Annotated in this window: 53 protein-coding genes, 3 tRNA genes and 1 riboswitch (2 of these 57 only partly in view); of the genes, 39 read left to right on the top strand and 17 right to left on the bottom strand. The window is 55.2% G+C overall.

All coding sequences use genetic code 11. The features are described from left to right. Nucleotides 1-21, top strand: the 3' portion of a protein-coding gene (gene pcp, locus FD737_RS02220; RefSeq protein ID WP_058962137.1) for a pyroglutamyl-peptidase I. It extends 627 nt beyond the left edge of the window; only the last 21 of its 648 coding nucleotides appear in the window; its start codon lies off the left edge, out of view; it ends in the stop codon at nt 19-21. 11 nt (nt 22-32) lie between these two features. Further along, on the top strand, nt 33-821 hold the full coding sequence (gene nei, locus FD737_RS02215; RefSeq protein ID WP_097117417.1) for an endonuclease VIII: 789 nt from the start codon (nt 33-35) through the stop codon (nt 819-821). Between the two features lie 77 nt (nt 822-898). On the opposite strand, the gene FD737_RS02210 is transcribed toward nei, so the two are convergent. Further along, entirely contained in the window at nt 899-2,182 is a 1,284-nt protein-coding gene (locus FD737_RS02210; protein WP_160832599.1) for a citrate synthase, read from the bottom strand. A 632-nt stretch (nt 2,183-2,814) separates the two neighbouring features. Between FD737_RS02210 and sdhC the strand changes: the two genes are divergently transcribed. The 22 genes from sdhC (at nt 2,815) to FD737_RS02100 (ending at nt 22,547) form a co-directional block, all read left to right on the top strand. Next, the gene (gene sdhC / locus FD737_RS02205) at nt 2,815-3,204 is read left to right on the top strand and encodes a succinate dehydrogenase cytochrome b556 subunit (RefSeq protein WP_034829146.1); all 390 of its coding nucleotides are present in this window, start codon (nt 2,815-2,817) and stop codon (nt 3,202-3,204) included. Next, on the top strand, nt 3,198-3,545 hold the full coding sequence (gene sdhD, locus FD737_RS02200) for a succinate dehydrogenase membrane anchor subunit (protein ID WP_058962135.1): 348 nt from the start codon (nt 3,198-3,200) through the stop codon (nt 3,543-3,545). Before sdhC ends, sdhD begins: the two co-directional genes overlap by 7 nt. Beyond that, a complete protein-coding gene (gene sdhA / locus FD737_RS02195; RefSeq protein ID WP_097117416.1) occupies nt 3,546-5,312 on the top strand; it encodes a succinate dehydrogenase flavoprotein subunit in 1,767 nt (588 codons plus the stop codon). 14 nt (nt 5,313-5,326) lie between these two features. After that, nucleotides 5,327-6,043, top strand: a complete 717-nt coding sequence (locus FD737_RS02190; protein ID WP_034829149.1) for a succinate dehydrogenase iron-sulfur subunit — start codon at nt 5,327-5,329, stop codon at nt 6,041-6,043. A gap of 209 nt (nt 6,044-6,252) precedes the next feature. Further along, nucleotides 6,253-9,060, top strand: coding sequence for a 2-oxoglutarate dehydrogenase E1 component (gene sucA, locus FD737_RS02185; RefSeq protein ID WP_160832598.1), 2,808 nt, complete (start codon nt 6,253-6,255; stop codon nt 9,058-9,060). Nucleotides 9,061-9,075: 15 nt separating this feature from the next. Beyond that, complete coding sequence (gene odhB / locus FD737_RS02180) at nt 9,076-10,296, top strand: 2-oxoglutarate dehydrogenase complex dihydrolipoyllysine-residue succinyltransferase (RefSeq protein WP_160832597.1); 1,221 nt, start codon at nt 9,076-9,078, stop codon at nt 10,294-10,296. 61 nt (nt 10,297-10,357) lie between these two features. Then, on the top strand, nt 10,358-11,524 hold the full coding sequence (gene sucC / locus FD737_RS02175; protein ID WP_097117414.1) for an ADP-forming succinate--CoA ligase subunit beta: 1,167 nt from the start codon (nt 10,358-10,360) through the stop codon (nt 11,522-11,524). After that, nucleotides 11,524-12,399, top strand: a complete 876-nt coding sequence (gene sucD / locus FD737_RS02170) for a succinate--CoA ligase subunit alpha (RefSeq protein ID WP_034829155.1) — start codon at nt 11,524-11,526, stop codon at nt 12,397-12,399. Before sucC ends, sucD begins: the two co-directional genes overlap by 1 nt. Nucleotides 12,400-13,101: 702 nt before the next feature. Continuing rightward, entirely contained in the window at nt 13,102-14,673 is a 1,572-nt protein-coding gene (cydA, locus tag FD737_RS02165) for a cytochrome ubiquinol oxidase subunit I (RefSeq protein ID WP_097117413.1), read from the top strand. Between the two features lie 11 nt (nt 14,674-14,684). Beyond that, nucleotides 14,685-15,824 (top strand): cytochrome d ubiquinol oxidase subunit II, encoded by a 1,140-nt coding sequence (gene cydB / locus FD737_RS02160; RefSeq protein WP_058962354.1) that lies wholly within the window; start codon nt 14,685-14,687, stop codon nt 15,822-15,824. 15 nt (nt 15,825-15,839) lie between these two features. After that, nucleotides 15,840-15,953 (top strand): cytochrome bd-I oxidase subunit CydX, encoded by a 114-nt coding sequence (gene cydX, locus FD737_RS02155; protein ID WP_058962355.1) that lies wholly within the window; start codon nt 15,840-15,842, stop codon nt 15,951-15,953. Beyond that, nucleotides 15,953-16,246 carry a cyd operon protein YbgE gene (gene ybgE / locus FD737_RS02150; RefSeq protein WP_160832596.1) on the top strand — a complete coding sequence of 98 codons (294 nt, stop codon included), beginning with the start codon at nt 15,953-15,955 and terminating at the stop codon, nt 16,244-16,246. Before cydX ends, ybgE begins: the two co-directional genes overlap by 1 nt. Before the next feature lie 178 nt (nt 16,247-16,424). Beyond that, complete coding sequence (gene ybgC, locus FD737_RS02145) at nt 16,425-16,847, top strand: tol-pal system-associated acyl-CoA thioesterase (protein ID WP_202404442.1); 423 nt, start codon at nt 16,425-16,427, stop codon at nt 16,845-16,847. Continuing rightward, nucleotides 16,844-17,530 (top strand): Tol-Pal system protein TolQ, encoded by a 687-nt coding sequence (tolQ, locus tag FD737_RS02140; protein ID WP_034829162.1) that lies wholly within the window; start codon nt 16,844-16,846, stop codon nt 17,528-17,530. Before ybgC ends, tolQ begins: the two co-directional genes overlap by 4 nt. Nucleotides 17,531-17,543: 13 nt before the next feature. After that, on the top strand, nt 17,544-17,972 hold the full coding sequence (gene tolR, locus FD737_RS02135; protein ID WP_034829164.1) for a colicin uptake protein TolR: 429 nt from the start codon (nt 17,544-17,546) through the stop codon (nt 17,970-17,972). A 25-nt stretch (nt 17,973-17,997) separates the two neighbouring features. Further along, nucleotides 17,998-19,260, top strand: coding sequence for a cell envelope integrity protein TolA (gene tolA / locus FD737_RS02130; RefSeq protein ID WP_160832595.1), 1,263 nt, complete (start codon nt 17,998-18,000; stop codon nt 19,258-19,260). Nucleotides 19,261-19,375: 115 nt separating this feature from the next. Beyond that, nucleotides 19,376-20,671: a Tol-Pal system beta propeller repeat protein TolB gene (gene tolB, locus FD737_RS02125; protein WP_160832594.1), complete on the top strand. Its 1,296-nt coding sequence runs from the start codon at nt 19,376-19,378 to the stop codon at nt 20,669-20,671. 64 nt (nt 20,672-20,735) lie between these two features. Continuing rightward, on the top strand, nt 20,736-21,251 hold the full coding sequence (pal, locus tag FD737_RS02120; RefSeq protein WP_160832593.1) for a peptidoglycan-associated lipoprotein Pal: 516 nt from the start codon (nt 20,736-20,738) through the stop codon (nt 21,249-21,251). A gap of 9 nt (nt 21,252-21,260) precedes the next feature. Continuing rightward, nucleotides 21,261-22,070 (top strand): cell division protein CpoB, encoded by an 810-nt coding sequence (cpoB, locus tag FD737_RS02115; RefSeq protein WP_058962357.1) that lies wholly within the window; start codon nt 21,261-21,263, stop codon nt 22,068-22,070. 165 nt (nt 22,071-22,235) lie between these two features. Then, nucleotides 22,236-22,311 (top strand) — tRNA-Lys (locus FD737_RS02110). 52 nt (nt 22,312-22,363) lie between these two features. Beyond that, nucleotides 22,364-22,439 (top strand) — tRNA-Lys (locus tag FD737_RS02105). 32 nt (nt 22,440-22,471) lie between these two features. After that, nucleotides 22,472-22,547, top strand: a tRNA-Lys gene (locus FD737_RS02100). Between the two features lie 441 nt (nt 22,548-22,988). Here FD737_RS02100 and FD737_RS02095 read toward each other — a convergent pair. Beyond that, entirely contained in the window at nt 22,989-24,470 is a 1,482-nt protein-coding gene (locus tag FD737_RS02095) for an AlkA N-terminal domain-containing protein (RefSeq protein WP_160832592.1), read from the bottom strand. Nucleotides 24,471-24,814: 344 nt separating this feature from the next. Here FD737_RS02095 and FD737_RS02090 point away from each other — a divergent pair, with 344 nt between their 5' ends. From FD737_RS02090 to pnuC, 3 genes are all read left to right on the top strand, one after another. Next, complete coding sequence (locus FD737_RS02090) at nt 24,815-25,312, top strand: methylated-DNA--[protein]-cysteine S-methyltransferase (RefSeq protein ID WP_034829173.1); 498 nt, start codon at nt 24,815-24,817, stop codon at nt 25,310-25,312. A gap of 135 nt (nt 25,313-25,447) precedes the next feature. Next, nucleotides 25,448-26,509 (top strand): quinolinate synthase NadA, encoded by a 1,062-nt coding sequence (gene nadA, locus FD737_RS02085; protein ID WP_097117408.1) that lies wholly within the window; start codon nt 25,448-25,450, stop codon nt 26,507-26,509. A 25-nt stretch (nt 26,510-26,534) separates the two neighbouring features. Continuing rightward, complete coding sequence (pnuC, locus tag FD737_RS02080) at nt 26,535-27,257, top strand: nicotinamide riboside transporter PnuC (RefSeq protein WP_160832591.1); 723 nt, start codon at nt 26,535-26,537, stop codon at nt 27,255-27,257. Here the strand turns inward: pnuC and zitB are convergent. From zitB to FD737_RS02060, 4 genes are all read right to left on the bottom strand, one after another. Beyond that, the gene (zitB, locus tag FD737_RS02075) at nt 27,251-28,216 is read right to left on the bottom strand and encodes a CDF family zinc transporter ZitB (RefSeq protein WP_160832590.1); all 966 of its coding nucleotides are present in this window, start codon (nt 28,214-28,216) and stop codon (nt 27,251-27,253) included. The genes pnuC and zitB overlap by 7 nt on opposite strands. Beyond that, nucleotides 28,185-31,271 (bottom strand): ATP-binding protein, encoded by a 3,087-nt coding sequence (locus tag FD737_RS02070; RefSeq protein WP_160832589.1) that lies wholly within the window; start codon nt 31,269-31,271, stop codon nt 28,185-28,187. The genes zitB and FD737_RS02070 overlap by 32 nt, the downstream gene beginning before the upstream one ends. Continuing rightward, entirely contained in the window at nt 31,253-31,837 is a 585-nt protein-coding gene (locus FD737_RS02065) for a response regulator transcription factor (RefSeq protein ID WP_160832588.1), read from the bottom strand. Before FD737_RS02065 ends, FD737_RS02070 begins: the two co-directional genes overlap by 19 nt. Nucleotides 31,838-31,939: 102 nt before the next feature. Next, nucleotides 31,940-32,299 carry a YbgS-like family protein gene (locus tag FD737_RS02060; RefSeq protein WP_160832587.1) on the bottom strand — a complete coding sequence of 120 codons (360 nt, stop codon included), beginning with the start codon at nt 32,297-32,299 and terminating at the stop codon, nt 31,940-31,942. 294 nt (nt 32,300-32,593) lie between these two features. Between FD737_RS02060 and aroG the strand changes: the two genes are divergently transcribed. Continuing rightward, nucleotides 32,594-33,646 (top strand): 3-deoxy-7-phosphoheptulonate synthase AroG, encoded by a 1,053-nt coding sequence (aroG, locus tag FD737_RS02055; RefSeq protein ID WP_034821187.1) that lies wholly within the window; start codon nt 32,594-32,596, stop codon nt 33,644-33,646. Nucleotides 33,647-33,709: 63 nt separating this feature from the next. Here the strand turns inward: aroG and gpmA are convergent, their stop codons facing one another. The 6 genes from gpmA to modE form a co-directional block, all read right to left on the bottom strand. Continuing rightward, a complete protein-coding gene (gene gpmA / locus FD737_RS02050) occupies nt 33,710-34,462 on the bottom strand; it encodes a 2,3-diphosphoglycerate-dependent phosphoglycerate mutase (RefSeq protein WP_160832586.1) in 753 nt (250 codons plus the stop codon). A 152-nt stretch (nt 34,463-34,614) separates the two neighbouring features. Then, the gene (gene galM, locus FD737_RS02045; RefSeq protein WP_160832585.1) at nt 34,615-35,649 is read right to left on the bottom strand and encodes a galactose-1-epimerase; all 1,035 of its coding nucleotides are present in this window, start codon (nt 35,647-35,649) and stop codon (nt 34,615-34,617) included. Further along, a complete protein-coding gene (galK, locus tag FD737_RS02040) occupies nt 35,643-36,791 on the bottom strand; it encodes a galactokinase (RefSeq protein ID WP_160832584.1) in 1,149 nt (382 codons plus the stop codon). Before galK ends, galM begins: the two co-directional genes overlap by 7 nt. After that, on the bottom strand, nt 36,792-37,835 hold the full coding sequence (galT, locus tag FD737_RS02035; protein WP_160832583.1) for a galactose-1-phosphate uridylyltransferase: 1,044 nt from the start codon (nt 37,833-37,835) through the stop codon (nt 36,792-36,794). 304 nt (nt 37,836-38,139) lie between these two features. After that, on the bottom strand, nt 38,140-39,612 hold the full coding sequence (gene modF / locus FD737_RS02030; RefSeq protein WP_160832582.1) for a molybdate ABC transporter ATP-binding protein ModF: 1,473 nt from the start codon (nt 39,610-39,612) through the stop codon (nt 38,140-38,142). 76 nt (nt 39,613-39,688) lie between these two features. Then, nucleotides 39,689-40,471, bottom strand: a complete 783-nt coding sequence (gene modE / locus FD737_RS02025; RefSeq protein ID WP_160832581.1) for a molybdenum-dependent transcriptional regulator — start codon at nt 40,469-40,471, stop codon at nt 39,689-39,691. A gap of 117 nt (nt 40,472-40,588) precedes the next feature. On the opposite strand from modE, the gene FD737_RS02020 reads away from it, so the two are divergent. The 4 genes from FD737_RS02020 (at nt 40,589) to modC (ending at nt 43,397) form a co-directional block, all read left to right on the top strand. Continuing rightward, a complete protein-coding gene (locus tag FD737_RS02020; RefSeq protein ID WP_013508338.1) occupies nt 40,589-40,747 on the top strand; it encodes an AcrZ family multidrug efflux pump-associated protein in 159 nt (52 codons plus the stop codon). A gap of 129 nt (nt 40,748-40,876) precedes the next feature. Next, nucleotides 40,877-41,650, top strand: coding sequence for a molybdate ABC transporter substrate-binding protein (gene modA, locus FD737_RS02015; RefSeq protein WP_160832580.1), 774 nt, complete (start codon nt 40,877-40,879; stop codon nt 41,648-41,650). Beyond that, nucleotides 41,647-42,339 carry a molybdate ABC transporter permease subunit gene (gene modB / locus FD737_RS02010; protein WP_160832579.1) on the top strand — a complete coding sequence of 231 codons (693 nt, stop codon included), beginning with the start codon at nt 41,647-41,649 and terminating at the stop codon, nt 42,337-42,339. Before modA ends, modB begins: the two co-directional genes overlap by 4 nt. Continuing rightward, on the top strand, nt 42,339-43,397 hold the full coding sequence (modC, locus tag FD737_RS02005) for a molybdenum ABC transporter ATP-binding protein ModC (RefSeq protein WP_160832578.1): 1,059 nt from the start codon (nt 42,339-42,341) through the stop codon (nt 43,395-43,397). Before modB ends, modC begins: the two co-directional genes overlap by 1 nt. Nucleotides 43,398-43,551: 154 nt before the next feature. Here modC and FD737_RS02000 read toward each other — a convergent pair whose 3' ends face one another. Further along, nucleotides 43,552-44,370: a pyridoxal phosphatase gene (locus FD737_RS02000; protein WP_160832577.1), complete on the bottom strand. Its 819-nt coding sequence runs from the start codon at nt 44,368-44,370 to the stop codon at nt 43,552-43,554. A gap of 149 nt (nt 44,371-44,519) precedes the next feature. Here FD737_RS02000 and pgl point away from each other — a divergent pair, with 149 nt between their 5' ends. Continuing rightward, a complete protein-coding gene (pgl, locus tag FD737_RS01995) occupies nt 44,520-45,515 on the top strand; it encodes a 6-phosphogluconolactonase (RefSeq protein WP_160832576.1) in 996 nt (331 codons plus the stop codon). Between the two features lie 34 nt (nt 45,516-45,549). Here the strand turns inward: pgl and FD737_RS01990 are convergent, their stop codons facing one another. After that, complete coding sequence (locus FD737_RS01990) at nt 45,550-46,026, bottom strand: kinase inhibitor (RefSeq protein ID WP_160832575.1); 477 nt, start codon at nt 46,024-46,026, stop codon at nt 45,550-45,552. 70 nt (nt 46,027-46,096) lie between these two features. Further along, nucleotides 46,097-47,389 carry an adenosylmethionine--8-amino-7-oxononanoate transaminase gene (bioA, locus tag FD737_RS01985; protein WP_160832574.1) on the bottom strand — a complete coding sequence of 431 codons (1,293 nt, stop codon included), beginning with the start codon at nt 47,387-47,389 and terminating at the stop codon, nt 46,097-46,099. Nucleotides 47,390-47,477: 88 nt separating this feature from the next. Here bioA and bioB point away from each other — a divergent pair, with 88 nt between their 5' ends. Genes bioB through bioD form a run of 4 tightly spaced genes read left to right on the top strand, consistent with a single transcriptional unit; the run spans nt 47,478 to nt 51,070 of the window. Further along, nucleotides 47,478-48,509, top strand: a complete 1,032-nt coding sequence (gene bioB, locus FD737_RS01980) for a biotin synthase BioB (protein ID WP_160832573.1) — start codon at nt 47,478-47,480, stop codon at nt 48,507-48,509. Beyond that, on the top strand, nt 48,509-49,660 hold the full coding sequence (bioF, locus tag FD737_RS01975; protein WP_160832572.1) for an 8-amino-7-oxononanoate synthase: 1,152 nt from the start codon (nt 48,509-48,511) through the stop codon (nt 49,658-49,660). Before bioB ends, bioF begins: the two co-directional genes overlap by 1 nt. Next, nucleotides 49,644-50,399: a malonyl-ACP O-methyltransferase BioC gene (gene bioC / locus FD737_RS01970; protein ID WP_160832571.1), complete on the top strand. Its 756-nt coding sequence runs from the start codon at nt 49,644-49,646 to the stop codon at nt 50,397-50,399. Before bioF ends, bioC begins: the two co-directional genes overlap by 17 nt. Next, on the top strand, nt 50,396-51,070 hold the full coding sequence (bioD, locus tag FD737_RS01965; protein WP_097117388.1) for a dethiobiotin synthase: 675 nt from the start codon (nt 50,396-50,398) through the stop codon (nt 51,068-51,070). The genes bioC and bioD overlap by 4 nt, the downstream gene beginning before the upstream one ends. A gap of 197 nt (nt 51,071-51,267) precedes the next feature. Here bioD and FD737_RS01960 read toward each other — a convergent pair whose 3' ends face one another. Next, nucleotides 51,268-51,984, bottom strand: a complete 717-nt coding sequence (locus tag FD737_RS01960; RefSeq protein WP_034821129.1) for an ABC transporter ATP-binding protein — start codon at nt 51,982-51,984, stop codon at nt 51,268-51,270. A gap of 908 nt (nt 51,985-52,892) precedes the next feature. Between FD737_RS01960 and uvrB the strand changes: the two genes are divergently transcribed. Next, a complete protein-coding gene (uvrB, locus tag FD737_RS01955) occupies nt 52,893-54,914 on the top strand; it encodes an excinuclease ABC subunit UvrB (protein WP_034821123.1) in 2,022 nt (673 codons plus the stop codon). A 169-nt stretch (nt 54,915-55,083) separates the two neighbouring features. On the opposite strand, the gene yvcK is transcribed toward uvrB, so the two are convergent. Then, nucleotides 55,084-55,983: a uridine diphosphate-N-acetylglucosamine-binding protein YvcK gene (gene yvcK / locus FD737_RS01950; RefSeq protein ID WP_034821119.1), complete on the bottom strand. Its 900-nt coding sequence runs from the start codon at nt 55,981-55,983 to the stop codon at nt 55,084-55,086. A gap of 195 nt (nt 55,984-56,178) precedes the next feature. Continuing rightward, nucleotides 56,179-56,313, top strand: a riboswitch (molybdenum cofactor riboswitch). On the opposite strand from yvcK, the gene moaA reads away from it, so the two are divergent. Further along, on the top strand, nt 56,302-57,265 hold the 5' portion of the coding sequence (gene moaA, locus FD737_RS01945; protein WP_160832570.1) for a GTP 3',8-cyclase MoaA. The gene runs 23 nt beyond the window's last position; 964 of the gene's 987 nt are visible here — the first part of the coding sequence; it begins with the start codon at nt 56,302-56,304; its stop codon lies beyond the right edge, outside the window. It overlaps the preceding riboswitch by 12 nt.

The following is a 57,265-nucleotide window of genomic DNA, read 5'->3' as shown; positions in this document are numbered from 1 at the left end:
GTCGGTGGATCGACGCATTAACAGGAGACGTTATGCCTGAAGGACCGGAGATCCGCCGTGCGGCGGATCAACTGGCAGCGGCGATGGAAGGCAGGCCACTCACTGATGTGTGGTTTGCCTTTCCTGAACTGAAAACCTACGAACCGGCACTAATGGGTGAAACCATTACGGCTTTTGAAACACGTGGCAAAGCACTGCTGACGCATTTTTCGAATGGCTTAATTCTCTATAGCCATAATCAATTGTACGGCGTGTGGCGTGTGGTGCCGACCGGCACTGAACCCAACACTTCGCGGCAGTTGCGCGTACGGCTGGCAAACGCCGAACAGACCATCCTGCTCTATAGCGCTTCGGATATTGAACTGCTCAATGCAGATACCGTCGGCGCACATCCCTTTCTGCAGCGCGTGGGGCCTGATGTGCTCGATGCCACTTTAACGGTGGCAGAGGTGCGTGAGCGGCTGCTATCGCCGCGTTTTCGTCGCCGTCAGTTCAGCGGATTGTTACTCGATCAGGCCTTTCTGGCGGGATTGGGTAACTATTTGCGTGTGGAGATTTTATGGCATGCCGGATTGCTGGCGTCGCATCGGGCGCAGGATCTCACTGAGGCACAGCTCAATGCATTAAGTGAGGCGATGCTGGCGGTGCCACGTTTGTCGTATCAGATGCGCGGCAGTATGAAGAAATACCATGCCGATGCGGCGTTTCGCTTTGAGGTGTTTCATCGCCAGGGCAAGAGATGTCGGCGCTGCGGCACGCTGATTGAGAAAGGCACGCTATCGTCGCGGCCATTTTACTGGTGCCCGGGATGTCAGTTTTGACCCCATAATGCGAACAATAAAAAAGCTGCCATCTCAATGAAATGGCAGCCTTTCTTTCACACTCATTTAGCTGTGGGTTACTTTTTCAGCGCCGAGTTAAATGGACGCTCGGTGTAACCGGTATACAGCTGACGTGGACGCGCAATCTTCATGCCTTCGTCGTGCATCTCTTTCCAGTGTGCAATCCAACCCACGGTACGCGCCATCGCGAAGATAACGGTAAACATGGAAGAAGGAATACCCATCGCTTTCAGAATAATGCCAGAGTAGAAATCGACGTTTGGATAGAGTTTACGCTCGATGAAGTACGGGTCGTTCAGCGCGATATGTTCCAGCTCCATCGCCACTTCCAGCAGGTCATCTTTCATACCCAACTCATTCAGCACTTCGTGACAGGTTTCACGCATCACGGTGGCGCGAGGGTCATAGTTTTTGTAAACACGGTGACCGAAGCCCATCAGACGGAACGAATCGTTTTTATCTTTCGCGCGACGTACGAATTCTGGGATGTGCTCAACGGTGCTGATCTCTTCCAGCATACGCAGGGTAGCTTCGTTGGCGCCACCGTGTGCCGGTCCCCACAGTGAAGCGATACCCGCAGCGATACAGGCAAATGGGTTTGCACCAGAAGAACCGGCGGTACGCACGGTTGAGGTAGAGGCGTTCTGCTCATGATCAGCATGCAGAATCAGAATACGGTCCATGGCGCGTTCCAGCACCGGGTTCACTTTGTACTCTTCACACGGTGTGGCGAACATCATATGCAGGAAGTTGCCTGCGTAGGACAGGTCGTTACGTGGGTAAACGAACGGCTGACCAATCGAATATTTGTAGCACATCGCTGCCATGGTCGGCATTTTGGACAGCAGGCGGAAGGCAGCGATTTCACGGTGACGTTCAATGTTGACGTCTAAGGAGTCGTGATAGAACGCCGCCAGGGCGCCAGTGACACCACACATTACCGCCATCGGATGCGAGTCGCGGCGGAAGCCATGGAACAGTCGGGTGATTTGCTCGTGGATCATGGTGTGGCGGGTAACGGTGGTGCGGAATTCTTCAAACTGGGCTTGGGTCGGAGCTTCGCCATTCAGCAGGATGTAACACACTTCGAGGTAGTTGGAGTGGGTTGCCAGTTCGGAAATCGGGAAGCCGCGGTGTAACAGAATGCCTTCATCACCATCAATAAAAGTGATTTTAGATTCGCATGACGCAGTAGAGGTGAAACCGGGATCGAAAGTGAACAGGCCGTGAATGCCAAGTGTGCGGACATCAACAACGTCTTGTCCCAGCGTACCTTGCATCACATCCAGTTCAACGGAAGCATTATCTTGTAGGGTTAGCGTCACTTTTTTATCTGTCATTTTTCGTCTCCATAGCGCCTTAGTAGGTAAGGATCTTAGACACCAGAATAGCCTTCATGTTGTATAAAACCACAATCTTCACAGTATCACTCTGCGGTAACGTTTGTCGTGCAGGGTTACAGGGAGATGTATTAGGGCCAGTCGGTGGCGTTCGGGCATGACATGCTGAACAGCGCGGATGTTAAAGATCCTGTCACGACATAACTTCTTGGTAACCAATAACCTGATGCTTTGTGTTGCTCGTAAAGGCAATGTTACATAACTTGAGCTTAGGGGAAAGTGTATCCCCATAACTTTTGTGCATCATAGGGCTTTAATGCGTTTGTTTGTAACTGAAATGTTGATCTTTTGTCAAATCAGATAATTAAAAATGTATGAATTGTGAAATTCGTGAGTCGGATCACTGTTCAGCCTAAATGTGACCAAAGAGATTGTAGGGGAATTGTAATCAGAATGTGATCCTCCTATACTGCCGCCAGGTCTCCGGAATACCCTGACACCAGGAGCCACCCAGCGTTTTTTTCGCTTCACTTAACACTGGATGTTGCTTTTTTGGTGGCGGTTGCAGTCTGAACACGCGCTGTGCTCTGATGCGACTCAGGTCCGGAGGAAGCAAAATAAAAAAGAGCTGTGTGGGCAAAACCGTGAAAAAACAAAGACCTGTTAACTTGGATCTCTCGACGATCCGGTTTCCCGTTACTGCAATATCGTCCATTCTCCACCGCGTCTCCGGCGTGATCACCTTTGTCGCTCTCGGAATACTGCTCTGGTTACTGGGTCTCTCTCTCTCTTCTCCTGAAGGCTTCCAGCAAGCGGCTTCCATCATGGACAGCTTCTTCGCCAAATTCATCATGTGGGGCATCCTGACTGCGCTGGCGTACCACGTCGTGGGCGGTATTCGTCATATGCTGGCTGATTTTGGCTTTATGGAAGAAACCCTGCAGGTGGGAACCCGTTCCGCGCAAGCGGCTTTTGGTATCACTGTCGTGCTCTCAATTTTGGCTGGAGTCCTCGTATGGTAAGCAATGCTTCTGCATTAGGACGCAACGGTATTCATGACTGGCTGTTACTGCGTGCTGCTGCAATCTTAATGACGCTCTACATCATCTACCTCCTTGGTTTTGTGGTGATGACCGGCACCCTGACCTATGACGCCTGGCACGGCTTCTTCGCCTCTGCCTTCACGAAAGTGTTTACGATACTGACGCTGTTCTCGATTCTGGTCCACGGCTGGATTGGTATGTGGCAGGTCCTGACCGACTACGTTAAACCAGTAGCAACCCGCTTGCTGCTGCAGTTTGTGATTGTAGTCGCGCTGTTGTCGTATGCCGTTTATGGAATCGTTGTTGTGTGGGGTGTGTAAATGAGTTTGCCAGTCAGAGAATTTGATGCCGTGGTGATCGGCGCGGGTGGCGCGGGAATGCGCGCGGCTCTGCAAATCTCCCAATCGGGCCAGACTTGTGCCCTGTTATCCAAAGTTTTCCCAACCCGTTCTCATACCGTATCGGCGCAGGGCGGTATTACCGTTGCGCTGGGTAACACCCATGAAGATAACTGGGAATGGCATATGTACGATACCGTCAAAGGCTCCGACTATATCGGTGACCAGGACGCGATCGAGTATATGTGTCACGTCGGTCCGGAAGCGATTCTGGAACTGGAACACATGGGTCTGCCTTTCTCCCGTCTTGATGACGGCCGCGTATATCAGCGTCCGTTTGGTGGTCAGTCGAAGAACTTCGGCGGTGAGCAGGCGGCGCGTACCGCTGCGGCAGCCGACCGTACTGGTCACGCACTGCTGCATACCCTGTATCAGCAGAACCTGAAAAACAAAACCACCATCTTCTCCGAATGGTATGCGCTGGATCTGGTGAAAAATGAAGACGGTGCGATTGTCGGCTGTACCGCTATCTGCATGGAAACCGGTGAAACCGTTTACTTCAAAGCGAAAGCGACCATTCTGGCAACGGGCGGTGCAGGCCGTATTTACCAGTCCACTACTAACGCGCACATCAACACCGGTGACGGCGTAGGTATGGCGCTGCGTGCCGGTGTGCCGGTGCAGGATATGGAAATGTGGCAGTTCCACCCAACCGGTATCGCCGGTGCGGGTGTGCTGGTCACTGAAGGTTGCCGTGGTGAAGGTGGATACCTGCTGAACAAACACGGCGAACGCTTCATGGAGCGTTATGCGCCAAACGCCAAAGATCTGGCAGGTCGTGACGTGGTCGCACGCTCCATGATGGTGGAAATTCGTGAAGGCCGTGGTTGTGACGGTCCATGGGGCCCGCACATCAAGCTGAAACTCGATCATCTGGGCGCAGAAGTTTTGGAATCGCGTCTGCCGGGTATCCTTGAGCTGTCGCGTACCTTTGCGCACGTCGATCCGGTTAAAGAGCCGATTCCGGTTATTCCAACCTGCCACTACATGATGGGCGGCGTGCCGACCAAAGTGACCGGTCAGGCGCTGCGCGTGAACGAGCAGGGTGAAGACGAAGTGATTCCGGGCCTGTTCGCGGTAGGCGAAATTGCTTGTGTATCAGTACACGGCGCTAACCGTCTCGGCGGTAACTCGTTGCTCGACCTGGTGGTATTTGGCCGCGCGGCGGGTGTGCACCTGCTGGAGTGTCTGGAAGAGCAGGGTGAACTGCGCGAAGCCACGCAGGAAAACATTGATGCCGCCATGGCGCGCTTCAACCGCTGGGAAAACAACACCACGGGTGAAGATCCGGTTGAAATCCGTAAAGCGTTGCAGCGTTGCATGCAGAACAACTTCTCGGTATTCCGCGAAGGTGATGCGATGCGTGAAGGTCTGGAAGAGCTGAAAGTGATTCGTGAACGTCTGAAGTCAGCGCGTCTTGATGACCGTTCGCCAGATTTCAACACCCAACGTATCGAGTGCCTTGAGCTGGATAACCTGATGGAAACCGCGTACGCCACGGCGGTCGCTGCAAACTTCCGTACCGAAAGCCGTGGCGCACACAGCCGCTTCGACTACCCGGAACGTGATGATGCTAACTGGCTGTGTCACAGCCTCTATGTTCCGCAAACGGAAAGCATGACGCGCCGTGAGGTGAACATGCAACCGAAACTGCGTGCGGCCTTCCCGCCGAAAGCGCGTACCTACTAATTGCGGAGATCATCATGAGACTCGAATTTTCTATCTATCGTTACAACCCGGAAGTCGATGACAAACCGCGTATGCAGGAATACACGCTGGAGTCAGAAGACGGTCGTGACATGATGTTGCTGGACGCGTTGATTCGTCTGAAAGAGAAGGACCCAACGCTGGCCTTCCGTCGCTCATGCCGTGAAGGTGTTTGCGGTTCTGACGGCCTCAACATGAACGGCAAAAACGGCTTGGCCTGCATCACGCCAGTCTCCGCGCTGGGTAATGGCACGAAGAAAATTGTTATCCGTCCACTGCCTGGTTTGCCGGTGATCCGCGACCTCGTCGTTGATATGGGACAATTCTATACGCAGTATGAGAAGATTAAGCCTTTCCTGTTGAATAATGGGGAAAATCCGCCAGCACGCGAGCATCTGCAGACCCCGGCAGACCGTGAGCACCTGGATGGATTGTACGAGTGTATTCTGTGCGCTTGCTGCTCGACCTCGTGCCCATCGTTCTGGTGGAACCCGGACAAGTTCATCGGTCCGGCAGGTTTGTTAGCCGCTTACCGTTTCCTGATCGACAGCCGCGATACCGAAACCGATGCGCGTCTGGACAATCTGAACGATGCTTTCAGTGTATTCCGCTGTCACAGCATCATGAACTGTGTGAGCGTGTGCCCGAAAGGACTAAACCCGACGCGCGCTATCGGCCATATTAAGTCGATGCTGCTGCAACGCGGGGCGTAACACACTGAAGTCACTGTCCGGGAACTTAAGGTTCCCGGCAGTTTACGGAAGCCTTTATAAGCGCGGTACTGACCACGCTTATAAAGGTTCCCTTACGGGCCAGGCGCCGGTTGCGCACAGGTTCGTATCGCTGAACTCACTACGGCAAGCCGCGAAAGCGGCAACAAATGAAACCTCATAAAAAGCAGATTAATGCTTAAGGGATCACAATGCAGAACAGCGCGATGAAACCCTGGCTGGACTCCTCCTGGCTGGCCGGCGCGAACCAATCCTACATAGAGCAACTCTATGAGGATTTCCTGACCGATCCTGACTCAGTTGATGAAATGTGGCGCGAGCTGTTCCAACAGCTGCCCGGCACTGGCGTGAAACCTGAGCAGTTTCACTCCACCACGCGTGATTACTTCCGCCGCCTGGCAAAAGATGCGACCCGCTACACATCCTCAGTCACCGATCCGGCTACTAATTCCAAACAGGTTAAAGTGCTGCAGCTGATCAATGCGTTCCGCTTCCGCGGCCATCAGCACGCTAACCTCGATCCGCTCGGCCTGTGGAAACAGGATCGGGTGGCGGATCTTGACCCTTCTTATCACGATCTCACCGACGCCGATTTTCAGGAAAGCTTTAACGTAGGTTCCTTTGCCATTGGTAAAGAGACCATGAAGCTGGCTGATCTGTTCGCGGCGCTGCAGCAGACCTATTGTGGCTCGATTGGTGCAGAGTACATGCACATCAACAACACCGATGAGAAACGCTGGATTCAGCAGCGTCTGGAATCGGTGGTCGGCCATGCGTCATTCAGCAGCGACGAGAAAAAAGGTTTCCTGAAAGAGCTGACCGCGGCTGAAGGTCTGGAAAAATACCTCGGCGCGAAATTCCCGGGTGCAAAACGCTTCTCACTGGAAGGCGGTGATGCTCTGGTGCCGATGCTGCGCGAAATGATTCGCCATGCAGGCAAAAGCGGTACGCGTGAAGTGGTACTGGGGATGGCACACCGTGGTCGTCTCAACGTCCTGATCAACGTACTGGGTAAAAAGCCACAGGATCTGTTTGACGAATTCTCCGGCAAACACAAAGAGCACCTCGGCACCGGCGACGTGAAGTACCACATGGGCTTCTCGTCTGACGTTGAAACCGAAGGTGGTTTAGTGCACCTGGCGCTGGCGTTTAACCCGTCACACCTCGAAATCGTAAGCCCAGTGGTCATGGGTTCGGTGCGTGCACGTCTGGATCGTCTGGCTGAGCCAAGCAGCAACAAAGTTCTGCCGATCACCATCCACGGTGATGCGGCGGTGATCGGCCAGGGCGTGGTGCAGGAAACCCTGAACATGTCTGCGGCGCGCGGTTACGAAGTGGGCGGTACCGTTCGCATCGTGATTAACAACCAGGTAGGTTTCACCACCTCGAACCCGAAAGATGCGCGTTCAACGCCTTACTGCACCGACATCGGCAAGATGGTGCTGGCGCCAATCTTCCACGTGAATGCGGACGATCCAGAAGCGGTGGCCTTCGTGACTCGCCTGGCGCTGGATTATCGCAACACCTTTAAACGCGACGTGTTTATCGATCTGGTGTGCTACCGCCGTCACGGCCATAACGAAGCGGATGAGCCAAGTGCAACCCAGCCGCTGATGTACCAGAAAATCAAGAAACATCCAACGCCACGTAAGATCTACGCCGATCAGCTGGAGAGCGAAGGTGTGGCGACGTTAGAAGATGCGACCGAACTGGTCAATCTCTACCGTGATGCGTTGGATGAAGGCGAATGCGTGGTGCCAGAATGGCGTCCGATGAGCCTGCACTCCTTCACATGGTCGCCGTACCTGAACCACGAGTGGGATGAAAACTATCCTGCCACGGTTGAGTACAAACGTCTGCAAGAGCTAGCGCGCCGCATCAGCAGCGTACCGGAAGCCGTCGAAGTGCAGTCGCGCGTGGCGAAGATTTACAATGACCGTAAAGAAATGGCGGAAGGCAACAAGCCATTTGACTGGGGCGGCGCGGAAAACCTGGCGTACGCCACGCTGGTTGACGAAGGTATTCCTGTCCGTCTGTCGGGTGAAGACTCCGGCCGTGGCACCTTCTTCCACCGTCATGCGGTGATCCACAACCAAACCAACGGCTCAACCTACACCCCGCTGCACCATGTCCATAACGGCCAGGGTCAGTTCAAGGTCTGGGATTCCGTGCTGTCAGAAGAAGCGGTACTGGCCTTTGAATACGGCTATGCCACCGCAGAACCGCGCGTGCTGACCATTTGGGAAGCGCAGTTCGGCGACTTCGCCAACGGTGCTCAGGTGGTGATCGACCAGTTCATCAGCTCCGGCGAGCAGAAGTGGGGCCGTATGTGTGGCCTCGTGATGCTGCTGCCACACGGTTATGAAGGTCAGGGGCCAGAGCACTCCTCTGCGCGTCTGGAGCGCTATCTGCAACTCTGTGCTGAACAGAACATGCAGGTATGCGTGCCATCAACGCCAGCACAGGTTTACCACATGCTGCGCCGCCAAGCGCTGCGCGGTATGCGCCGTCCGCTGATTGTGATGTCACCGAAATCGCTGTTGCGCCATCCACTGGCGGTCTCCAGCCTGGAAGAGCTGGCCAATGGCAGCTTCCAACCGGCGATTGGCGAGATTGACGATCTAGATCCGAAACAAGTGAAACGCGTGGTGATGTGTTCCGGTAAGGTTTATTACGATCTGCTGGAACAGCGTCGCAAGAATGAGCAGACCGATGTCGCCATCGTGCGTATCGAACAGCTCTATCCGTTCCCGCACAAAGTAGTGCAGGACGTATTGAAAAATTATGCGCATGTGCAGGATTTCGTCTGGTGTCAGGAAGAGCCACTGAACCAGGGCGCATGGTATTGCAGTCAGCATCATTTCCGCGAAGTGGTTCCCTTCGGTGCGTCACTGCGTTACGCAGGTCGTCCGGCTTCTGCTTCACCAGCCGTGGGCTACATGTCCGTACATCAACAACAGCAGCAAGACCTGGTTAACGACGCGCTGAACCTTGGTTAATTAAAAGGAAAGAAAATGAGTAGCGTAGAAATTCTGGTTCCCGATTTGCCTGAATCCGTAGCGGATGCAACGGTTGCAACCTGGCACAAAAAACCCGGCGATGCGGTCAGTCGCGATGAAGTACTGGTTGAGATTGAAACGGACAAAGTTGTGCTTGAAGTGCCTGCTTCAGCAGACGGTGTACTGGAAGCGATTCTGGAAGACGAAGGCGCTACGGTGCTCTCGCGCCAGCTGTTAGGCCGCCTGGTGGAAGGCAACAGCGGTGGTAAAGAGACCTCTGCGAAAGTAGAAACGAAAGAAGCGACACCAGAACAGCGTAAAACCGCGTCTCTGGAAGAAGAGAGCAACGATGCGCTGAGCCCAGCGGTTCGTCGCCTGATCGCTGAAAACAACCTCGACGCGAGCCAGATTAAAGGCACCGGTGTGGGTGGTCGTCTGACGCGTGAAGATGTTGAGAAGCATGTCGCGAAGAAAGCTGACGGCGCGAAAGCGGCGCCTGCAGCAGCGGCCACGGCACCACAGGCTGCTGTGGCTAACCGCAGCGAAAAACGCGTACCAATGACGCGTCTGCGTAAGCGTGTGGCTGAGCGTCTGCTGGAAGCGAAAAACAGCACCGCGATGCTGACCACTTTCAACGAAATCAACATGAAGCCGATCATGGATCTGCGCAAGCAGTACGGCGACGCGTTTGAGAAACGTCACGGTGTGCGTCTGGGCTTCATGTCCTTCTACATCAAAGCGGTGGTTGAAGCCCTGAAACGCTATCCAGAAGTGAACGCTTCTATCGATGGCGAAGATGTGGTTTACCACAACTACTTCGACGTCAGCATCGCGGTGTCTACGCCGCGCGGCCTGGTAACCCCAGTGCTGAAAGATGTTGATGCGCTGAGCATGGCTGACATCGAGAAGAAAATTAAAGAACTGGCGGTGAAAGGCCGTGACGGTAAGCTGACGGTTGACGAGCTGACCGGCGGTAACTTCACCATCACCAACGGCGGTGTGTTCGGTTCCCTGATGTCTACGCCGATCATCAACCCACCGCAGAGCGCGATTCTGGGCATGCACGCGATCAAGGAGCGCCCGATGGCGGTCAATGGTCAGGTTGTGATCCTGCCAATGATGTATCTGGCACTCTCTTATGACCACCGTCTGATCGATGGTCGCGAATCCGTGGGCTATCTGGTCGCGGTGAAAGAGATGCTGGAAGATCCGGCGCGTCTGCTGCTGGACGTCTAATTTTCGCCGGGCGCATCGCACAACGGTGCGCCCAAACTCATATCTGAATGGATAGAACATCATGAACTTACATGAATACCAGGCGAAGCAGTTGTTTGCTCGCTATGGCATGCCAGCTCCAACTGGTTACGCCTGCGCTACGCCACGTGAAGCAGAAGAAGCCGCCTCTAAAATTGGCGCAGGTCCGTGGGTAGTAAAATGTCAGGTACATGCCGGTGGCCGCGGTAAAGCGGGTGGCGTGAAAGTGGTGAACAGCAAGGAAGATATCCGTGCATTTGCTGAGCATTGGTTGGGCAAGCGTCTGGTGACCTACCAAACTGATGCTGATGGCCAGCCGGTAAACCAGATTCTGGTTGAAGCCGCGACTGACATCGACCAGGAACTCTATCTGGGTGCGGTGGTTGACCGTGCTACCCGTCGCGTGATCTTCATGGCTTCCACCGAAGGCGGCGTGGAAATCGAGAAAGTGGCGGAAGAAACCCCGCACCTGATCCACAAAATGGCATTGGATCCGCTGGCCGGACCTCAGCCATACCAGGGTCGTGAGTTGGCGTTCAAACTGGGCCTGTCCGGTAAGCAAGTTAGCCAGTTCACCAAAATCTTCATGGGTCTGGCGACCATGTTCCTGGAACGCGATCTGGCGATGGTTGAGATCAACCCGCTGGTGATCACCAAGCAGGGCGACCTGATCTGCCTCGATGGCAAACTGGGCGCCGACGGTAACGCATTGTTCCGTCAGCCTGAGCTGCGTGAAATGCGCGATCCAAGCCAGGAAGATCCACGTGAAGCACATGCAACACAGTGGGAACTGAACTACGTTGCGCTGGATGGCAACATCGGCTGTATGGTGAACGGTGCCGGTCTGGCAATGGGTACCATGGACATCGTGAAACACCACGGTGGCCAGCCAGCTAACTTCCTTGATGTCGGCGGCGGCGCGACCAAAGAGCGCGTAACCGAAGCCTTCAAAATCATCCTGTCTGACGATGCTGTTAAAGCAGTATTCGTTAACATCTTCGGCGGCATCGTGCGTTGCGACCTGATCGCAGACGGCATCATCGGTGCAGTTGCAGAAGTGGGTGTGAACGTGCCAGTGGTGGTACGTCTGGAAGGTAACAACGCCGAACTGGGCGCGCAGAAACTGGCGGACAGCGGTCTGAACATCATTGCAGCAACCAGCCTGACAGACGCTGCGCAGCGTGTTGTTGCTGCCGCGGAGGGTAAATAATGTCCATTCTTATCGACAAAAACACCAAAGTCATTTGCCAGGGTTTCACCGGTGGCCAGGGGACTTTCCACTCTGAGCAGGCTTTGGCCTATGGTACGCAACTGGTTGGCGGTGTCACGCCAGGCAAAGGCGGCACCACACATCTGGGTCTGCCAGTGTTTAACACCGTGCGTGAAGCGGTAGAAGCCACTGGCGCCACTGCTACCGTGATCTACGTTCCAGCCCCGTTCTGCAAAGACGGTATCCTGGAAGCCATCGACGCAGGCATCAAACTGATCATCACCATCACCGAAGGTATCCCAACGCTGGATATGCTGACCGTGAAAGTGAAGCTGGATGAAGCTGGCGTGCGCATGATTGGCCCGAACTGCCCAGGTGTGATCACCCCAGGCGAATGTAAGATCGGTATCATGCCAGGTCACATTCACCAGCCAGGTCGCGTAGGTATCGTGTCTCGTTCAGGCACCCTGACCTATGAAGCGGTTAAGCAGACCACTGACATCGGCTATGGCCAGTCAACCTGCGTCGGTATCGGTGGTGACCCGATCCCAGGTTCAAACTTCATCGATATCCTGAAAATGTTCCAGGATGACCCACAGACCGAAGTGATCGTCATGATCGGTGAGATCGGTGGTAGCGCGGAAGAAGAAGCCGCAGCCTTCATTAAAGAGCACGTGACTAAGCCGGTTGTCGGCTACATCGCGGGTGTAACTGCACCGAAAGGCAAACGTATGGGCCACGCAGGCGCCATCATTGCTGGTGGTAAAGGCACCGCTGACGAGAAATTCGCCGCGCTGGAAGCGGCCGGTGTGAAAACCGTACGCAGCCTGGCTGACATTGGCGACGCTGTTAAAGCCGTTCTGCCAATCAAATAAGTCATCACTGTTGATGTGCATGAAGCCACCTTCGGGTGGCTTTTTTTATGTCTGGAAGAGAGGGATAGCCAGTGGCAACAGCGCCCTGTGCAGAGGCACACAAAAAGCAGGGAAAAACCGTAACGGAGATACAATCTGCGGCTATGCTTACTGAGTTGGTAAGGTAAAGATAGGAAAATGTGCGTGATCTCACAGGGGAAATTAAACCTGAGTATCCGGTATTAACGTTAAAAAAATACGGGAGAAGTAATTATTTCCTTAATTGCATCACGCGTTCATGACAACTAATTAACAACAACGCTAACACTACATATCTGAAAAATTATTGTCTTAATCCAGATCAATAAAGCGTGAGATATAACAAACTTTACTGCTGGCATCACGCACGACAAACGGTATAAATTGCGCTGCATCAATTCAGTCTTTTCCGCGAATTTTCAGGAGTTTGAGCCAGGCGTTGTTAGCGCAATTCTGCCGCCTTCTTGGATCACACTCCTGCTCGAAACAGATTGAAGCGATCGGTTTTTCGGGAAATTTTCACCACTGTTACTCACTCATTTCGGGCTACAGATTTCTCTGTTCTGTCAGTAATAAAACTGGAATCAATAATCAGTCGTTCCTGGATCTTATTCTGCACGTCAATGTTCGCTGTTTACCGTTGTCAGCCGCAGAGTAAATTCATGCGAGGAGCAAGGAGTCATCATGTTAGATATTGTCGAGCTGTCGCGTTTACAGTTTGCCCTGACGGCGATGTACCATTTCCTGTTCGTCCCCTTAACGCTGGGTATGGCGTTTTTGTTGGCGATCATGGAAACCGTATATGTCCTGACGGGTAAGCAAATTTATAAAGACATGACCAAGTTCTGGGGCAAGTTGTTCGGTATCAACTTTGCGCTGGGTGTCGCAACCGGTCTCACCATGGAGTTTCAGTTCGGGACCAACTGGTCATATTACTCCCACTACGTCGGCGATATCTTTGGTGCGCCGCTCGCCATTGAAGGCTTGATGGCGTTCTTCCTTGAATCCACCTTTGTTGGTCTGTTCTTCTTCGGTTGGGATCGCCTTGGCAAAGTCCAGCACCTGGCGGTAACCTGGCTGGTGGCGCTCGGTTCTAACATGTCTGCGCTGTGGATTCTGGTGGCGAACGGTTGGATGCAAAACCCGATCGCTTCTGAATTCAATTTCGAAACCATGCGCATGGAGATGGTGAGCTTCTCCGAGCTGGTGCTCAACCCGGTTGCGCAGGTGAAATTTGTCCACACTGTGGCGGCAGGTTACACCGCTGGCGCGATGTTCGTGCTGGGTATCAGTGCCTGGTATCTGCTGAAAGGCCGCGATGTGGCTTTCGCTAAGCGCTCATTCGGTATTGCAGCCAGCTTTGGCATGGCCGCGATTCTGTCCGTTATCGTGCTGGGTGATGAATCCGGTTATGAAATGGGTGACGTGCAGAAAACCAAACTGGCGGCAATTGAAGCCGAGTGGGAAACGCAGCCTGCACCTGCGGCCTTCACGCTGTTTGGTATTCCCGATCAGGATTCGCAGGAGAACAAGTACGCGATTCAAATCCCGTATTTGCTCGGGCTGATCGCGACGCGATCGGTGGATACACCGGTCACCGGTCTGAAAGATCTGCTGTCGCAACATGAAGTGCGTATCCGCAACGGCATGAAAGCCTACGCGTTGCTGAATGAACTGCGCGCGGGCAGCAAAGATCCTGCGGTGCGTAGCCAGTTCGAAGCCAGCAAACAGGATCTCGGTTATGGCTTGCTGCTGAAGCGCTACACCCCGGATGTGGCGAATGCGACTGAAGCGCAGATTCAGAAAGCGACACAGGATTCGATTCCACGTGTGGCTCCGCTCTATTTCGCCTTCCGCATCATGGTGCTGTGTGGCGTGTTGCTGCTGGGTATTATCGCTCTGTCATTCCTGAGTGTGATTCGCAACCGCATTGGTAAGAGCCGCTGGCTGCTCAAGGCGGCGCTGTACGGTATTCCGCTGCCATGGATTGCCATTGAATCGGGCTGGTTTGTTGCTGAGTACGGTCGTCAGCCTTGGGCGATTGGTGAAGTGTTGCCAACCGCCGTAGCGAACTCCTCACTGACCGTTGGCGATCTGCTGTTCTCAATGATTCTGATTTGCGGTCTCTACACCATTTTCCTGGTGGCGGAAATGTACCTGATGTTCAAGTTCGCCCGTCTGGGACCCAGCAGCCTGAAGACTGGCCGCTACCATCATGAGACCGTGAAAGCGGCTGCTCAGCCCGTTCGTGGATAAGGAGAGCAACCATGTTTGATTATGAAGTATTGCGCTTTGTCTGGTGGTTGCTGATTGGCGTGCTGCTAATTGGCTTTGCGGTTACCGACGGGTTTGATATGGGGGTCGGTATGCTGACGCGCATCCTTGGCCGTACCGATACCGAACGACGTATCATGATTAACAGCATCGCCCCGCACTGGGACGGCAACCAGGTATGGCTGATCACCGCGGGTGGCGCGCTGTTTGCCGCCTGGCCAATGGTTTACGCCGCCGCGTTTTCCGGCTTCTATGTGGCGATGATTTTGGTGCTGGCTTCGCTGTTCTTCCGCCCGGTGGGTTTTGACTACCGTTCGAAGATTGAGGACATGCGCTGGCGCAACACCTGGGACTGGGGCATTTTCATCGGCAGCTTTGTACCACCACTGGTGATTGGCGTGGCCTTCGGCAACTTGCTGCAGGGCGTACCTTTCCATGCGGATGAGTATCTGCGTCTGTTCTACACCGGTAACTTCTTCCAGTTACTCAATCCGTTTGGCTTGCTGGCGGGTGTGATCAGCGTCGCGATGATCCTGACACAAGGTGCGACCTATCTGCAGATGCGTACCAACGGCGATCTGCACCTGCGAGCGCGCGGCACCGCGCAAATCAGTGCGCTGGTGATGATGGTGTGCTTCGTATTAGCCGGTGTGTGGGTGAAATACGGAATAGATGGCTATGTGGTGAAAAGCGTCATCGATCATCACGCTGCATCCAACCCGCTGGGCAAAGAAGTGGTGCGTGAAGCCGGTGCGTGGATGGTGAACTTTGAACAGACGCCAATCCTGTGGCTGTTCCCGCTGCTTGGCGTGGTACTGCCGCTGCTGACCGTGCTCTGTTCGCGCATGGAGAAGGGCGCCTGGGCGTTTGTCTTTTCTTCATTGACGCTGGCATGCGTCATCATGACTGCAGGCATCGCGATGTTCCCGTTCATTATGCCTTCCAGCACCGTGCCGGGCACTAGCCTGACTATGTGGGATGCCACCTCAAGCCTGCTGACGCTGAAAGTGATGACCTTCGCCGCCATCATCTTTGTCCCGATTATCCTCGCCTATACCGCGTGGTGTTATTACAAGATGTTTGGCCGTATCACCAAAGAACACATTGAGAGCAATACGCACTCCCTGTACTGATTAAGGAGATTGAGCATGTGGTATTTTGCCTGGATTCTTGGCACTTTGCTGGCCTGTGCGTTTGGCGTGATCACGGCGCTGGCGATTGAGCAAGCAGAAGAGAGTGGCGCAAAGGATAAACAACACTGATGCGCACACTGATTCAGACGCTGTATCGTCTGATGGACAAGGGCCCGTTACGGGCCCTTTCGCTGATACTGGCGCTGTGGCTGGCGGGCTGTGTTATCTGGCAACCGTCACGCTTTGCCGCCCGCACGAGCGACTTAGCCATCTGGCATGGATTATTGATGATTTGGGCGGTGTGCACCGGCGTGATTCATGGTACGGGCCTCCGTCCATTGCAAACGCGCTGGCGAGCCGTGTTTTCACCGTTGCCTGCGATGATCGTACTGATTCTGGGAATCTATTGGTTCTATCATTGAGCCCCCAAGGCTGTTTTTTATCCGCTTTATTCGGGCGCTGACGTGAGTTTATGTCAGCGCCTGGTCAAGAAATATCCTGAAATTCCTTCCAGTTGTTAACGTGTGATAATTATTTTCTCCTGGCTCTGGCGGACCATTCCCAAGCCGATCTCACTTGCGTATAGTAGCAACGTTTAAAATGAGACCGGGATGTAGAGTGAGTACAACGCTGTTTCGCTGGCCGGTTAGGGTCTATTACGAAGACACCGACGCCGGTGGTGTGGTTTACCACGCCAGTTATCTTGCTTTCTATGAACGAGCACGTACCGAGATGTTGCGCCAGCACCATTTCAATCAACAAGCCCTGTTAGAAGAACAGGTGGCGTTTGTGGTACGACGCATGACGATAGACTTTGTTGCCGCAGCACGTCTTGACGATCTTCTGGATATCCAGAGTGAAGTGACCGCCATGACTCGCGCCACCATGACCTTCTCGCAGCGTATCGTGAATGCAGAAGGCAAAGTGCTGAATGAAGCAGAAGTCCTGATTGCCTGCATCAACCCACATCTAATGAAGCCGATTGCGCTTCCCAAGTCTATTGTCGCGGAGTTCAAGCAGTGACTGACATGAATGTTCTTGATTTGTTCCTGAAGGCGAGCCTTCTGGTCAAACTTATCATGTTGATTTTGATCGGCTTTTCTATTGCCTCATGGGCGATCATTATTCAGCGCACGCGCATCCTGAATGCGGCGGGTCGCGAAGCCGAAGCCTTTGAAGATAAGTTCTGGTCAGGCATCGAGTTATCGCGCCTGTACCAGGAAAGCCAGGGACGCCGCGATGAGCTGGGCGGATCTGAGCAAATTTTCTATTCGGGCTTCAAAGAGTTTGCCCGTTTGCACCGTGCTAACAACCACGCGCCAGAAGCGGTGGTCGAGGGAGCCAGCCGTGCGATGCGCATCTCAATGAACCGTGAACTGGAAGCGCTGGAAAACCACATTCCTTTCCTTGGCACCGTTGGTTCCATCAGCCCGTATATCGGTCTGTTCGGTACGGTGTGGGGGATCATGCACGCCTTTATCGCGCTTGGCGCGGTGAAACAGGCGACGTTGCAGATGGTTGCGCCGGGTATTGCCGAAGCGCTGATCGCCACTGCCATCGGTTTGTTCGCGGCCATTCCTGCCGTTATGGCGTATAACCGTCTGAACCAGCGCGTCAACAAGCTGGAGCAGGGCTACGACAACTTTATGGAAGAGTTCACGGCTATCCTGCATCGTCAGGCTTTCTCCACCGACAACACGAAGTAAGTCGAGGTTAACGATGGCCAGAACCCGTGGTCGCGGGCGCCGCGACCTTAAGTCGGAAATCAACATAGTTCCACTGCTGGACGTACTGTTGGTGTTGCTGCTCATCTTCATGGCAACTGCGCCGATTATTACGCAAAGCGTGGAAGTGGACCTGCCTGATGCGACCGACTCGAAAACGGTCTCAACGGATGATAATCCCCCGGTCATTGTTGAAGTGGCTGGCGTCGGGCAATACAGCCTGGTAGTGGATCACGATCGTATGACGCAGCTGCCGCCGGAACAGGTGGTAAGCGAAGCACAGCGCCGCATTGAAGCCAATCCGAAGACGGTGTTCCTGATTGGTGGAGCGAAAGACGTGCCTTACGACGAAATCATCAAGGCGTTGAACCTGTTACATCAGGCAGGCGTGAAATCTGTCGGTTTGATGACACAGCCGATTTAAAGCGAACCGTTTTTGGGATCCGAGAGTGTCGAAGGTAACCGAGCAGAACGACAAGTTAAAACGCGCGATAATCATTTCGGTGATTCTGCACATCGTGCTGATCGCCCTGCTGATCTGGAGCTCGTTTAACGAAAAGATCGAATCCAGCGGCGGTGGCGGCGGCAGTGACATTGATGCCGTGATGGTCGATTCCGGCGCGGTGGTTGAACAGTACAACCGCCAGCAGAATCAGCAACGCGACAGCCAGCGTGCCGAGCAGCAGCGTCAGAAACAGTCGCAGCAGCAGGCCGAAGAGTTACAGCAGAAGCAAGCCGCTGAGCAGCAGCGTCTGAAAGAGCTGGAAAAAGAGCGTTTGCAGGCGCAGCAGGAAGCCAAAGAGCAGGCCAAACAGCAAGCTGAGCAACAGAAAGCCGCTGAAGCGGCCGCGAAGCAGGCGCAGGATCAGCAGAAAGCTGCAGAAGCGGCTGCCGCAAAAGCTAAGGCCGACGCCAAAGCTGAAGCGGATGCGCAAGCTAAAGCGGCGGCAGATGCCAAAGCCAAAGCGGTAGAAGAGGCGAAGCAGGCTGCAGCGGACGCGAAGAAGAAAGCGGACGAACAGGCCAAAGCAGCGGCTGCTGAAGCGGCGAAAGAGAAAGCGGTAGAGCAAGCCAAAGCCGCCGCCGAAGCGAAAGCGCAAGCTGCCGCAGAGGCCAAAGCGCAGGCTGCAGCTGATGCGAAGGCGAAAGCCGCTCAGGAAGCCAAAGAGGCTAAAGAGCAAGCTGCCGCAGAAGCAAAAGAGAAAGCCGCTGAGGCAGCGAAAGAGAAAGCGGCTGCCGATGCGAAAGCGAAAGCTGATGCAGCAGCCAAAGCGAAAGCAGCCGCAGATGCTAAAAAGAAAGCCGCTTCTGAAGCTGCCAAGAATGAAAGTGATGTTGATGACCTGTTAGGTGGTCTCTCGTCCGGTAAGAATGCACCGAAAAGTGGCACGGCTTCTGGCGGTGCGGCAGGGCAGGGGAATCAGAAGAAAGCGGGTGCATCAGGCGCTGAGATTAACTCTTACATGGGACAGGTCGTTGGTGCGATTCAAAGTCGCTTCTACGATGCGGATACCTTTAAGGGTAAAGAGTGTAATCTGCGTATCAAATTGGCACCTGACGGTTTGCTGATTGATGTCAAAGCAGAAGGTGGCGACCCGGCATTGTGCCAGGCCGCAATCACCGCCGCGAAGCAGGCTCGAATTCCTAAGCCGCCATCGCAAGCGGTGTATGAAGTGTTTAAAAACGCCCCAATGCGTTTCAAACCGGAATAATGCAGTAACTCACGGCAGGTTGAACTAAGGTTAGCTTGCCGTAATTTATGAACACTCGTGTTTTTCAGGAACTGTGCGAATTATCGTGGACTCAGGTTCAGATAAGGGAGAAAAGATGAAGCAGGCACTTCGTGTAACCTTAGGTTTTTTTGTACTGCTGTGGGCAGCCATGCTGCACGCAGAAGTGCGCATTGAAATTACGCAGGGCGTGAACACCGCACGTCCAATTGGTGTGGTACCGTTCAAATGGGCTGGCCCAGGCGCGGCGCCAGAAGACATTGGCGGCATCGTCGCGGCTGACTTGCGCAATAGCGGTAAATTCAACCCGCTGGATCGTTCACGTCTGCCACAGCAGCCGACCAGCGCGCAGGAAGTGCAACCTGCTGCCTGGAGCGCATTGGGTATTGATGCGGTTGTCGTGGGCCAGGTCACGCCAAACCCGGACGGTAGCTACCAGATCGCTTACCAGCTGGTGGACACTGGCGGTGCACCGGGCACGGTGCTGGCGCAGAACTCTTACAAAGTCACTAAGCAATGGCTGCGTTATGCAGGCCACACTGCCAGTGATGAAGTGTTTGAGAAGCTGACGGGTATCAAAGGCGCATTCCGTACGCGTATTGCTTACGTGGTGCAGACCAACGGCGGTCAGTTCCCGTATGAGCTGCGTGTGTCCGACTACGATGGCTACAACCAGTTTACCGTGCATCGTTCACCTGAACCGCTGATGTCTCCGGCCTGGTCTCCAGACGGCAGCAAAGTGGCTTACGTGACCTTTGAGAGCGGCAAATCGGCGCTGGTAGTGCAAACGCTGGCAAACGGTGCGATTCGTCAGGTCGCTTCTTATCCACGTCACAACGGTGCACCGGCCTTCTCGCCGGACGGCTCTAAACTGGCGTTCGCGCTGTCTAAAACCGGCAGCCTGAACCTGTATGTGATGGATTTGGCTTCTGGCCAGACGCGTCAGGTGACCGATGGTCGCTACAACAGCACCGAACCGACCTGGTTCCCGGACAGCCAGACACTGGCTTACACTTCGGATCAGGCAGGTGCGCCTCAGATTTATAAGATTGGTATTAACGGCGGTGCGCCACAACGTATTACCTGGGAAGGTGCGCAGAACCAGGATGCGGATGTGTCAACTGACGGCAAAACCATGGTGATGATCAGCAGCGCCGGTGGTGCTCAGCATGTCGCCAAACAGGATCTGGTAACGGGAGCCGTTCAAACAATAACGGACACGTTCCTGGATGAGACGCCAAGTCTGGCGCCTAACGGCACGATGGTAATCTATAGCTCTACTCAGGGGATGGGTTCCGTGTTGCAGTTGGTTTCAACAGATGGGCGTTTCAAAGCGCGTCTTCCGGCAACCGATGGACAGGTCAAATTCCCTGCCTGGTCGCCGTATCTGTAATGCATGAGTCCCCTGCATAGCGGGGGATGACAATGTATAGCAAACAAAATAATAGGATAAAGAAATGCAACTGAACAAAGTGCTGAAGGGTTTGATGCTGGCTCTGCCGGTAATCGCGGTAGCTGCATGTAGCTCGCACAAAAACAACAACAACGACCAGACTGGTATGGGCGCAGACAACGGCGCTTACGGTGCTGGCCAGAACGGTAACATGTCTTCTGACGAGCAAGCGCGTCTGCAGATGCAGCAGCTGCAGCAGAACAACATCGTTTACTTCGGTCTGGATAAGTACGACGTGTCTTCTGACTATGCTCAGATGCTGGATCAGCACGCTAACTTCCTGCGTGGCAACCCGTCTTACAAAGTGACCATCGAAGGTCATGCGGATGAGCGCGGTACTCCAGAGTACAACATCGCCCTGGGCGAACGTCGTGCTAACGCCGTTAAAATGTACCTGCAGGGTAAAGGCGTTTCTGCTGACCAGATGTCTATCGTTTCTTACGGTAAAGAAAAACCAGCTGTACTGGGTCATGACGAAGCGGCTTACGCTAAAAACCGTCGTGCCGTACTGGTTTACTAAGAGCATTACATGATGAGTAACTTCAGACTTCATCTATTGAGTCTGTCGTTACTGGTTGGCGTAGCGGCCCCCTGGGCCGCTAATGCCCAGGCGTCAATCAGTAGCGTTGGCTCAGGCTCGGTCGAAGACCGTGTCACCAATCTTGAACGTATCTCCAATGCCCAGGCTCAGCTTCTGCAGCAGTTGCAGCAGCAGATGAGTGACAACCAAAGCGATATCGATTCGCTGCGCGGCCAAATCCAGCAGAACAGCTATCAACTTAATCAGGTGATTGAGCGCCAGAAGCAGCTCTATCAGCAGATCGATACGTTGAGCAGCGGTAATGCGGGGGCACAGGCGAGCGGTGGCGGTGATGCCGCAGCGGCGGGCGCAGGTGCAGCAGCGGGAAACGCTGATGCAGGTGGTAGCAATGCCAGTGGAAGTTCCGCTGCCCCTGCACAAACCGGCGATGCGAATACCGATTACAATGCGGCAGTTGCGCTGATTCTTGAGAAGAAACAGTTCGATCAGGCCATCACGGCCCTGCAGGCGTGGGTGAAGAAGTATCCTGACTCCACCTACCAGCCCAATGCCAATTACTGGCTCGGTCAGTTGTATTACAACAAGGGCAAGAAAGATGATGCCGCTTATTATTTTGCCACTGTGGTAAAGAATTACGCGAAATCGCCGAAAGCCCCGGAAGCGCTGTTTAAGGTTGGCGTGATCATGCAAGAGAAGAACGATACGGCGAAAGCTAAAGCGGTCTATCAACAAGTGATCAAACAATTCCCGACCAGCGAATCTGCCAAACTGGCGCAAAAGCGTCTGGCTGGGATGTAATTTGTGCAGCAGAGACCGGATTTCGTATGATTTCTGGTCTTGCAGCATGAAAGGTAAGCAATTGAGTGATTTGGTGATAAATAAGGGTTGCGCCCTCCCGCTAAATCAGTAATATATGCCGCCGTTGCCCGGGCAGTTTAACAAAGCGTCCGGCAGCCTGAAGATGGGTCGTTAGCTCAGTTGGTAGAGCAGTTGACTTTTAATCAATTGGTCGCAGGTTCGAATCCTGCACGACCCACCATCTTAACCTGCTGTATGTTAGATGTTTTCTTCAGAAGCTTCACAACCTTGATGGGTCGTTAGCTCAGTTGGTAGAGCAGTTGACTTTTAATCAATTGGTCGCAGGTTCGAATCCTGCACGACCCACCATCAAGTTTAAAGTTGTAAGCCGCTCCTCGAGCGGGTCGTTAGCTCAGTTGGTAGAGCAGTTGACTTTTAATCAATTGGTCGCAGGTTCGAATCCTGCACGACCCACCACTATGTAGAAAGGCGCCCTAAAGGCGCCTTTTTGCTTTTCTGCGTTTCTCAAATCTTCACTTCTCAAAAATTTTAGCTGAACTTGCTATGAGTCTGTGCGTCAGCCCGTCAAGGCGGGACGGATCGCGAAGGAGTCTCACATCCCTGTGGATCGGCCTCGCCATCCATGGCTCGGACGCTTTGCTCTTCCGCTCCCGCCTTGCCGGACTTATGTGGCTTTGGTTAATGCTTTTAAAAAACCGCAGAGATGTGCCATGAAGGCGGCAATAAGGGGCGGTGAAGTAAAGCTTGTGGCGCAGGGATGCGCCACCAGAGCCTACGGGGATGTATTCACGGCGTCTTTACGCAACCGCCCCTTATTGTCGACTGGAACGCTCTGTCGTTGTTTACTAGCAGCTAGAATGCACGACGGATGACCCCATTCCCAAAACGTACGCACACTCATGCCTTTTTCTTTTTGTCAGCCGATTTATCAGGCGTCAAACTCTTCCAGATATGCAACACCGCATAGCTGCGCCACGGGCGCCAAACCTGCGATAACTGCTCTGCCACTTTGGCACTCACCCCACCAAGATTATTACGAATCGCAATATCCTCTTTAGGGAACGCATCCGGCCAGCGCAGGGCGCGCATGGCGATATAACTCGCCGTCCATGGCCCTACGCCTTTCAATGCCAGCAGCTGCTGCTGAACCACGTCAGGATTCACCGCGCCATTAAAGCGCAGCGCACCGGAGGCGCATGCCTGTGCCAGCGCCTGAATCGCCTGCGAGCGGGCGCTCACAATACCGAGGCTAGCAATATCATCAATGGTTGCGCTAGCGAGGGATTCCGCCGTCGGAGGCAGGCGAGAAAGTTCCGGCCATGGTGTCACTAATGGCTCGCCGAAACGCTGCGCCACACGACTGCTCAAGTTGGTCGCAGCCTTAACCGTCACCTGCTGGCCAAGAATTGCGCGCACCCCCAACTCAAAGCCATCAAACGCCCCAGGAACGCGTAACCCAGGATAACGTGCCAGACTCTCAGCTAACAACGGATCCTGGCTTAGCTGCTCGCTGATGCGTTGTGGTTGGGCATCGAGATCAAACAGGTCGCGCAGGCGACGCAGCAGAGCAGGCAAAACCGGCGTCAAGGTGGTGGTGAACTGCACCTTGAGTGCCTGCTTCTCAGGCAAATGGCTGACGCGTACCCAGCCCCGACAGCTCCCCAGCGCCACGGTGCGGTGATAAGCACCTTCACTGACCCACTCGGCCTCTTTCATCACACGCTGCTGAAGAAAATCCAAAATGGCATCCCAGTCATAAGGGGGGCGATAACTCAGACGCAATTCCGCGCTCTCTTGTACGGTGGTCACGCTCTCTGGTTGACTCTGCTTGCGCAGACGCGAAGGCGTCATACGGTAGCGTGCCTGAAACACATCATTAAAGCGGCGCAAACTGCGAAAGCCACTGGCGTAGGCGATTTCGGTAACGGGCAATGAAGTCTCCGTCAGGAGTTGCTTCGCCAGCAGCATACGCCGCGTTTGGCGCAGCTCCAGCGGTGACACGCCCAGCTCCTGCTGGATCACGCGGCGTAGCTGGCGTTCACTCAGGTCAAACTCGTTGGCAATTTCGGCCAGGGTCTCTTGCTCTTCCAACAGGCCTTCTTCAATACGACGAATCAAGCGATCGGCGATGCGGTGATGTCTATCGACCGGTGCGAAGCCCGGCGCTAACTCAGGACGGCAGCGCAGGCAGGGTCTGAAATGCGCTTTCTCGGCGGCTTCGGCGCTGCCAAAAAACAGGCAGTTCTTCTGCATCGGCGCTTTCACCGGACAAATGGGCCGACAGTAAATGCCGGTCGAGGTCACGCCAACAAAGAACACGCCGTCGAAACGACTGTCGCGCGAGGTCAGCGCCTGGTATGCAATCTCGGGATCAAACATCATCGTCTCCAGCTAATAAACCGGCTATACCTTTCCTACTTTAAAGCGCAGAAACGCTGGCTGCTCTCGATCATCCGAATCACGTACTTGATAAAGTCATCGGGATGATGGACCTCCTAAAGGAGGTTCCCCTGCAGGCCAGCGCGGTTCAAATCGACTGTTCGATGAGTCTCTCGTTTGCCGCCTTCTTGCGCCTTGCATTGTTTTGGGTATCGTCGCGCAAGTGGCAAAGCAAAACTCGCTGCTTTCGGACAGCTAACCAGTTTATGCTCATGACCGAAAACAGCCAGTTTATCGCGGCAGAAGTGCGATAATGACACACTGATTTATGCCGGAGTTGCCTTATGTATCATGCCAAAATCATTCCCACGCCAGTTGGTGAGCTGACGTTGATTGCGACCGATAACGGGTTATCAGCGATTCTGTGGGAAAACGAAGGCTCGCAACGCGTGCCGCTGAAACCCATCAGCCGTAACGATCAGCATCCGATCCTGTGTGAGGCCGAACGCCAGCTGCGCGAATATTTTGCCGGAGAGCGCCAGCAGTTCGACATGCCTTACGACACGGTCGGCACTGAATTCCAGAAAAAAGTCTGGCAAGCGCTGCTCACCATTCCGTTTGGTGAAACCCGTAGCTATCAGCAAATCGCGGAACAGATCGGCAACCCGAAAGCCATGCGCGCGGTGGGGGCGGCCAACGGTAAAAATCCTCTGTCGATCATGGCGCCCTGCCATCGGGTGATTGGCAGCAACGGTAAGCTCACTGGTTTCGCGGGCGGTCTGGCGGTCAAAGCGTTCTTGCTGGAACTGGAAAACCCGCAGAAATCGTTAGGTGGCTTGTAAACCGCATAAAAAAGAGACGACACTCTCGCGCAATTCCGCTATCGTGTTTAGCATATAAAACACGATAGCGGTTTTGATGCCGCATCATCGCTGTAACAGGCGATTTTGTTAAATTGAGAAAACGAGAGCCGTGTCATGAGTCTGATGTTCGATCCTGAAAGCGCGATTTATCCCTTTCCGCCGAAACCGGCGCGTCTCAGCCAGGATGAAAAATCCCACTACATCTCTGAAATCAAACGCTTATTAAAAGAGCGCGATGCGGTGCTGGTCGCGCATTACTACACCGATCCTGAAATTCAGGCGCTGGCGGAAGAGACCGGCGGCTGCGTCTCGGACTCACTGGAAATGGCGCGCTTCGGCAGCACCCATCCGGCAAAAACGCTGCTGGTGGCGGGCGTGCGTTTTATGGGCGAAACCGCCAAAATTCTCAGCCCGGAAAAAACCGTGTTGATGCCGACGCTGCATGCAGAGTGTTCACTCGATCTTGGTTGCCCCATTGAGGAGTTCAATCGCTTCTGTGATGAACATCCGGACCGCACGGTGGTGGTGTACGCCAACACCTCGGCCGCCGTCAAAGCGCGCGCGGATTGGGTTGTCACCTCCAGTATTGCGGTTGAGCTGATTGAACATCTCGACAGCCTTGGTGAGAAAATTATCTGGGCACCGGATCGCCATCTGGGCCGTTACGTCACCCAACAGACCAAAGCAGACGTGCTGTGCTGGCAGGGCGCGTGCATCGTGCATGACGAGTTCAAAACTCAGGCCCTGCAGCGCATGAAAACGCTCTATCCGGAGGCCGCGATCCTCGTACATCCGGAATCCCCACAGGCGATCGTCGATCTGGCGGATGCTGTCGGCTCCACCAGCCAGCTGATTCAGGCGGCGAAAAACCTGCCGCATCCGCAAATGATCGTTGCCACCGATCGCGGCATCTTCTACAAGATGCAGCAGGCGGTGCCGGACAAAGAACTGCTGGAAGCGCCGACGGCAGGTGAGGGCGCGACCTGTCGCAGCTGCGCGCACTGTCCGTGGATGGCGATGAATGGCCTGAAAGCCATTGCCGAAGGGCTGGAGCACGGCGGCAGCGAGCATGAAATCCATGTCGATGATGCGCTGCGCGAAGCCGCATTGATACCGCTTAACCGCATGCTAGACTTTGCAGCACAACTCAAACTCAAGGTGAAAGGGAACGCGTAAGGCGGCTTTCATACAGGTGCAGATCATGGACTTCTTCAGCACACAAAATATTTTGGTTCACATTCCTATTGGCGTGGGTGGCTACGACCTGTCATGGATCGAGGCGGTGGGCACCCTTGCGGGTCTGCTGTGTATCTGGCTCGCCAGCCAGGAAAAGATCATCAACTACTTCTTCGGGCTGATTAACGTCACCTTGTTTGCGGTGATCTTCTTCCAGATTCAGCTGTATGCCAGCTTACTGCTGCAACTGTTCTTCTTCGTCGCCAATGTTTACGGCTGGTACGCGTGGAGTCGTCAGAACACCGCCAATGAAGCCGCACTGAAGATTCGCTGGTTGCCGTTGCCGAAGGCGCTTGGTTGGGGCGCAGCGTGCATAATCGCCATTGCGCTGATGACGTTGTATATCGATCCGGTTTTCGCGTTTCTGACTCAAACCGCCGTGGGCATCATGCAGGGCCTTGGCCTGAACGTGGTGATGCCGCAACTGCAGCCGGATGCCTTCCCGTTCTGGGATTCCTGCATGATGGTGCTGTCGATTGTGGCGATGATTCTGATGACGCGGAAATACGTCGAGAACTGGCTACTATGGGTGGTGATCAACGTGATTAGTGTGATGATCTTTGCCCGTCAGGGCGTGTATGCAATGTCGCTGGAATACGCGATTCTGACGTTGATCGCGCTTAACGGTTCCCGCTTGTGGATGCAAAGTGCGCGCGAACACGGGTCGCGCGCGCTGTCGAATCAGTGATGGTGATGGGCGTGACCATCCAGCGTGAGATGTTCATGTGAGTGATGATGCGAGCTCTGCTCCGCGCAGAGTTCGCAATCATGACCGGTACAAGGCTGATACTCCATCTGCACCGTGGCATGCGCAATCTGATAGTGCTTGTGCAGATACTGATGAATACGCACCAGCAGCCCGTCGTGATCGTAAGGTGGGATCACCTGCACATGTAATGTCAGCACCGGCTTCTCTCCCACCTGCCACACATGTATATGATGCACATTGCGCACTTCCGCGATGTTGCGTGTCAGCTCGCGTGCCAGTTTATCCACGTTAATCCCGCTCGGCGCGCCCTCCAGTAGCTCATGCAGACTTTCCCGCAGCAACGACCACGCGCTGCGTACCACCAATAGCGAAACCAGCAGTGAGAGGATCGGGTCGATCGGTGTCCAGCCGGTCAGCATGATAATGATAGCGGCAACAATCGCGCCAACGGAGCCGAGCAGATCGCCCAGCACATGCAGCGCCGCCGCACGTACGTTGAGATTTTTTTCTTCACTGCCACGATGTAACAGCCAGAAAGAGAGCAGATTAGCCAGCAAACCGGCAATCGCAATCCCCAACATTAATCCGCCAGCAACCGGCTGAGGTTGATAGAAACGGCGCAGCGCTTCCCAGACAATCAGTGCCGTAATCACCAGCAGCGCGATGGCATTCACAAAGGCGGCAAGTGTGGTGAGGCGCAGTAAGCCAAAGGTGTGGCGGGCGCTGGGTTTGCGCTGAGCAAACTGCACGGCCAGCAGCGCCATCAACAGCGCGGCGGCGTCAGTGAGCATATGTCCGGCATCCGCCAGCAGCGCCAGCGAACCCGATACCACGCCACCAATCACTTCGGCAATCATAAACAGCGCGGTGACGCCAAACGCCGCCGCCAGACGCGTACGATTGCTGTTATGCGCGCCGTGAGAATGAGTGTGTGCCATAACTTTCCAGTTGTTCCAGTAACCTGTTCGTTAATGATATCAGTAAATTGAGGGCATCATCGTCCAGACGCTGCTGTTTTGCCTGATCGGTGAGCTGCTGACAACGTTCGGCCATCTCATCCATGCCGAGCAACAGCCAGCTGCCTTTCATGCGATGGGCGGCACGCTCGACAGCGGGCCAGTCATGCTCGACGCTGGCCGCCAGTAGCGCATCGCGATCCTGCTGCAGCGTGCGTTGCAGTGTCTGGCAAATGCGCGGGATAAAGGCCTCATTGTGCTGGGCCAGAATCATTAAACTGTCGGGCAGTTGTCGGAGAGGATCGCGCACCGTGCGTGTCAGCAGAGCCGCGAGATCATCCAGCTCAATCGGTTTCAACAACAGCGCTTCGTCTTCTTGCAACGCTACCTTGAGCAGTTGCACGTCGGCGGAGCAGAGTACGCGCAGTGCTGGTTTGCTGCGTCGCTGCTGGCGGCGGCGTAAGATGCGCAGCAGTGTTAATCCATCCGGGCGTGGCATCATCTGGTCAATCAACAGCACATCAAACGGCTGAAGCGCATCGGCGCGCAACAGGCTACGCCCCTCTTCGAACACCTGCGCCGTGATAGCGAATCGAGCCAGCTGCTGCTGCAAGACCAACAGATTGGTGGGATGGTCATCAACAATCGCCACCCGCAGATGCGGATAGCGCGGCCAGGCAGCATGGCGTTCGGTGGGCGCATCCTCACAGAGGTCGAGCGGCAATATCACCTTCACTGTGGTGCCTTGTTCCGGCGCAGAAGTCAGCGTTAACTGGCCGCCCATACGTTGCACGATCTCGCGGCAGATAAATAAACCCAGGCCGCTGCCCTGCACGGCGTGGCTTTTGCCCGACGGTGCCTGATACCAGGGTTCAAACAGCTGCGCTTGTTCGCTGAGTGGAATACCGCTGCCGCTGTCGGCGACCGTTAACTGAATCTGATCGGTGACGGCGAGCGACAGCCTGACTTCACCCTGGCGCGTGAACTTCAGCGCGTTGGCCACCAGATTGTTCACCACCTGCTGCAGGCGATCGCCATCCAGCATCACGCGCGTCGGCAAGGGCGTGAGCGCCTCAACCAACAATATCGGACCGGATTCGCGCATCAAAGGGTGATAGAACTGCAGCTGTTGCTGCAGCCAATCTGCCAGATGGAGCGGATGCGGTGCCAGGCGAAAACTCTGATTCTCAATGCGTGCATGGTCTTGCAGATCGTTCAGTAGCGCCATCAGCGAGCGCGCACTGCTGTGCATCAGTGTCAAATGCTCGCTAGGATGCTGCTGCTGTTCGAGTTCCAGCAGGCCGAGAATCGCCTGCATTGGCGTGCGCAATTCGTGGCTGGCGGTGGCCAGAAACTGACTTTTGGCGGCGTTAGCGCGCTCTGCTTGTTCACGCTGCAGGCGATCGCGCCGCTGTTGCAGGTAGCGGCGCAGCAGCAGCACTAACAGCAGCAAAATGATCATCCCGGCCGCCATCAAAATCATCAGCGGCACATTGCGCATCGCCATAGTGGTGCCTGGCTGGGGCGGCTGCGACCAGTTAATGCGCATCTGATTGAGCGTATCCGCTGGGATTTGCTGCAGTGCATGATCCAGCAACCCCTGGAGTTGCGGCTGATCCTGGCTTACCTGAGGTGCCAGCGGCCAGGCAACATCGCTGGCGGCAAAGGCTAAATGGACACGATTATCCGCGTGGCTGGCCATGCGCCAGCGTGCAGACAGGACATTATCTACCAGTGCATCAATCTGACCGCTGTTCAGGGCTTGCCAGAGCTGGGCACGGTCATCGAACAGTTGGGGCGTGATGTTCTCAGGCAGAAGCCGTTGCGCCAGGTCGGCGCGCAGTACGCCCACTCGCTGATGTTGCAGGGATTGCCAGCTCATCGGCTGCTGCGTATTAAGCGTGTAAATCCCCCAAATCGCGCGCCACACTGGCAATGTGTTGCTGCTGGTATCGTCGCCGTTCAGGGGTTGTAGCAAATTCAGCATCACCTGATGTTGCTGCATCAACGTCTGCGCCTGTTGGGGATTGCTCACCCAGCGCGGTGTGAAACGCAGCCCGGTGCTTTGGCTTAACGCATTAAGCAGATCAATACCAAAGCCGCGAGCATTGCCGTTGCCATCGCGATAGCTCCAGGGGGCATTATCCACTTCTGCGGCATAAGGAATCTCGCTCTGTGCGGACAGCCATTGCTTCTCAGCAGCCGACAGCATCAGCGTTTGCGTATCCTGATAACGCAGCAAAGGCGGGCTCCAGCGCTGTTGCACGCGATTACTGAACTCCGCGGGCAGCAGGCGCAGCTGGGTATTGAGCCAGTGGATCAGCGTGGGATCGCGCGCCAGTGCGCGTAGCGACAGTTCACCGGCGCCGGGATCGGCGGTGATCTGGTAAATCTGCCCCTGTTGCAGCTGATTAAGCAGAAAGCCGGCGCTGGTTTCATCCGCCACCAGATAGTCACTCTGCTGATTGAGCAGCGCATACAGCGCCTGTAAATCGCCTGGCAGGCTGTGCCAGCGATGGTTTTGCACAAAGGCATCAGGCAGTTGTGCCAGTGTGGCTTCCGCGATGGTGAGCTGGGCATTTTCACTGTTGAACATCACCGCGCGTTGATTATCACGATTGCGGTAAATGCGGATCGGACTGTTAACCCAGCTGTCGCTGACCAGGATGTTTTCCGGCAGCTGTGCATGTTCGTTGCTCAATACGAAATCGACCTCACCGCGCTCCAGTGCCGCCAGCTGCTGGGAACGATCGGCGTAACTTTGCAGGCTAAAGCGCGTGCCGGTGAGTTGGCTCAGCGCGCTAAGGTAATCGGCATCAATCCCCCAGATACGATCGCCAATGCGCATCGCCCAGGGCGCGCTGTTTTGCGCCGGGACGGCAACGCGTAAGGTGGGTTGCGGCCATGGCTCGACATGCGGTGCGGGCATCATGGCGGGGAGCATCACGCTGCTGGCGGGCTGTAAGTCGGCGCGAGCCGTTAAGCTGATCAACAGCAGACACAGCCACAAGATGACTTTCACTGTTGGGCTTTCCACAGTTCGGCCAGCTCCACCACCGACTGCACGCCGGTTTTCTCCAGAATGTTTTTCTTGTGGGTGCTGACGGTTTTATTGCTGATATGCAGTTGCTCGCCAATCTGCAAATTAGACAGCCCGCGCACTAGCAGTGCGACGATTTGCTGTTCTTTCTCGGTGAGCGGCAGCTCGATACGCTCGGGCAGCGGCGGAAAAGCTTGCTGCCCGCCGAGCACCGCCAGAATCGCACTCAGCAATTGCGCCATGCTCTGGCTTTTTACCACATAGCCCGCCGCACCAAGCGACACGGCACTCAGCAAGGTGTGGCGACTCTGCTGTGCGGAATAGATTAACACCGGGCAATTTGGATCGCGGGCGCGCAGACGGCGCAATAATTCGAGGCCATCGCTGTCCGGCAAGCCAATATCGAGCACGATGAGATCAAATTGATGGTGCTGTAAAAGCTGGCGCGCTTCAGCTTCAGTCGCGGCGGCGTGCAGTTTTACCGGGATAGGGGAGTGAACACAGGCCGCTTCCAGAGCGACTTCAACTAACGGATGGTCATCAATAAGCAGCAGTGAAGCCATGAAACAGTTCCTCTGAATTTCATGGTTTTAGCATAGCGGAAAAGCAGGTGCGGAAATACAAAGGGAGAGCCGAAGCTCTCCCTTTGTGTGACTAAAAAAAGATTACTGTGAAGTGCCGTCAGTTTTCTTGTTGACGTCTCCACCACCTTCCTTCGTTTCAACTTTTTTATTTACATCCGGGCATTTACCATCTTTACACATGGTATTTTTGTGAACTTCTTCAGCGGACATATTGCTGGAATCAGTGCCGGAAGTCGCCGCACTGTTAGCATTGGTGCTACCGTTATTGATTTTGCTGTTATCAACATTATTCGGTGGCAGATTCTGTTTAGCGCCACCTGCAGCCGCGCCAGCTTCCGCTGAGGCATTCGCTTCACCATTATTATTCGCTGCAGCCATTGCTGCACCGCTGCCCAGGGTCATCGCTGCCGTCAGAAAGATAATTGCAAACTTATTCATCATTATGCTCCTTTAATCGATGGAGAGTTGCCGTCAAACACCACGGGTGCTGAGTGACGAAAATAACGTACCGTGACGGAATATAATTCCATCGTTAACGCTTCGCTTAAAAATTAAATAGCGCAAGAACCTCATTCCTCAGTGCTTACGTTTAAAAAGCTTAGTTCATGAGCGTATAAATGCAAATTTCACAGAAGCATTTATGCGAGCGTGGAATTTACACTCGCAGCCTGAAGGGATACATTTAACGGGTTGCGCCCGGCGAACGCGGGGCCAGAAATTTGAATGGAATTATGTATGGATTATCAGAACGACGATTTACGCATCAGAGAAATCAAAGAATTATTACCGCCTGTTGCTTTGCTCGAAAAATTCCCCGCTACCGATAAAGCCGCTGAAACCGTTGCTCAGGCACGTCAGGCTATTCACCGCATTCTGCACGGCCAGGACGATCGCCTGCTGGTGGTGATCGGTCCTTGCTCAATCCACGATACCGAAGCCGCTAAAGAGTACGCGAGCCGTCTGCTGACGCTGCGTGACGAGCTGAAAGGTGAGCTGGAAGTGGTCATGCGTGTTTATTTCGAAAAACCGCGTACCACTGTGGGGTGGAAAGGGCTGATCAACGATCCGTTTATGGATGGCAGCTTCCAGATCAACGATGGCCTGCGTCTGGCGCGTAAGCTGTTGGTGGATATCAACGACATCGGTCTGCCAGCGGCAGGCGAGTTCCTTGATATGATCACCCCACAATATATGGCGGATCTGATGAGCTGGGGCGCGATTGGTGCGCGTACCACCGAATCCCAGGTGCATCGTGAACTCTCTTCCGGTTTATCTTGCCCGGTCGGCTTCAAAAACGGCACCGATGGCACCATCAAAGTGGCCATCGACGCGATTGGTGCCGCCAGCGCGCCGCATTGCTTCCTCTCCGTCACCAAATTCGGTCATTCGGCGATTGTCGAAACCAGCGGTAACGAAGATTGCCATATCATTCTGCGCGGCGGCAAAGAGCCGAACTACAGCGCAGAACACGTGGCAGCGGTGAAAACCGGTCTGGAGAAAGCGGGCTTGCGTCCGCAGGTGATGATCGACTTTAGCCATGCCAACAGCAGCAAGCAGTTCCAGCGTCAGATGGTGGTCGCTGATGATGTGGCGCAGCAGATCGCGGGCGGTGAGCAGGCGATTACTGGCGTGATGATCGAGAGCCATCTGGTGGAAGGGAATCAGAGCCTCGACAGCGGTAAAGAGCTGGTTTACGGCCAGAGCGTCACCGATGCCTGCATCGGCTGGGAAGACACCGAGAAAGCCTTGCGTCAACTGGCGCAGGCGATCAAACAACGCCGCGGCTAATTGCTTAACGCGCAATAAAAAAGGCCAGACTCGCGTCTGGCCTTTTTGTTTTTAAGCCGGGAATTACCTGGCTTTACCCTGGTTAGCCACTGCTGCAGCTTTCGCGGCAATCTCGTCGGCATCACCTAGGTAGTAACGCTTCAGCGGTTTGAAGTTCTCATCGAACTCATACACCAACGGCACGCCAGTTGGGATGTTCAGTTCGAGGATTTCATCTTCGCTAAGGTTATCGAGGTATTTTACCAACGCACGCAGTGAGTTACCGTGTGCTGCAATGATCACTTTCTCACCGCTTTTGATGCGCGGCAGAATGCTTTCATTCCAGTAAGGAATAACACGTTCGATGGTCAGTGCCAGGCTCTCGGTGGTTGGCAGCTGTGCGTCGGTCAGTGATGCGTAACGTGGGTCGTGGCCCGGGAAACGCTCATCCGCACGATCCAGTTCTGGTGGGGTGATGGCAAAGCCACGACGCCACTGTTTTACCTGATCGTCGCCGTATTTGGCGGCGGTTTCAGCTTTATCCAGACCCTGCAGCGCACCGTAGTGACGCTCGTTCAGACGCCAGGTTTTCTCAACCGGCAGCCACGCCTGATCCAGCTCATCCAGCACGTTCCACAGGGTGTGGATGGCGCGTTTCAGCACGGAGGTATAAGCGAAATCAAACACGAAACCTTCTTTCTTCAGCAGCTGACCGGCTGCTTTGGCTTCGGTGCGACCTTTGTCTGACAGATCCACGTCATACCATCCGGTGAAGCGGTTTTCCTGGTTCCACTGGCTTTCGCCGTGTCGCACCAGAACCAGCTTAGTTACGGCCATAGCTTAACTCCTTAATGCTTGATGTTTCGATGATTATAGAAACCGGCTGCGGCCACCTGAAAAGCGGCACACTGATAGCGCCATACCATAGCGGAAAACAACGCACGGCGTAAGCCTGTCGCTAACGCAGTGCGCGTTTTTCATCCGCTGGCTTACTGCGGTGTGAAGCGATAACGCGTCACAGACTGCCAGCGATCGCCGGGTTGCAGCCAGCAATCAGGCTGCGGCCACTCGGTATGGTTGGGCGAATCCGGTAAAAATTCACTCTCCAACGCGATGCCCTGGAAAGCAGTATAGCTGCCCTGTTCACGGGCGCGTGTTCCATCCAGATAGTTGCCGGAATAGAACTGCAGCGCCGGTGCGGCGGTAAACACGGTCAGCGCCAGTTTGCCATCGGCCGACCACAGTTCGGCGGCGGGCTGAGTGCTGTCGCCAGCGGTGCTGAGCAGAAACGCGTGGTCATAGCCTTTCACCGCTTTTTGATCGTCATCGGCGAGGAAGTCATCCATCACACACTTCGGTTGATTGAAATCGAAGCTGGTGCCGGCCACGGCTTTCAGTGGCGCGTTAGGGATGCCTTCGCTATCGACCGGTAAGTAACGATCCGCGTGCAGTTGTAAGCGATGCTGGCGTGCATCGCCATGATGCGCGTCAAGATTGAAGTAAGCATGGTTGGTGAGGTTCACCGGGCAGGGCTTGTCGGTCTGCGCGTCATAGGTGATCGACAGGCAGTTATCATCGTCAAGATGGTAAATCACTTCGGCAATCAGGTTGCCAGGGAAACCCTGATCGCCATCGGGTGAATCGATACGATAGTGCACTTCGGTCTCGCTCTGGCTGACAATTTGCCAGCGGCGCTTATCGAAGCCTTCCGGTCCGCCGTGCAGTTGATGCGCACCCTGATTAGCGGCCAGCAGCAGATTTAGCGGCTTAAGCTCAGCCGAAGCGATGCGGTTGGCGTAGCGGCCCACCGTCGCGCCAAGGTAAGCATCCTGATGCAGATAGTCCGATGGTGTGGCGCAGCCGAGCAGCGCTTCACGCACGCTGCCATCCTGCATCGGCACGCGCGCGGAGAGCCAGGTCGCGCCCCAATCCATAAAAGTGACCACCATGCCGTTGCGATTGCGTAGCACGGTCATGCGCCACGGTTGCCCGTCTGGCGCATGAGAGTTGACGTCGCTTACCATTGGCCCGCTCCTGCTGACGCTTTGCACACGTAGAAGGTTTCTTTGATGCCGGTCTGCGCTTCGTATTTTTCGGCAACCGCGGCTTTCACCTGATCCACCAGTTCGGTTGGCATCAGTGCCACGATGCAGCCGCCAAAGCCGCCGCCGGTCATACGCACGCCGCCACGCGGACCGAGCTCTGCCTTGACGATCTCCACCAGCTGATCGATAGGCGGTACGGTGATTTCGAAATCATCACGCATTGAGGCGTGGGATTCGGCCATCAGTTCACCCATGCGCTTCAGATCGCCACTGCTCAGCGCATCGGCGGCTTCCAGCGTACGGGCATTTTCGGTGATGACATGGCGCACACGTTTTGCCACCAGCGCATCCAGCTGCGATTCCGACGCGGCAAACTCTTCCAGCGTGACATCGCGCAGCGCCGGTTTGTTGAAGAAGCGTGCACCGGTTTCGCACTGCTCACGGCGGGTGTTGTACTCGCTGCCCACCAGGCTGCGGCGGAAGTTGGAGTTGATGATCACCACCGCGACATCTTCCGGCATCGAGACGGCGCGTGTGCCGAGTGTGCGGCAGTCCAGCAGCATGGCGTGATCGGGCTGACCCAGCGCAGAAATCAGCTGGTCCATAATGCCGCAATTGCAACCAACGAACTGGTTTTCCGCTTCCTGACCGTTAACCGCAATCGCAGCGCCGTCCAGCTTCAGCTGATAGAGCTGCTGGAACACGGTGCCGACCGCCACTTCCAGTGACGCCGATGAACTCAGGCCCGCACCCTGTGGCACGTTGCCACTGATCACCAGATCCGCACCGCCAAAGCTGGCATCACGCTTCTGCAGATGTTTCACCACACCGCGCACGTAGTTGGCCCACATCGGCTCTTTTAACGCTTCAATCGGCGCATCCAGTGAGAAGCTGTCCTGCTGATTGTCATAATCAACCGCGACCACGCGCACCTGGCGGTCGTCACGTTTGGCGCAGGCAATCACCGTCTGGTAATCAATGGCGCACGGCAGCACAAAGCCGTCGTTGTAATCGGTGTGCTCACCAATCAGATTCACGCGGCCTGGCGCCTGAATGCTGTGCGTCGGTTGATAGCCAAAGGTATCAGCGAAAACCTGTTGAGTAGTGGACTTTAATGACATTTATTGCGCCTCGCGGAAATGGATATCGCTGACAGAACGCAGACGTTCTGCTGCCTGTTCCGCCGTTAAATCACGTTGGGTTTCGGCCAGCATTTCGTAGCCAACCATAAATTTACGTACCGTGGCCGAACGCAGCAGCGGCGGATAGAAATGAGCATGTAACTGCCAGTGCTCGTTGGCTTCGCCATTAAAGGGCGCGCCGTGCCAGCCCATCGAGTAGGGGAAGGAGCACTGGAACAGGTTGTCATAGCGGCTGGTGAGCTGCTTGAGCGCCAGCGCCAGATCGCTGCGCTGGGCAGCGGTCAAATCTGTGATGCGTTTGATGTGGGCTTTTGGTAGCAGCAGGGTTTCAAACGGCCACGCGGCCCACCACGGCACCACGGCCAGCCAGTGTTCGGTTTCTACCACGGTGCGGCTGCCATCTTTTAGCTCACGCGCGACGTAATCCACCAGCATCGGCGAACCTTTTTCGTCAAAGTAGCGGCGCTGATTATCATCTTCTTTTTGCGCTTCATTAGGCAGAAAACTGTTAGCCCAGATCTGGCCGTGCGGATGGGGATTTGAGCAGCCCATCGCTGCGCCTTTGTTCTCAAACACCTGCACCCATGGATAGTGCTGACCGAGATCGGCGGTCTGCTCTTGCCAGGTGCGCACAATATCTTCCAGTCCACTGAGCGGCAGTTCCGGCAGCGTTTTACTGTGGTCAGGTGAGAAGCAAATTACCCGGCTGGTGCCGCGTGCGCTCTCACAGCGCATCAGCAGATCGTCGCTTTGCGGCGCATCGGGTGTATCGGTCATCAGCGCGGCAAAGTCGTTGGTGAAAACATAGGTGGTTTTATAATCGGGGTTTTTATCCCCGGTGATGCGGGTGTTGCCGGCACACAGGAAGCAATCAGGATCGTGCGCAGGCAGTTGTTCCAGCGCAGGCGTTTCCTGCGCACCCTGCCATGGACGCTTGGCACGATGCGGTGAGACCAACACCCACTGATCGATCAATGGGTTATAACGGCGATGCGGATGATCAACCGGATTAAATTTTTCCATAACGAGTCCTGGTAAACGGCAAACGGATCAAAATCACTGCGATCAAGGTAGCACAAAGGCGGGCCCCAAAGCGTGATCCAGTCTGGATAAATGGTATCGTTTACACAAGGTGACGATTCTCATTTTGTGGGGTTATAACGCGCGTTTGCTGAAATACCAGGCGGGTAAATGGTAGCGGTTACATCGGCTATTCAATGAGGTGAATATCAATGCGCACGCGACAATGTAAAAGGGTTTAGCAGAAGACCGGATTGAAGCATAAATATGCCCCTACGATGCAGGGGCGGGGTTGATGACGATGAGGTTATCGCAAATCATCCTGCTGGAATCCGTATCCTTCATCCTGCTTCACAAAGCTCAGGCGATGAGTAATACACTGCGGCGCATCTTCGGCATGGTGTGAGACAAACAGTAACTGCGTTCGTCCTTCACCAATCAGCACATCAACAAAGCGGCGCACCAGCTGGCGGTTAATTGGATCGAGCCCCTGCAGCGGCTCATCCAGAATGAGCAGGGTAGGATGTTTGACCAGCGCACGCGCAATCAGCACCAGGCGCTGCTGGCCCCATGACAAACCGTGGAACGGCGCATCGGCCAGATGATTGTCCATACCCAATAAGGCCAGCCACTGGCGCGCCAGCGCTTTCTGCCGATCCGAAGCGGGTTGATACAAGCCGATCGAATCGAAAAAGCCGGACAGCACCACGGTGCGCACGTTGCAGCTGACGCGATAATCGAGATGCAAACTGCTGCTGACGTAACCAATGTGCTGTTTGATGTCCCAAATGGTTTCACCGCTGCCGCGACGGATACCAAACAGGGTTAAGTCGTTGCTGTAGCCTTGCGAATGATCGCCGGTCACCAGACTCAACAGAGTGGATTTACCCGCGCCGTTGGGCCCCACAATTTGCCAGTGCTCGCCGGGATTCACCTGCCAGCTCAGCCCATCGATCACCGCTTTATCGTTATACGACACCACGCCATTACGCAGAACAACACGCGGCGCATCTTCCGCCAGTTGTGGTAACTGATCCGGTGCATCCGCTTCTGGCAACGCCATGCCGTCGAGTTTCTCACTGTGTGCCAGTTGCGCAACCAGTGCTTCTGCCAGTATCGCCTGGCGTTCGCCCACGTGGGTCAGGGTGCACTCGGCCAGCACACCGACCTGTTGCACAAAGTCAGGAATATCGTCAAAGCGGTTGAGCACCAGCACCACGGTAAAGCCATGCAGGTGCAGATCGCTCAGCGTCTCCGCCAGGCTGGCGCGTGAGGCAACATCTAATCCATCGAAAGGTTCATCGAGAATCAATAAATCGGGCTGCGCCATCAGCGCCTGGCACAGCAGGGTTTTGCGGGTTTCGCCGGTGGAGAGGTATTTGAAGCGGCGATCGAGCAGATAGGTGATGCCAAACTGCTGGGCCAGCGCCTGACACCTCGCCTCATCCTTCACTTCATCCTGAATGATCTGTGCGGCGGTGCGGCCAGTATCGTCTTCGCCTTCACTCAGCAGATCGGTGTTGTTGCGTTCCCACTCCTGCGCCACCAGCTTTTGCAGCTGCTCCAGCGAGAGGCGCGTGCGACGCTGAAAGTCCTGGGTAACCGCGCCTTTACCCGGCAAGAGTTCACCAGAAAGTGCGCGCGCCAGGGCGGATTTACCGCTGCCGTTGGCGCCGACAAAGGCCCAGCTTTCGCCGCTTTTGAGAGTCAGATCGTTGAGGGACAGTGCTCGGGTGTCGCTAAGGTGAAATATGCCTTGCGAAATTTGCAATGAAGCCATGATTCATTCCGTTTTATGCATCGTGTTACTCAGTTGTAGCGAGCGACGCAGACGAAGTCAAATCATGGCCTGGTTTTCAGAGCAGTGTGGCGATGATGGCGTGTTCCGCATTAAAACTGGCGGTTACGCTGCTGCCAGGCTGCAGATTCTGCTGTTGCACCTGCGCGTTGTTCACCGTTGCACACAGGGTTTCACCACTCGGCAATGTCATCAACACTTCGCTGACCTGTTCACCTGGCTCGATGGCGCTGATCGTTACCTGCAATTGATTATCGCTGTTTACCACATCCCGGCTCACCTGAATCCACGGTGCTTTGATCAGCACCAGCACTTCTTTGCCACTGTCGAGCTGCAGACGTTCGGCACTGCGTTCGGTGATTGCCACCTGCAAACGCGTGACGCCGTCGGCCAGCTGAACCTCAATGTGCTGCTGCACCTGATGGTGATCGCGCGCCATCACCGTGCCAAATAGCTGATTGCGCGCACTGGTTTGCAGGGAGAAACGCGCAATCGCCGCCAGTAAACTGTCGAGCGGCAGGCTGTCGTTTTGCAGCGCATCAAAAGCTTTCTGCTGGATCTGCTCCATCAGGTGAAACAGCTGAATCAGACGCTCGCCATAGCGCGTCAGCTGCGCGCCGCCGCCGCCTTTGCCTCCGGTGGCACGGTCGACTAAGGTTTTATCAGCCATCTGATTCATGTCGTTGATGGCATCCCAGGCACTTTTGTAGCTGATGCCCGCTAATTTAGCGCCCTGGCTGATGGAGCCGGTTTCCTGCACGCGTTTCAGCAGTTCGATGCGACGAGGGTCGGCAAACAGCTTCTGCTGAAGACGAATGTGAAGAGAAAGTTCTGCCTGCATGTCAGCTCCTTAAGTGAGTACGACAAGTGTAAGGCCAAAAGTAAAAGCACGAAAAGGGCAGTGCGTTTTTTTCCCTAACCGTTACAATCACTTTTTTATTTTCTGCGTGAGGTTTCCATGCTGGAACTGCTTAAAAGCCTGGCTGTGGCTGTCATCATGGTGCCAATTGTGATGGCCATTATGCTCGGTCTGATTTACGGCCTGGGTGAAGTGTTCAACGTCATCTCCAAATTTGGCCGCCGCGACGATCGTCCTGCCAACAGCTCGCAACACTGATTTTACAAGCGCCCGCACTCAGCGGGCGTTTTTTCTTTAACTTCCCCTCAATCCTGCCGATATTAAGTTCATGACAGCATTTGTTCCCACGTTGTATTATCGAATATATAACGTAACAAGGAGTAAAAAATGCTGAAAATCAATTACCGCTGGGCTGCTATTACCGTACTCACTGTTTCCATGGCCGGTCACGCTGTGGCGGCAGAGAAGATCACCGTGTTTGCTGCGGCATCGTTAACCAATGCGATGCAGGATATTGCCACGCAATATCAGAAAAAGAGCGGCGTTGAAGTGGTATCGTCCTTCGCTTCATCCTCGACGCTGGCGCGCCAGATCGAACAGGGGGCACCGGCCGATCTGTTTATCTCTGCTGACCAGCAGTGGATGGACTATGCGGTGGATAAAAAGAGTGTGGTGGAGAACACCCGCTACACCTTGCTGGGCAATGATTTAGTGTTGGTGGCACCGAAAAGCGACAGCGCAAAAGCGGTGACTATCAATGCAAAAACTGACTGGAAAAGTTTTTTGAAAGGCGAACGTCTGGCGGTGGGCGATCCGGATCATGTCCCGGCCGGGATTTATGCCAAAGAAGCGCTGCAAAAGCTGGGCGCGTGGGATACGGTGTCGCCGCAGCTTGCACCGGCTAACAACGTCCGTGCCGCATTGGCGCTGGTCGAACGCAATGAATCACCGTATGGCATCGTGTACGGTTCTGATGCGGTTGCCAGTGACAAAGTGCAGGTAGTAGGACGCTTCCCGGACGATAGCCACAAGCCAGTGGAATATCCGATGGCGGTGGTAAAAGATCATCAGAACGCAACGGTTGAAGCCTTCTACAAATATTTGCAGGGGCCGGACGCCGCTGCTGTGTTTAAACAGTATGGATTTGCGCCGAAGAAATGATACTCAGTGATCCCGAATGGGAGGCCGTGTTTCTCAGCTTAAAAGTTTCCAGCGTAGCGGTGCTGTTTAGCTTGCCGTTTGGCATCATGATGGCCTGGATTCTGGCACGTTGCCGGTTTCCAGGTAAAACCTTACTCGACAGTCTTATCCATTTGCCGCTGGTATTGCCACCGGTGGTGGTGGGATATCTGTTGCTGATTGCACTGGGCCGACGTGGATTCATCGGCGAGTGGCTTTACGACTGGTTCGGTTTCACCCTGGCCTTTAGCTGGCGTGGGGCGGTATTGGCTTCGGCCGTGATGGCTTTTCCGCTGATGGTGCGGGCGATTCGTCTGGCACTGGAAGCGGTGGATACCAAACTGGAACAGGCAGCACGCACGCTCGGTGCCGGTCGCTGGCGCGTGTTCTTCACTATCACCTTGCCGCTTACGCTACCGGGCATCATTGTCGGTACCGTTCTCGCTTTCGCCCGTTCACTGGGTGAGTTTGGCGCCACCATCACCTTCGTTTCGAATATCCCCGGCGAGACGCGCACCATTCCCTCGGCGATGTTCACCCTGATTGAAACCCCCGGCGCAGAAGGCACTGCCGCACGCTTGTGTGCGGTGGCCATTGCGCTGGCGCTGTTATCGCTTGTGGCCTCTGAGCTGTTGGCACGTTGGGGCCGTAAGCGGCTGGGGGCAGCCTGATGCTTAATCTCAATATTTCCCAGTTGCTGGGCGATCACCAACTGAACGTCAACGTGCAGGTTCCCGGCAGCGGCATTACGGCTGTTTTTGGTGTATCCGGTGCGGGCAAAACGTCGCTGATCAACGCGATTGGCGGTTTGACACAGCCGCAAAGCGGCCAGATTCAGCTCAACGATCGTCTGCTGTTTGATTCGGCGACGCAGGTCAATCTGCCGCCGGAAAAACGCCGCGTTGGCTATGTGTTCCAGGACGCTCGGCTGTTTCCGCACTATCGGGTGCGCGGCAATTTGCAATATGGCATGGCTGCTGCCATGAAGCCGCAGTTTAACGCGCTGGTGGCATTACTGGGCCTTGAGCCTCTGCTGAGCCGTTTTCCGGCCTCGTTGTCAGGCGGCGAGAAACAGCGCGTGGCGATTGGCCGCGCGCTGCTCACCGCGCCAGATATTTTGTTGATGGATGAGCCGCTGGCGTCGCTGGATTTACCACGCAAGCGCGAATTGATGCCGTATTTGCAAAAGCTGGCGAAACAGGTCGATATTCCGATTCTCTACGTCTCGCACAGCCTGGATGAAATTCTGCAACTGGCGGACAACGTGCTGGTGCTCGACAACGGCAAAGTCAAAGCCTTTGGTTCGCTGGAGAAGGTGTGGAGCAGTGCAGCCATGCGCCCGTGGCTGCCGATAGCCGATCGCAGCAGCGTGCTCAGAGTGCAGGTTCTGGAACAGCATCCCGATTACCCGATGACGGCACTCTCTTTAGGGGATCAGCATATCTGGGTAAGCCGCGTCAACCAGCCGCTGAAAACCGCACTGCGCATTCGTATCGCTTCTGGTGATGTGTCGCTGGCCTTGCAGCCGCCGCAAAACACCTCGGTGCGCAATATCCTGCCAGCTCAGGTGGTCGAGTTATTGGAGATTGACGATCAGGTGGAAGTGAAGTTGCGCATTGGCATTAGCGAACTGTGGGCGCGAATTTCGCCGTGGGCGCGAGATGAGCTGGGGATCCGGCCCGATCAATGGCTGTATGCGCAAATTAAGAGTGTGGCGATCACGGCTTGACCTTAGGGTCATCAAGGGCGATCAGACAAAATGTGTGCGATGTGCGGATGAAAGCACCCGGTGTGACCCTCATTATTAACGATAAGGTGCAGCAGCGGCCGCACCTTAAGCATTCGCAAGGTGCGCCGTGGTGCGCACCGCGAACATCCTGTGCTTACAGGACTTCCTGATAAATCACTTCGGCAATACCTGGCTCCAGATTGGTGCCAATCACCTTTTTGCTGCGCGCTTTAATCGCCTCATCAGCATTGCCCATCGCCACGCCTAAACCGACCTGCTCCAGCATACTGAGATCGTTGTAGTTATCGCCGAACGCCAGCACATCCTGCATGCTGAAGCCCTGGCTCTCTACCCACTGTGCCAGACGCTTGCCTTTGCTGTTGCCCGCCTGAGCGATATCCACCTGATCGTGCCATGACCACTCACACGCCAGGCCGAGTTCGGCTTCAGTGCGTTCAGCAAACTGCTGCAATGCACGGGTGTCAGGGTGGGAAAGAGCGAACTTCCAGATGGATTGCGCATCCAGCGCCGCCTGCGCCAGGCTTGGCACCTGCAGGAACAGAGGACGCTGCGCTTCCGGTAGGGATTGTGCCCAGTTCAGGGTGCGGGTCACATGGCCTGTCGGCTCCTGATACAGCATCGCATCATCGACATACAGCAGGCCGTGAATGTTCTCCTGATCGAGCATCTCAATCACGCGGGTCGCCTGGCTTTTTTCCAGCGGATCGGAAGCCAATACTTTTTTCGCCTGATAATCGTACAAGTAGGTGCCGTTACAGCAGATTGCGGGTGTATCCAGCTGCAGCGCCTGATAAAAAGGATGAATGGCGCAGTGGTGGCGACCGGTCACAATCAGCACTTTGACCCCCGCCTGTTGTGCGCGGGCTAAAGCTTCGATCGATTCAGGCAAAATGGTTTTAGTAGGGGTCAGCAGGGTGCCGTCGAGGTCAAGGGCGATTACGCGGTAGCTCATTACACTTTCCGTCCGGGAGTTAGCAAAGCATTGAGTCTACACCCGGCAGCGGCCCTGAGACAAAAAACAGGGCACAAATGAATCCAGCGCGGCAAAATGAAACGCGCTACAGTTATCCCTTTCATCAGGCAGCGAATAAGGAAAAACGCATGAAACAAGTCGTGTATACCGCCAGTCCCGAGAGCCAGCAGATCCATGCGTGGCAGTTGCAGGAAGATGGCGCACTGACGTTATTGCAGGTCACGGATGTGGCCGGTCAGGTGCAGCCGATGGTGGTGAGCCCGAAGAAAGATTTCCTCTATGTCGGTGTTCGTCCGAATTTTCGCGTATTAGCGTATCGCATTGCGGCCGACGGTTCTCTGAGTCTGGCGGGTGAAGCGCCACTGCCGGGCAGCCCAACGCATATTTCGACCGATCGCCAGGGTAAATTCCTGTTCTGCGGTTCTTACAATGATGCATGCGTCAGCATCAGCCCGATCGACAGCGATGGTTTGCCGCAAGCCCCAAGCCAGGTGATTGGCGGCATGGATGGCTGCCATTCAGCCAATATCGATCTCAGCAACCAAACGCTGTTTGTGCCAGCACTGAAGCAGGATCGTATTTGCCTGTTCCAGCTTAACGCCGATGGCACTCTGGCACCGCGCGAGCAAGCACAGGTCACCACAGTTGAAGGTGCGGGTCCGCGCCATATGGCATTCCATCCAAATGGCGCGTACGGCTATGTGGTGAATGAACTTGATAGCACCGTGGATGTGTGGGCACTGAACAACGTGCATGGTCAGGTTGAGCGTGTGCAGAGTCTGGATATGATGCCAAAAGATTTCAGCGACACGCGCTGGGCGGCTGATATCCATATCACGCCAGACGGCCGTTTCCTCTATGCCTGTGACCGCACCAGCAGCACCCTTACTGCATTTAGCATCAGCGAAGATGGTTCAGTGCTGGCGATTGAAGGTTATCAGCCAACCGAAACCCAGCCGCGCGGCTTCAATATTGATAACAGCGGTCAGTATCTGGTGGCGGCAGGACAGAAGTCGCACCATATCGAAGTCTACAAGATTGCCGATCGCGGTCTGTTGCAACCGCTGGCGCGTTACGCGGTGGGACAAGGCCCGATGTGGGTGGTGATTCACACCCTGGATTGATGATAAAACGGCGCCATTCGGCGCCGTTCTCATTTTAAGAATACAGAACTGTGATCGACGCGCTTGCCAGTGCATGGAAGTGCACATTAAAGCCGACCATGGCGCCGCTCGCGCCGGCGTCGACATCAATCTTATCGGTGTCCATCGCGTGCACAGTAAAGATATAGCGATGCGGATCACCCTGTGGTGGTGCTGCGCCACCGTAACCGGTTTGACCGAAGTCGGTACGGGTTTGAATCGCACCCTGCGGCACCTCGACCACGCCTGAACCGGAACCTTGTGGCAGCTCGGTGACGTCAGCCGGAATATTTGCCACTACCCAGTGCCACCAGCCAGAACCGGTGGGGGCATCCGGATCGAAGCAGGTCACGACAAAGCTCTTTGTCCCTGCAGGCACCTCATCCCACGCCAAATGGGGAGACAGATTGTCACCCTGACGTCCCATCCCATTGAAAACGTGACGTTCGGGCATTTTATCGCCGTCTTTAAAATCCTGGCTAACTACGCGCATGACTTCTCCTTTTTCCGTTGTGCAGTGTGCTCTCCATCATGGTGGAAAACGCGCTCCACTTCCAGTTCGCTTAGGCCAGGAAATGTGCCTCAACGTCCAATGCCGCGCGCACCGCCTGGGTTAACTGCGCCAACTCTGCGGCAGAAATCAGATAAGGTGGCATCAGATAGATCAGCTTGCCGAACGGACGGATCCACACGCCACGTTCGACAAAGAACTGCTGCAGCGCCGCCATATTGACCGGTGAACGCGTTTCAATCACACCAATCGCGCCCAGCACACGCGCATCGGCCACCGCATGATGTTCACGCAACGGCAGCAGCTCACGACGCAGTTGCTGTTCAATCGCCGCCACCTGCGCAGGCCAAAGTCCCTCGTTGATCATCGTCAGGCTTTCAACGGCCACCGCAGAAGCCAGCGGATTGCCCATAAAGGTCGGGCCATGCATAAAGCAACCTGCCGCACTGCGGCTAATGGTGTCGGCCACTTCGCGCGTGGTCAACGTGGCGGAGAGCGTCATGGTGCCGCCGGTCAGCGCTTTACCGAGGCAGAGAATATCTGGCGTAATCCCGGCGTGTTCACAGGCAAACAGCTTGCCGCTGCGGCCAAAGCCGGTGGCGATTTCATCGGCAATCAGCAGGATACCGTAGCGGTCGCACAGCTCACGCACCTGTTGCAGGTAGCGCGGGTGATAGAAACGCATACCGCCTGCGCCTTGCACAATCGGTTCAAGGATCACCGCGGCAATGTCGCGATGGTGCGTCTCGGCTAACCGGGCGAAATCAGCGAAGTCCGCATCGTTCCACTCGTCATCAAAACCGCACTGCGGCGCAGCGGCAAACAGATGCTCGGGCAGATAGCCGCGCCACAGACTGTGCATCGAATTTTCCGGATCGCACACCGACATCGCGGCAAAAGTATCGCCGTGATAGCCACGTTTTAACGTCAGGAATTTCTGTCGCGTTCTACCGCGCCCCAGCCAGTACTGCAACGCCATTTTCATCGATACTTCAACGGCAATCGACCCCGAATCGGCGAGGAACACGCACTCCAGCGCTTCAGGGGTCATCTCGACCAGTTGACGGCTCAATGCCACTGCCGACGGATGGGTAATGCCGCCAAACATCACGTGCGACATCTGTGCCATTTGTTGCTGCATCGCCTGATTGAGGCGCGGATGGTTATAGCCATGAATCGCTGCCCACCATGACGACATACCGTCGACCAGTTCACGTCCATCGGCCAATTGAAGCTGGCAACCGTGCGCTGCCACCACCGGATAACAGGGCAGGGGATCGCGCATTGACGTATAAGGATGCCAGATATGCTGGCGGTCAAAGTTGAGGTCGTCTTGGGTGAACATCAATCTTGTAAACCATTTTGAAAAGATTTAGTTTACAAGTATAACCACGTTAATCGTCGGGATGAACCCCTTTTTTTTGGAGTAAGCAATGGAAAACCGCTGGACACTGACACAAGCCCAGGCTCTGTTCGATAAACCTTTCCTTGAGCTGATGTTCGAAGCGCAGCAAGTTCACCGTCAGCATTTTGACCCGCGTCAGGTGCAGGTCAGTACGCTGCTGTCGATCAAAACCGGTGCCTGCCCGGAAGATTGTAAATACTGCCCGCAGAGTGCGCGCTACAAAACCGGGCTGGAGTCCGAGCGGCTGATGGAAGTGGAAGCGGTGCTGGAGTCGGCGCGTAAAGCCAAAGCGGCAGGATCGAGCCGCTTCTGCATGGGCGCTGCGTGGAAAAACCCGCACGAACGCGACATGCCGTATCTGGAGCAGATGGTGCAGGGCGTTAAAGCCATGGGCATGGAAACCTGCATGACGCTGGGCACGCTGGATAACACCCAGGCGGAGCGTTTGGCCAGCGCCGGGCTGGATTTCTACAACCACAACCTCGATACCTCGCCGGAATTCTACGGCAGCATCATCACCACCCGCAGCTATCAGGAACGCCTGGATACGCTGGATAAAGTGCGCGGCGCAGGCATCAAAGTCTGTTCTGGCGGCATCGTCGGCCTGGGTGAAACCGTGAAAGATCGTGCCGGCTTGCTGGTGCAGCTAGCGAACCTGCCGACCCCGCCAGAAAGCGTGCCGATCAACATGCTGGTGAAGGTGAAAGGCACGCCACTGGCCGATAACGATGACGTTGAGCCGTTCGACTTTATCCGCACTATCGCCGTGGCGCGTATCATGATGCCATCGTCACACGTCCGCCTGTCCGCAGGTCGTGAACAGATGAGCGAACAGACGCAGGCGATGTGCTTTATGGCCGGTGCTAACTCGATTTTCTACGGCTGCAAGCTGCTGACCACGCCAAACCCGGAAGAGGACAAAGATCTGATCCTGTTCCGCAAGCTGGGCCTGAATCCAGAACACACCGCCACTACTGCCGGTGATAACGAACAGCAGTATCAGCTCAGTGAGCAGCTGGTGCACGCTGATACCGAGCAGTTCTACAACGCGGCGGTGTGATGAGCTGGTCATCTCGCATCGAACAGGCGCTGGCGGCGCGACGTGATGCCGATGGCTGGCGTCTGCGACGCCGGGTTGAACACAACAGCGTCCGCGAGATAACCCTGGAGGGGCGTTCATACCGTCACTTCTCCAGCAATGATTATCTCGGGCTGAGCCAGCATCCAGCGGTGATTGCGGCCTGGCAACAGGGCGCAGCAGAAGCGGGTGCGGGAGCGGGCGCGTCGGGTCATGTGACGGGCTATAGCCGTCATCATGCGCAGTTAGAAGAGCAACTGGCTGACTGGCTGGGTTACAAGCGTGCGCTGCTGTTTATCTCTGGCTTTGCCGCCAACCAGGCGGTGATCCACCTGCTGGCTGAAAAGCAGGATCGCATTCTTGCTGATAAGCTGGCGCATGCTTCATTACTGGATGCTGCCAGCCACAGCCCGGCCACACTACGCCGCTTTGCGCACAACCAGCCGGAGAGTCTGGCAAAACTGCTGGCTAGCCCGTCGGAAGGCGGTACGCTGGTGGTGACCGAAGGCGTATTCAGCATGGATGGCGACAGCGCACCGCTCGCTGCCCTTGCTGAAGAGACGCGCCGCGCCAACGGCTGGCTGCTGGTGGATGATGCGCACGGCATTGGCGTGCACGGTGAGCAGGGGCGCGGCAGTTGCTGGCAGCAGGGTGTGAAGCCGGAATTGCTGATTGTCACGTTTGGCAAGGGCTTTGGCGTCAGCGGTGCAGCGCTGCTGAGTGACGATGCCACAGCGGATTACGTCGAGCAGTTTTCACGCCATCTGATCTACTCCACCGCGATGCCACCGGCACAGTGTTGTGCGCTGCTGGCGGCGCTGCACCAGATCCAGCAGGGCGATGAACTGCGTGAGCGGCTGAATAGTCATATTGCGCGATTCCGGGCGGGTGCCGCTGATTTGCCCTGGCAACTGATGCCATCAGCCAGTGCTATTCAGCCGTTGATCGTCGGGGAAAACAGCGCGGCGCTGGCGTTGTCACAACGACTGGCACAAGCGGGATGCTGGGTTAGCGCCATTCGGCCGCCAACGGTGCCGCCGGGCACGGCGCGGCTGCGCATTACGCTCACTGCTGCCCATCATAACGACGATATTGATCGTCTGCTGGAGGCGCTGTATGACGCTGCAGGTTAACAAGCAGGCGGTCGCCAAAGCGTTTGGCCGTGCCGCACAGCATTACGAGCAGCATGCCGAGCTGCAACGGCAGAGCGGCGATGCGCTACTGGCGCTGGCACCCGCGGGCTTCGGGCCGCATCTGCTGGATGCGGGCTGTGGCACCGGTTGGTACAGCCGCTACTGGCGCGATCGTGGGCGCGAACTGACGGCGCTGGATCTCTCCAGTGCGATGCTGGACGCCGCGCGTGAGCTGCGCTCGGCGCAGCACTATCTGCAAGGCGATATCGATAACCTGCCGCTGCCGGATGCGTGCGTCGATGGCGTGTGGAGCAATCTGGCGGTGCAGTGGAGCAGCGATCTGCGCCTGGCGTTGCAGCAGTTTTTGCGCGTCACACGGCCGGGTGGCAGCGTGCTGTTCTCAACCTTGCTCGATGGCTCCCTGCATGAAGTGCATGAAGCTTGGGCTCGGTTAGATAGCCGTCAGCACGCCAATCGTTTTCTCAGCGCAGCGCAGTTCTCTGCCGCTCTCACAGGCTTACCGGCGCAGTGCCAGCCGCAGACTATCACGTTGCATTTCCCCAGCGCGCTGAGTGCCATGCGTTCTTTGAAAGGCATTGGTGCTACGCATCTGCACGACGGCCGTGGCGCACAGCCGCTCACACGCTCGCAGCTCACGCAACTGGAGCAGCACTGGCCGCAGGATACGCAAGGTTATCGTCTTAGTTATCACTTGATGTACGGAGTTTTGAGCAAATGACACGCTGGTTTATTACCGGAACGGATACCGAAGTGGGCAAAACGGTCGCCAGTGGCGCACTGTTGCAGGCGGCAAGCGCAGCAGGTTTACGCACCGCAGGATACAAGCCCGTAGCCTCGGGCTGCGAGATCACCCCAGAGGGCGTGCGTAACAGTGATGCGCTGGCGTTGCAACGCTACAGCAGCCTGGCGCTCAGCTATGAGCAGGTGAATCCACTGGCATTTGTCGAGCCGACGTCACCGCATATTGTCAGCGCGGAAGAGGGCAGGCCGATTGAGTTTTCTGCGCTGTCAGCCGGATTGCGTGCGCTGGAGCAGCAGGCCGAATGGGTATTGGTTGAAGGTGCGGGCGGCTGGTTTACGCCATTATCCGAGACGCAGACCTATGCTGACTGGGTCGAAGCGGAACAACTGCCGGTGATTCTGGTGGTGGGGGTGAAGCTAGGTTGTATTAACCACGCGATGCTGACAGCGGAAGCGGTGAAGGCGCGAGGGTTGCGGTTAGCCGGTTGGATTGCCAATGATATTCAGCCGCCAGGTAAACGACATGCCGAGTACATGGCCACGCTGCGTCAACGTATTGATGCACCGTTCCTCGGTGAAATTCCCTATCTGGACAGCGAAGCACAACAGGCCGAGTGCGGTCAGTATTTAACGTTGCCGCAGTCATGAGCCTGTTTCAGATGCGCATTCATGCGCACTCTACTTCATATCGCCCGTAGGATAGTTATGGATGGCGATTCGATGTCAGGTACGCAACAGTGCGCACCTGACATCATTTCGTCCGTAGGGCCGCCATAGACCAGCACCTTCAATGTCAGAATGTGATGCAACATTTTGGCTGCAGTTCATCGATGGCGACCACATCATCATGTCGCTGTCAGCCACTTATTCACCGTCACATCATCCAGCAAAGCGACTTTACCCTGCGCCACATTGCGACCACGGTGAAGCAGCAGGAAATAGTCTGCCACGCGGCGGATGAAGGAGACATGCTGCTCCAGCAGTAAAATGGTCAGGCCGTAATCGCGATTAAGACGGCGTATCAGGTTGCCCATCTCCTCTTCCAGCCACGGCGACATTCCTTCGGTCGGCTCATCCAGAATCAGCAGTTTAGGTTGCAGCACCAATGCTCGCGCCAGTGCCAGCTGCTGCTGTTGATCCATCGGCAATTCGCCACTGCGCTGATGACGCAAGGAATAGAGTGCCGGGAACAGGTCAAACACCATTTCAGGAATGGCACGGCTGCGATCGTCCTGAGCGGCCATCAGCGCGATCATTAAATTATCTTCCACGCTCATCTGCGAAAAGATATGGCGACCTTGCGGCACATAGCCAATTCCCATGCGCGCACGCTGTTCGGCGGGCTGCAGCAACAAATTCTCGGGTGGCGAGCCATCTTCCTGCCAGATCATTGAGCCACTGTTAATGGGCAAGCGACCCATAATGCAGTTCACCAGCGTGGTTTTGCCCATGCCTGGACTGCCCAGCACACCCGTACAGGTGCCGGGCGGCAGATCGAGATCCACATCCCACAGGATATGGTTGTGACCGTAAAACTGATTCACCGAACGTAAACTCAGCATCTGACATACTCCTTCCAGATTATTTGCCTGAATGCTTCCGCTCTGTGTCGTCTGGCATACAGTCGTGCACGATTAAGGTGGACACTGCTGTTGATGGCCTGCAAGGCAAGCCGTATGGACTCGTTACTCCATCGTTAAACTACTGCAATTACCAGGCCAGGTTAATGGAACGGGATATTCTGAGTCAGAATCCAGCGAAAGCGGGCTTAAAAGGTGAGAAATACTTAATAATCCCGCTGAGTAATAACCTGACTGCACTTTGACGGTGCTGAATGCTTAACGTTTCTGGTGCATCTGTTCATTGATAAGGCAATCACTGAAGATATAAGTGGTCTTAAGGCACGGTATTTACGAGAACAATGGTGCTTGACTTGCCAAAAGGATAGTTAAAGCGGTTTAAGGCAGGCGGAAAAAAAACGAAAAAAAAAATATTTCGCACGCCAGGATAAGAGCGGGGAAAATTATACACAGCTGATGGGCTCGGGGCTGGATTCAGTTATCCACTATTCCTGTGGATAACCTTGTGCATTAGCGACTGAAAACCGCGTGGAAGCGAGGAAATACGCGGCCTGCATACATTATGCTGCGAAACTGGGCTTTGAACTCATTACCAATAAAATCAGCAGGTTAATTAAAAGCAAGCCTGAGATTTTTCTGCCTTGTCATCGGACTGCAATTTAATGACGCTCTCTTGACAAATGTTAAAAGCGTCACGGCTCTGGGGATAACCTTGCGCAACAAGCTTTTGCCTTTTGCCGCTTAAATTGCACTGAAGCGAGACAGCTGCTTTCCCCGTTATCGTGCAAGATATCTGTAAATATATCCAGTATTTTTTTCTGGCAAATTCGTCATAGCAGAGTAGAATTATCAGCCTGCTCGCTGACATCTTCTGCAGGAACCGCAAAACCATGAGTAAAGCCTTCAAACTCAACTCTGATTTCAAACCTTCAGGCGACCAGCCCGAGGCCATTCGTCGTCTTGAAGAGGGGCTGGAGGATGGTCTCGCACATCAAACCCTACTGGGGGTAACCGGATCGGGTAAAACCTTTACCATCGCCAACGTGATTGCCGATCTCAATCGCCCGACGATGGTGATGGCACCAAACAAAACGCTGGCGGCGCAGTTATACGGTGAAATGAAAGAGTTCTTCCCGGATAACGCCGTGGAGTTTTTTGTCTCTTATTACGATTACTACCAGCCTGAAGCCTATGTGCCGAGTTCTGACACCTTCATTGAGAAGGATGCGGCGGTGAACGAGCACATTGAACAGATGCGTCTCTCAGCCACCAAAGCGATGCTGGAGCGCCGTGATGTGATTGTGGTGGCCTCGGTCTCGGCGATTTACGGCCTGGGCGATCCCGATCTCTATCTGAAAATGATGCTGCACCTTACGCGCGGCATGATTATCGACCAGCGCAGCATTCTGCGCCGTCTGGCGGAACTGCAGTATACCCGCAACGATCAGGTGTTCCAGCGTGGCACCTTCCGCGTGCGTGGCGAAGTGATCGACATCTTTCCGGCTGAATCCGACGACATCGGCTTGCGTGTCGAACTGTTTGACGAAGAAGTTGAGCGTCTGTCGCTGTTCGATCCGTTGACCGGGCAGATTGAGTCCGTGATCCCGCGTTTCACTATCTATCCGAAAACGCACTACGTGACGCCACGCGAACGTATTCTGCAGGCGATGGAAGAGATCAAAGTCGAGCTGGTGGATCGTCGCAAGGTGCTGCTGGAGAACAATAAACTGCTGGAAGAGCAGCGCATCAGCCAGCGTACCCAGTTCGATCTCGAAATGATGAACGAACTCGGCTACTGCTCTGGCATTGAAAACTACTCGCGCTATCTCTCGGGTCGCGGTCCGGGCGAGCCACCGCCGACCTTATTTGACTACCTGCCCGCCGATGGATTGCTGGTGGTGGACGAATCGCACGTTACCATCCCCCAGATTGGCGGCATGTATCGCGGCGACCGCGCACGTAAAGAGACGCTGGTAGAATATGGCTTCCGCTTGCCTTCGGCGCTGGATAACCGTCCGATGCGTTTTGAAGAGTTTGAAGCGCTGGCACCGCAAACCATCTATGTTTCGGCCACGCCAGGTAACTATGAGCTGGAAAAATCCGGTGACGAAGTGATTGATCAGGTGGTACGTCCCACCGGGCTACTGGATCCGATTCTGGAAGTGCGTCCGGTCGCCACTCAGGTGGATGACTTACTATCAGAAATTCGCAAACGCGTGGCGATCAATGAACGTGTGCTGGTCACTACGCTGACCAAACGCATGGCGGAAGATCTTACCGAATATCTGGTGGAGCACGGCGAGAAGGTGCGCTATCTGCACTCCGATATCGATACGGTTGAACGTATGGAGATCATTCGTGATTTGCGTCTCGGTGAGTTCGATGTGCTGGTGGGCATCAACTTACTGCGCGAAGGTCTCGACATGCCGGAAGTGTCGCTGGTGGCGATCCTCGATGCGGATAAAGAGGGCTTCCTGCGTTCCGAACGCTCACTGATTCAGACTATTGGCCGTGCGGCGCGTAACATCAACGGTAAGGCGATTCTGTACGCTGATAAGATCACCCCTTCGATGGAACGCGCGATGGGCGAAACCGAACGTCGTCGAGAGAAGCAGCAGCGTTACAACGAAGAGAATGGCATTGTGCCGCAGGGCCTCAACAAGAAAATCACCGATATTCTTGAGCTGGGCAAAAACGTGGTGAAAACGCGCGGTAAGGGCAAAACCGCCTCACGTGTGGCGGCAGAAGAAGAGGCCAATTATCTGGCGCTGACGCCACAAGCCATGCAGAAGAAAATTCACGAGCTGGAAGTGCAGATGCAGCAGCACGCGCAGAATCTGGAGTTCGAAGAGGCCGCCAGTGTGCGCGACCAGTTGCACCAGCTGCGCGAGTTGTTTATCGCCGCCTCCTGACGGTGCAGAAAGACGTATCATTCGGATCGACTGAGCACATACGTGTTAACTATGTGCCCGGTCTGATCTGCTACCCATGTGCCAGGTCGTACCTGAATTGCGACCCTAGGTAAGATCCTTAAAATTCGCCCTCGTAGGGTGCGCATTTATGCGTACTGCCTGCGCGAGGTTAAACTGCCTGAATCGCGTGTTCTAGCGCAATTCGCAGCAGCTGGCGATCGTGACGATACTTGATATCGGCGGCCTCCAGCGGTTCGCGTACAATCAGGCGATCTTCCACGCCGCTGACGTCCGCTGACGGGCTGACCACCACGGCATCTATCACTCGCCTGCCGATGGCTTTTTCCATCATCGCCAGTTTATCCGCCACCGTCAGGCTGGCGGCCGGGCTTAACTCACGTCCAAGATTGCCAATAAACACCATGGTGGCGGGCGTACGGCGCAGCGCGCGTGCCATCTCCTCCATCAGCAGAATTGGCATCAGGCTGGTGTAAAAACTGCCTGGGCCAATCAGGATCAAATCCGCTTCCGCAATCGCATCCAGTGCTTCTTTAGTGGGAGTGACATTGGGATGCAGCATCAACTCTTGCGGCGGTAGCTTCATTTCATCAATTGCCGTTTCGCCATACACCATATTGCCTTCGCAATCCTGCGCCACCAGGTCTACCGGTTGCTCCGACATCGGAATCAAGAAGGCATCGACTTTGAGCAGATTGCGAATGATGTTGATGGCTTCCAGCGGCCGCACGCTAAGGTGATCGAGCGCTTTGAGCATCAGATTACCGAGGTTGTGACCGGCCAGTTCGCCGTTACCGGCAAAACGGTATTCAAACATTGCCGAGGCTACGCTCGGTTCCATGATCAACTGGTTCAGGCAATTACGCATATCTCCCCAGGCAATACCGCCTTCCGAACGACGAATGCGTCCGGTGGATCCGCCGTTATCGGTGGTGGTCACGATGCCGGTCAGGCGTGAGCCCAGCGGTGCCAGCGCCGACATCACACGACCCAGGCCGTGCCCGCCGCCCAGTGCTACCACGCGATCCAAATCTGCCAGGGTACGATTCATGCTGTTCCTTTTAACGGACAACTGCAGGTTGTCATGCAGTTGAAGTGATGTGTATCAATATCTGTCGCGCATTTTACCGTATCCTGCGGAGAAAATGCGGTGAAAAAAACGTTATGTATCAATATATATAGCGAAATTCACTGATGGATGCGAGAGAGAAATCGCGCTACCATTCGAATTAACCGTGTTGTACATAATGACAACAGACTCCCAAGCCTTGCATGCCTAAGTCATAACGATATGGATGCCTGGCCGCAGCATCGCTGCCAGGGTGCAGAAAGAAATGACTGCATCTCCCGTATTTGGAAAGGTGTTCAGGTGCCACAATTTACAGATGCCTATGCGCGCAGCTTCTACTATCTGCGCCTGTCGGTCACGGATGTCTGCAACTTCCGTTGTACCTACTGTTTACCCGATGGTTATAAACCGAACGGTAATCACAACAAAAGTTTCCTCTCGCTGGACGAGATTCGCCGCGTGACGCGTGCCTTTGCGGCCGCGGGCACGGAAAAAGTGCGTCTCACCGGCGGCGAACCCTCTATGCGCCGCGACTTCACCGATATCATCGCAGCAGTGCGTGAAAACGCCGCCATTCGCCAGATCGCCATGACCACCAACGGTTACCGAATGGCGCGAGACGTGCGCGCGTGGCGTGATGCCGGGCTCACTCACATTAACGTTAGTGTCGATAGCCTTGATGCGCGCCAGTTTCACGCCATCACCGGCCAGGACAAATTCGCGGAAGTGATGGCCGGAATTGATGCCGCGTTTGACGCCGGGTTCGAGAAGGTCAAAGTCAACAGCGTGCTGATGCGCGATCTCAACAGCTACAGCCTGGCGACCTTCCTCGACTGGATCCGCATCCGTCCAATTCAGCTGCGCTTTATCGAACTGATGGAAACCGGCGAGGGCGGTGATCTGTTCCGTCGTCATCACATCTCGGGTGAGGTGATTCGCGATCAGCTGATCATGCAGGGTTGGCAGCTTCAGCCGCGTGGACGCAGTGACGGTCCGGCGCAGGTGTTCCGCCATCCTGACTATCAGGGCGAAGTCGGTTTGATCATGCCCTACGAAAAAGATTTCTGCGCCAGTTGCAACCGTCTGCGCGTGTCAGCCATGGGCAATCTTCATCTGTGCCTGTTCGGCGACGGCGGCGTCTCGCTGCGCGATTTACTGGCATCCGACGATCAGCAGGGCGAGCTACAGGCCCGCATCGCCCACAGTCTCGGGCAGAAAAAGCAGACGCATTTCCTGCATCAGGGCAACACCGGCATCACACAAA

The organism is Pantoea sp. Seng (assembly GCF_009829935.1).
Classification (GTDB): domain Bacteria; phylum Pseudomonadota; class Gammaproteobacteria; order Enterobacterales; family Enterobacteriaceae; genus Pantoea; species Pantoea communis.
This window is presented reverse-complemented; position numbering and strand designations above follow the sequence as displayed.

What these genes read in the sequence shown, in the direction of transcription:
- modC (WP_160832578.1), top strand. Translation starts at nt 42,339, where the DNA reads ATGCTTAATCTCAATATTTCCCAGTTGCTGGGCGATCACCAACTGAAC.
- sdhA (WP_097117416.1), top strand. Translation starts at nt 3,546, where the DNA reads ATGAGTTTGCCAGTCAGAGAATTTGATGCCGTGGTGATCGGCGCGGGT.
- FD737_RS02095 (WP_160832592.1), bottom strand. Translation starts at nt 24,470, where the DNA reads ATGTTTGATCCCGAGATTGCATACCAGGCGCTGACCTCGCGCGACAGT.
- ybgE (WP_160832596.1), top strand. Translation starts at nt 15,953, where the DNA reads ATGCGCACACTGATTCAGACGCTGTATCGTCTGATGGACAAGGGCCCG.
- FD737_RS02190 (WP_034829149.1), top strand. Translation starts at nt 5,327, where the DNA reads ATGAGACTCGAATTTTCTATCTATCGTTACAACCCGGAAGTCGATGAC.
- sdhD (WP_058962135.1), top strand. Translation starts at nt 3,198, where the DNA reads ATGGTAAGCAATGCTTCTGCATTAGGACGCAACGGTATTCATGACTGG.
- nadA (WP_097117408.1), top strand. Translation starts at nt 25,448, where the DNA reads ATGAGTCTGATGTTCGATCCTGAAAGCGCGATTTATCCCTTTCCGCCG.
- FD737_RS02065 (WP_160832588.1), bottom strand. Translation starts at nt 31,837, where the DNA reads ATGGCTTCACTGCTGCTTATTGATGACCATCCGTTAGTTGAAGTCGCT.
- cydB (WP_058962354.1), top strand. Translation starts at nt 14,685, where the DNA reads ATGTTTGATTATGAAGTATTGCGCTTTGTCTGGTGGTTGCTGATTGGC.
- gpmA (WP_160832586.1), bottom strand. Translation starts at nt 34,462, where the DNA reads ATGGCCGTAACTAAGCTGGTTCTGGTGCGACACGGCGAAAGCCAGTGG.
- galM (WP_160832585.1), bottom strand. Translation starts at nt 35,649, where the DNA reads ATGGTAAGCGACGTCAACTCTCATGCGCCAGACGGGCAACCGTGGCGC.
- cpoB (WP_058962357.1), top strand. Translation starts at nt 21,261, where the DNA reads ATGATGAGTAACTTCAGACTTCATCTATTGAGTCTGTCGTTACTGGTT.
- galK (WP_160832584.1), bottom strand. Translation starts at nt 36,791, where the DNA reads ATGTCATTAAAGTCCACTACTCAACAGGTTTTCGCTGATACCTTTGGC.
- sucC (WP_097117414.1), top strand. Translation starts at nt 10,358, where the DNA reads ATGAACTTACATGAATACCAGGCGAAGCAGTTGTTTGCTCGCTATGGC.
- odhB (WP_160832597.1), top strand. Translation starts at nt 9,076, where the DNA reads ATGAGTAGCGTAGAAATTCTGGTTCCCGATTTGCCTGAATCCGTAGCG.
- FD737_RS02210 (WP_160832599.1), bottom strand. Translation starts at nt 2,182, where the DNA reads ATGACAGATAAAAAAGTGACGCTAACCCTACAAGATAATGCTTCCGTT.
- tolR (WP_034829164.1), top strand. Translation starts at nt 17,544, where the DNA reads ATGGCCAGAACCCGTGGTCGCGGGCGCCGCGACCTTAAGTCGGAAATC.
- FD737_RS02090 (WP_034829173.1), top strand. Translation starts at nt 24,815, where the DNA reads ATGTATCATGCCAAAATCATTCCCACGCCAGTTGGTGAGCTGACGTTG.
- tolB (WP_160832594.1), top strand. Translation starts at nt 19,376, where the DNA reads ATGAAGCAGGCACTTCGTGTAACCTTAGGTTTTTTTGTACTGCTGTGG.
- ybgC (WP_202404442.1), top strand. Translation starts at nt 16,425, where the DNA reads ATGAGACCGGGATGTAGAGTGAGTACAACGCTGTTTCGCTGGCCGGTT.
- cydA (WP_097117413.1), top strand. Translation starts at nt 13,102, where the DNA reads ATGTTAGATATTGTCGAGCTGTCGCGTTTACAGTTTGCCCTGACGGCG.
- aroG (WP_034821187.1), top strand. Translation starts at nt 32,594, where the DNA reads ATGGATTATCAGAACGACGATTTACGCATCAGAGAAATCAAAGAATTA.
- zitB (WP_160832590.1), bottom strand. Translation starts at nt 28,216, where the DNA reads ATGGCACACACTCATTCTCACGGCGCGCATAACAGCAATCGTACGCGT.
- modE (WP_160832581.1), bottom strand. Translation starts at nt 40,471, where the DNA reads ATGCAGGCAGAACTTTCTCTTCACATTCGTCTTCAGCAGAAGCTGTTT.
- FD737_RS01960 (WP_034821129.1), bottom strand. Translation starts at nt 51,984, where the DNA reads ATGCTGAGTTTACGTTCGGTGAATCAGTTTTACGGTCACAACCATATC.
- bioA (WP_160832574.1), bottom strand. Translation starts at nt 47,389, where the DNA reads ATGTTCACCCAAGACGACCTCAACTTTGACCGCCAGCATATCTGGCAT.
- sucA (WP_160832598.1), top strand. Translation starts at nt 6,253, where the DNA reads ATGCAGAACAGCGCGATGAAACCCTGGCTGGACTCCTCCTGGCTGGCC.
- pnuC (WP_160832591.1), top strand. Translation starts at nt 26,535, where the DNA reads ATGGACTTCTTCAGCACACAAAATATTTTGGTTCACATTCCTATTGGC.
- uvrB (WP_034821123.1), top strand. Translation starts at nt 52,893, where the DNA reads ATGAGTAAAGCCTTCAAACTCAACTCTGATTTCAAACCTTCAGGCGAC.
- bioF (WP_160832572.1), top strand. Translation starts at nt 48,509, where the DNA reads ATGAGCTGGTCATCTCGCATCGAACAGGCGCTGGCGGCGCGACGTGAT.
- FD737_RS02000 (WP_160832577.1), bottom strand. Translation starts at nt 44,370, where the DNA reads ATGAGCTACCGCGTAATCGCCCTTGACCTCGACGGCACCCTGCTGACC.
- bioC (WP_160832571.1), top strand. Translation starts at nt 49,644, where the DNA reads ATGACGCTGCAGGTTAACAAGCAGGCGGTCGCCAAAGCGTTTGGCCGT.
- galT (WP_160832583.1), bottom strand. Translation starts at nt 37,835, where the DNA reads ATGGAAAAATTTAATCCGGTTGATCATCCGCATCGCCGTTATAACCCA.
- modF (WP_160832582.1), bottom strand. Translation starts at nt 39,612, where the DNA reads ATGGCTTCATTGCAAATTTCGCAAGGCATATTTCACCTTAGCGACACC.
- modA (WP_160832580.1), top strand. Translation starts at nt 40,877, where the DNA reads ATGCTGAAAATCAATTACCGCTGGGCTGCTATTACCGTACTCACTGTT.
- nei (WP_097117417.1), top strand. Translation starts at nt 33, where the DNA reads ATGCCTGAAGGACCGGAGATCCGCCGTGCGGCGGATCAACTGGCAGCG.
- modB (WP_160832579.1), top strand. Translation starts at nt 41,647, where the DNA reads ATGATACTCAGTGATCCCGAATGGGAGGCCGTGTTTCTCAGCTTAAAA.
- cydX (WP_058962355.1), top strand. Translation starts at nt 15,840, where the DNA reads ATGTGGTATTTTGCCTGGATTCTTGGCACTTTGCTGGCCTGTGCGTTT.
- yvcK (WP_034821119.1), bottom strand. Translation starts at nt 55,983, where the DNA reads ATGAATCGTACCCTGGCAGATTTGGATCGCGTGGTAGCACTGGGCGGC.
- bioB (WP_160832573.1), top strand. Translation starts at nt 47,478, where the DNA reads ATGGAAAACCGCTGGACACTGACACAAGCCCAGGCTCTGTTCGATAAA.
- FD737_RS01990 (WP_160832575.1), bottom strand. Translation starts at nt 46,026, where the DNA reads ATGCGCGTAGTTAGCCAGGATTTTAAAGACGGCGATAAAATGCCCGAA.
- FD737_RS02060 (WP_160832587.1), bottom strand. Translation starts at nt 32,299, where the DNA reads ATGATGAATAAGTTTGCAATTATCTTTCTGACGGCAGCGATGACCCTG.
- pal (WP_160832593.1), top strand. Translation starts at nt 20,736, where the DNA reads ATGCAACTGAACAAAGTGCTGAAGGGTTTGATGCTGGCTCTGCCGGTA.
- FD737_RS02020 (WP_013508338.1), top strand. Translation starts at nt 40,589, where the DNA reads ATGCTGGAACTGCTTAAAAGCCTGGCTGTGGCTGTCATCATGGTGCCA.
- sucD (WP_034829155.1), top strand. Translation starts at nt 11,524, where the DNA reads ATGTCCATTCTTATCGACAAAAACACCAAAGTCATTTGCCAGGGTTTC.
- bioD (WP_097117388.1), top strand. Translation starts at nt 50,396, where the DNA reads ATGACACGCTGGTTTATTACCGGAACGGATACCGAAGTGGGCAAAACG.
- pgl (WP_160832576.1), top strand. Translation starts at nt 44,520, where the DNA reads ATGAAACAAGTCGTGTATACCGCCAGTCCCGAGAGCCAGCAGATCCAT.